This window comes from Desulfomonilaceae bacterium, assembly GCA_041662605.1.
Lineage (GTDB): Bacteria > Desulfobacterota > Desulfomonilia > Desulfomonilales > Desulfomonilaceae > CAJBEZ01.
In genome coordinates this window covers 1-57,671 of the sequence record JBAZSD010000005.1, presented here as the reverse complement: position 1 = coordinate 57,671, position 57,671 = coordinate 1, and the positions used below count along the sequence as shown (strand labels likewise).

Genomic DNA, 57,671 nt, shown 5'->3' with positions numbered 1-57,671 from the left:
CATGGTTTTTGGAGCCCGAAATAATACAGGGGTACTTTCCAATGTCATGAAGAAGGCAGGAAGCCCTTAACAGAGACATGTCGACTGAATATTCTTCCTGGATCAAACTATGTCCAATGAATCGGCCGACCTTCCATACCATTTTACAGTGACGTACAATGTGATCCGGCGTGGAGTACTTTCTCAAAAGAGCGAGGCATTCCGCTTCCCCGGGAATAGCGATCAACGAATCCATGTCCCGCTATAATCCTCCTCACGGTTTTAATTATAGACAGTTGAACCTCGACTAATTTCAAGTTTCTCGATGAGCTTAAACTCGTTACGCATCTTTATATTCATCAAAGGTGAAGGTTAAACTGACAATACCATCCGCGAAATGTTTGTGTATCTTATATGGAACTTTTTCATATACTTTTAGCATTGGTTGATTTGAAAATAACACATCAGCCTTGAACCCTTTGATTCCTCTCTCCTTGGCTATTTCGATCAAATAATTGAGTAAATAGGAAGCTATTCCTCTTCCTTGATAATTTTCGTCTACCATGAAAGCGCTGTCGGCGAAACCCTCGCCTGGTTCAACCATATATCTGGCTTCGGCTATCATTTTTCTATTTTCACGTGGACCGACAGTAGCTACAATAGAAACTCCCTCGTCTTGATTTAGATTTATATACGCCTGAACATTCTTGTGAGGCATGCTTCGCTTAGGGCTAAAGTATCTAAAATAAACCGAACTTTCCGAAAGGTTGTAAAATAAGTCTCGCAGCATAGTTTCATCAGTCGGTCTAACCGCTCGAATGTGACATTTCAGACCATCTTTAAATATGTGATCCGTTCTGATCCTCTGTCGCAATTCCGGAGAAGCGCTCTTATAATAAATTTGATCCGGATAAATGTAGCCCAGTTTTCTGGCGGCTTTCATAAGCTCTTCCCGATGGTTGGGGTGGGCCACTTCAATCAACGCCATAGCCCTTTCTCGGATTGTTCTACCACCGAGATATGCTATGCCGTATTCTGTGACAATGTAATTAACCTCTCCTCGATTCATAATAACAGCGGATTTTGGGCCAAAAGAAGGTACAATTGTCGACCGACTACTTTTTATTGAGGTAGATCTAAGACAAACTATCGAACGTCCTCCTTTGGACATGCTCGCCCCCAACATGAAGTCGTGGTCACCACCAGATCCTTCGAAGGCGGTCCATGTGGGATTTCCCTGTCTGATTTGACCTCTAAGATCGACCTGCAAGGCCAAATTTACGGCTACCACTTTATCATTCGCCGCAATGAACATGGGATTGAGAACAATGTCACTTGTATAAAATTCAACTGCAGAGTTTTCATCAACAAAATCGTACAAATGTCTTGTTCCCATACAACACGTAGCTAGAGATTTACCGCGGTACATTTTTTTTGTGCTGTTATCAATTGCTCCGGCCTCTATTAGATCAACCAGGGGATCTGTAAAAATTTCTGTGTGAAGACCCAAATTTCGTCGGTCTTTCAAATGGTCCATTAATCCTTGGGATATTCCGGCAAAACCAAATTGAAGTATGCTTCCATCATCAATGAGTTCTCCACAGTAATGGCTTATTGTTCGCTCTCGTTCGCCTAGCTCCTCTTTAGGCAATTCAAATAACTCCTCGTCACCCTGTACCAGAAAATCAATTTCATCTATCATAATAGAGGTGTCCCCGCATGTTCGGGGCATTCTCGTATTTACTTGGGCGATTACAATACGGGCCGATTCAACCGCTGATTTTGTAGAATCAACCGATACCCCTAAACTAAATCTTCCAAATCTGTCTGGGGGAGCTACCTGGATAATAGCAACATCGATGGCGATTCGCCTGTTTTTGAAAAAGTTTGGTATTTGCGAATGAAAGAGCGGCACATAATCTGCTTCTGACGGTCTTTCCTGTTCCCCTGTCCGGCCTCCCACAAAAAAAGATTTTATTACAAATCTCCCTGGAATCTTGGCGGCCAGATCAGTGGCATAATCCCCTCTTATAAACTGAATTATTTCAACATCCTCAACTCTGCTATTTCCGAGGGCTTCAATTACGGCTTTCGGCTCTGAACACATACTCCCCAGATAAACACGATCACCATTTTTTACCTGAGAGGCGGCTTGTTCCACGCTCACCAATTTGCCTGCGTATCTGTGTTGCCAATCCCTCATGATAGGTCTCCAAGTTATCGTATATTTCTTTTCTGACTATATCATATGTTGCCAACAGCTACCCATTGAACTTTGCGCATTTGAGTTTTCTCTGGAATTTTCTCTTTTGTGAAGAATTTGTGCCCCAGTTTAGAGGTCAAGGCATAGTCGCCCTTGACATATGTAGCCTCATAACCTTACATAATACTGGGGTTTTAGAATCGAAACCCATGATGTAGGCTAAACAAATCTTAACTTGTTGAATTAGTTAGGTTGTTTCGAGACAGGAGGATTGTATGTCTGTTGAAGAAATCCAGTCTTTGACGGATCGCGAATTGTGGACTTTAAAGGAATTTGTCGAAAATACTATACGCAAAAGTGGGACTGTTCTACTTGAACTATATGGTCGCGGTAACAGAAAGCTTAAATTTGATGACGAACTTGTGACAGACGCTGAAAACCGCGTTTGGGACATAATTGAGACTAAAATTGGCGGAAGCTTTGAGGGACATGGTTTCTTGAGGGAACTTAGTGAAGATCAGTTGAAGGGATCTTCCGTTCCCCGGTTCATCTGGATTGTAGACACACTTGATGGCGCGGCTTCATTCCAAGCGGGTTTTCCGGTCTGGGGCGTAAGCGCAGCTCTTTTTGAGAAGTTTTGGCCTGTGTTGGGGTTCCTTTATTTGCCCGTAACCGGAGAGCTATATTCAGCTTATGCCGGTAAAGAAGCTTTCTTGAATGACAGGCCGATTAAAGTGCGACAAGATCCGACCGTTGATAATGAGAGCCTGGTTCTTGTGTACTCACGGTTCCATCGTGATTTTAGCAGCAACTTCCCGGGTAAAATACGAAATCTTGGGTCTTCGGCCGGGCACCTGGCATATATTGCTAGAGGGGCCGCCGACGCATGTATAATGAAAAATTTGACCGTTCGGGATCTAGCCGCCGGAAGCATTATATTGGAAGCGGCGGGAGGCGAGATAAGGTACCTGAACGGAGCGCCTTTCCATGTAGGATCCTATTTGGATGGGCAGAGAATTGAAGAACCTCTTATTGCAGCTCCCAAGGGATGTTTCGATTATTTCGCTCAGTACTTTCACAAAACATGATGGCCCTGAATTAGGGGCAAATCAAGAGACGGAGCATAGATGAATACGATCGGTAAAAGATCAGAACACATCCTTGCGACTATTGTTTCCGAATACATCACTACCGGTGAACCTGTTGGCTCAAGGACTCTATCCAAGAAACTTGACATAGGCCTGTCAGCCGCTTCGATCAGGAATATTATGAGTGATTTAACGGATTCCGGATTTATTTCCCAGCCCCATGTCAGTGCAGGCCGTGTACCGACTGACTTGGGATACCGTTATTATGTAGACAGATTTCTGGAACCAGTCGGACTCAATGAAAATGAAGTAACAACAATAGAGTCGTGGATTGCCGCCGCAGGTATGGACATCAGGGATGTCTTCAAGCAGTCTTCGTGGGTGCTGGCTGACCTTTCAAAACAGACAGGAGTGGTGAGCGGTTCCCCAGCTACTGAACAGACCTTCAAAACCATAGATTTTATAAAAGTCGCTAAAGACAGGATACTCGTTGTTCTGGTTTCTACTACGGGGCTCGTCCAAAACAAGATGATTTATGACGATGAAGATATTTCACAAGTTACTCTTGAGTCTTGGAGTAGAATGTTAAATGATATTCTGAAAGATCTGGACTTGAAACAAGCGAGGGAGAGAATTGAACAGGAATTGAGTCATGAAAAAGCCAAATTTGACGCTATGTTGGCTAAAGCTCTGAGATTGGGACATATAATATTGTCGGATGACAACTCTTCCAGGGAAATATTTATCGAAGGTTCAGTTAACATTGTCGAAGACCTTGAATTTTCTCAGATTGAAAAAATAAAAGCAATTTTAATTACATTTGATCATAAGATCAAGCTTCTTAAATTATTAGACAAAACGTTAGCTGCCAGAGGAATTCAAATTTTTATTGGAGCTGAACACGGCATCAACGAAATGGAGTCATGCTCCGTAATAGCCTATCCAATCAAGGCTGAAGGGGCAATATTGGGAAGCATTGGAATCATCGGGCCCAAGAGAATGAATTATGGAAAGATTGTGCCTTTAGTGGGGGCCACCGCAATGGTTTTAACACGACTCTTAAAACGAATGATTGAAAAGGATTCTTAGAGGGCGCCTGTCTAATGCATGCAGTTTGTGAGATGTCGGTTGTTAACCTCTCTTTATCTCTGAAATCATTTCGTTGGCGGACATTATTCTAAAAAGAGGATTCAGCGCTGAATTTTCATAAATCTTTAGAGTCATTTCGTGTAATTCGGGTTTGTAGCATGCCGAAGCGTCGCTCACTATCACTGTATTGAAATCATTTTGTATAGCGTCCAGAGCAGTCAACAAAACACAGACATTTGTCATTATCCCACAAACTGCTACTGTTTCTATTTTCCAGGTCCGTAGAGTTTGGTCAAGATCCGTTTTATGAAACGCGCTCATTCGCCTCTTTAGTAAAATTGTATCAGAGGGTTCAGCATTAAGCTCCTCTATTGGCAAATCCCCGCCAGAGCCTCTTATGGCATGGGGCCTCATTTTCCCGCCGAAAATAAAATCACCCGCCATGAAACTGTCGCACGCGAATATTATGGGCTTGGCTGTAGATCGAAATGTTTCAATTAACTGATTAATGTTGGGGATTATTTTGCCTGCTTCATTGTCGAGAGCGGATCCCCTCGAGAGATTAACATTATCTTTTATCATATCTACGATTACGAGCGCATGACTCATTTTTTATTCCTGATAGCCGGATAGAGAATTTTTTTTAACAGAAAACTTTTAGACTACTTTTTCACTGAAGCCCAGATAGCATATACTGGATCACTAGGAATACCATATTTAAAATATTTGTCATCCGCCGGTCTTGGTTTCCCTTTACTTTCAGAATAGCCCACGATCTGAAGTTTTCCCGAAAGAGTAATAAATTTTTTTACCAAATCCATTCTGTCCTTTTCGAGAGTGAATTTCCAAATATTCACTGCTTTCGGCGGAAACATCCTGTTTGAGAACACCAATATGTGGATTCCCCCAGGTTTGAGAACTCTGCCAACCTCTGACAAAACATCTATTGGTCTGGTTAGATAATCTATTGAGACAGTATTTATAACCGCATCAAAAATATCATTTTCAAAAGGAAGTCTCGGGTCAACATTTAGATCGTGGATTATCCTGTGATTCAATCTAACGTTAGCCTCAAGCTCTTGTTCATTCAGGCCCAGTCCTGTAACGCTTTTTGGAACAAGTTCGTCTCTCAAATGTGAATCAGGCCCGGCCATCAAATCCAAAATATTTGACTCCTTAGGTATTAACCGCGCATAGATTTCCTCAACCGTGCTGAGCGCAAGAGAATCAAGATGACTAACAAGCCTGGGTTTCGAATAAAATTGTGTGTCGATATCTTCGTTATCTCGGAGAAAATCCGATTCATCAAAAAATTTTAAAGTTTCAGGCTCCATTTTTCACCAAAAGTTAGATAGGGCGCCAAAAAAGCGCCCTATCTACTAGAAGTCGTCAATTTGTTTTTTTAGAGACTACCCCAAATCAACTACTTGCACGCTAGATCCTTCAACGCGTCCGCTGACCAAACGGCAAGCGGCCCACAGGCTCCCCTTGAGTCTATACGACACCGGTAACCCGTTCTTTCGACGCCTTGACCATCCAGCACATCCCAACTCTTGACAAAATATGAGCATTCATCATTAAAACAAACGTGGTGAACCTCGCCGCCCCAACTAGACGCTTCAGGCGTGGTTATCGGATCCATATCAGATCCGCAGTGGGGGCACTTTAAACACTCCTTGGACATATTTTCTCCTCCTGCGTATCGCGCCGACACTAGGGTCGACGCTGTGAACAAGCTTTATCATCTTCAAACATCAGAACGTTTTCGGCTCTCGCCAGTCTTATCATCTTGTTCATTCCCAGCGATTAAGTCGACATCAATTAACTCTTGCAATTAAGGTAAGTATTTGTTCAAAATCTCGCAAGCCCCTTTTTGGTCAGTTTTATGTGATGATTTTCGGTGGTCAGTCTCAAACTTAGTTGGGTTGGCGCCGTCAGAATTTTAGCGAATTTGTTCCATGTAGCGCTTTTACGATGCCAATTGAGCAAAGGATCATTTGATGACCGATGAGACTTTGGAACAAATAATAATTAGAAGCCTCCAGGAGGGAGTCATTACAATAGAGTGTAATGGCTTAATTTCAGGAGTAAATCCCGCGGCTCTCAGAATCTTGGGAGTAACTAGCGAATCTGTACTGACTTTTTCTTTTGACACAACTGTGCCGCCGTCTCCAATAAACAGACCATTTTTAGATATATTTCAGGATCTTGTAAGTTATGGATCGATCACCACTTTTAGAGAAATCCGTTTGGTCCGTTTTGACGGGGCCACGATACAAGTGTCTGTCTCCAGCGCCGCCCTGGATATTACTGAGTGTATACCGGGCACAGAAAGTTATGTGGTGGTATTTCGTGATATTACGGCTATTAAGGGCCTGGAAATGGCGAAAAGAAAAGCCGCTGATCACCTGGCTCACGAACTCAAGACCCCTTTGTCCATCATTAAAGCTTGTTTTCAAGGTCTTACGCCAATCTGCGGTGCAGATCATAAAGCTAAATTGATGATTGATCGTGGGGAAAGAAATCTGGATCGACTTCTGTCCATCCAGGATTCTGTGGGGCAGGTTTTCTTTCCAAAAGTTCTGAAAAGTGAAAAGCTGCTTGTTCCAGAGAGCATCAACAATGTCATAGGGGATATACTCCATAATGCGAGACATCGTAACGTCAAATTAGAAAAGAATTTCAACTATTCGGGCTTTATATATTTTGATCTGGAATTATTACAGACCATTTTGGAAACCTTGATAAAAAACGCTATTGAGAATACCCCCGATCAGGGGTTGGTGGTTGTTACTTTAGATCAATCCTCTTCTCGTGATTTTCAAATTCTCGTTCATGACTACGGAGTAGGAATTCCAATTGGAGATTTCGAATTTATTTTTGAGGGATTTCACCACACTCAAGCCACGGACGAATATTCTACAAAAAAGCCTTTTGATTTCAACGCCGGCGGCAAGGGATTGGAACTTTTTCAGCTTAAGAATCTTTGTGAGATTCACAAATTGAGAATCGAGTTTCAAAGTCAACGGTGCCGATTCATCCCTGAAACAACTGATCATTGTCCTGGAAGCATAGATCAGTGTCCCTACGTTCAAAATCCTGAAGAATGTTTTGGTTCCGGTTTCTCCATTTTTAGCGTAAGTTTTTCAAACTTGACTAACCAAGATTGAAGTTTTCACGAATTCTAAAGTCCAGGGAAGACATTGTTATGGATAGAGAGCTTTTTTCAAGATTGGATCGCATGTTTTATCCTCGTTCCGTCGCCGTGGTGGGGGCTGGAGTTGACCCTACCAAAGTAGGCCACGCTGTCATGGACAGTCTTGTAACAGGGAAGTATGAGGGAGCGGTATACCCCATTCATACAAGGCATGAGCGAGCATTCGACTATCCAGTGTTTAAGGATATATCGGATTTGCCTGAAACTCCTGATTTGGCTGTCGTGGCGTTAAATCAAGGCGCTTCCATAAAAATGGTTAAAAGACTGAACGATCTTGGGGTCTCTGGAGCAGTGGTGTTGGCAGGGGGATACGCTGAAATGGGGGACGAAGGCCGGAGATTACAAGAGGACCTAATTCAGGCGGCGGGTCACATGCCAATAATAGGTCCGAACACTCTGGGCTTTATCAATACCCATTCCAAATTAAATGTTACTTTTTATCCTCGAGTTCTCTGTCCAGGTAATATTTCTTTTTTGAGCCAAAGTGGTGGAATTGGATTATCGATTAAAGCACAGGCGCACGATCAAGGCGTGGGATTTTCGAAATGGATTGGGGTTGGGAATAGAGCCAACATGGAATTTCATGATTGGCTCGATTATCTCAATATGGACGACCACACAAAAGTAATCGGAATTTTTTCGGAGGGTTCAGGCGCGCCACGGGCAATGATCGAGGCTTTGAAAAGAGTTTCAGCTAAAAAGCCTGTTGTAATTTATAAGGGCGGCCAGGGAGAATTCGCCGATAAAGTCACGATAACACATACCGGCGCAGCGGCAGGTTCGGCTCGGGTCTGGCGTGGCGCAATTAAACAGTCCGGGGTTGAAATAGCTCAATCTGTGAATGAGCTTGTTTGCATGTGCAAGGCATTGTCCATAGGAGATGTTCCTAAAGGAAAATCCATAGGAATTTTTACTCATACCGCTGGACCGAGTATTGTGGCGTGGGACGTGCTCCAGCGTGATCCTTCGTGCAGACTCGCTGATTTGAGCGAAAGAACTCTTCTGGATATCGCCACAATCCTGGGCCCCTCGGTACCGGTAGTTTACAAGAATCCCGTGGACGGGGCTGCGGGAGCTTTTTTGACAAAACCTTTTCACGATATTGCTGAAGTAATTCTAAAGGATGAAGATGTTGATTGCCTGCTGGCGATTTTTTGTGAACACAAGAATTGGCCGTATCCGACAAAAGCGTTGATAGAAGTGAAAAATCGTTTTTCAAAGCCTGTCGTGGCGTGTTTCATAGGCTCCATAGGAGCGATGGAGCCTGACAGATCCTTTTTGCATGATTCAGGCATACCAACATATTCCTCTCCCGAAGAAGCCGCTTGGGGTTTAAAGAGCCTGCTAACCAGAAGTGGGACGTCACTTACGGACTAACGTTCTGAAGCCTGTGATGGCTATATTTCTGCCGGCATTGGAACCGTCTCGCCTGTAAGAATGCAGCCTTTCCTTATTACAAAAGGAACACATTTTGAGAAAATAGATGTTTTCTTGAGGAATCCCTAAAGTTGTGAGTTCCCGGTAATTTACTCCTGGTAAATCAAGGTGTTTTTTTCTCGAATCAGGTTTAGTCTGTTGCGTAGAAGGAAATGTAAATTCCGACGCCCACGGAATACTTGACATCAATGGATCCAGAACAATTTCATCCACTTGATAGCAACATGAGCCAATCGCAGGGCCAATAGAGGCAATAAGGTTTTTGTTTTTTATCCCGAAAAAATTTTTTAACGTAACAACGACTTTTTTCGTTATCCGCAAAACCGTTCCTTTCCAACCGGCGTGAATCGCCGCAGAAATTCTTGTTACCGGGTCAATGATAAGAATAGGAACGCAGTCCGCTGTTTTTACCGAAGGATATAGCCCGGAATTGACTGATATTATCGCATCCGCTTTTAATGAGGTTTGAGGAATATGATCCAGGATAAGTATCTCTTCACCGTGCACTTGATCACATTCAATTATCTTTGAGCGTTCTACTTTTAGGCTCTCACAGAGAGATTCGAGATTATTTTCCGCATCACATTTTCCCGAGTTGTCGGAATTTAAATTTTTGAGCGATTCAACAGGATAAGTTGGAGTTTTTTGTAAACGCAGTGAAAAGGCCATAATAGCTCCAAAAGATTCCACTTGGTCCAAGAGACAGGCCTGATTGGTTATTCTAATGGCGCTTGATTTCTCGATGTCCTGGCTCCTTTTCATTTCTTCAAAGATTCTTTTTAAATTTTATCTCGGTTATTTATTCCAAAAAATTCCAGCCATTCAGACACATCTTCTATTTTTGGATTGGGGTCTTTCGTTTCATTTTCTGCGATAGAATCAATTTGTGACAATTCAGATCTAAACGCTTCTCTAGAAATGACTTTAGCCCCAAAAGACGAAACACAAGATCTTAACTCTCTGTCTGACGAGACTACCGTGATATCCCTAGAGTATGACGCGGTTCTAACCATATCTTTTATTCTATCATCTGCGGAATGTCCGGCCTTGGCGTAAAATATTTTAACACCCTTAAAAGCGGCGCCATCAGGGCAGAGGTTGTCTTCAACACCATCAAATACTATTTTGACCTTCTTTCGTGTCTTGGCCACATATTTGACCATTTTGAGCACTAAATTCTTTCTGAGAGTGGCCCAAGATGAAGATTTAATTTTTTGTCCGATAAGATTGTTGCCGTCGATTATGATAATCACAAAAGCCGCCTTTTTTGTCCTCCGTCAATCGATTAATCTGATTGACACCTTGATTGACAACAATAACACAAGATGAGAAAACTAATTTGTTTCTTCTAACATTCCGATCATAGACTCAACGAGGGGTTTCAAGCATATCGTGACTCAAAATCTTTCCAGAATTCGAAACATTGGGATTATGGCGCATATTGACGCTGGGAAAACCACTTTGACTGAACGAATTCTATTCTACACCAAGAAAATTCATAAAATCGGAGAGGTCGACGATGGCTCCGCTACTATGGACTATATGCCACAGGAACAGGAAAGAGGGATCACTATAACTTCTGCTGCAACTGTATTTAACTGGAATAATTACGAGATTCATCTGATAGACACTCCTGGTCACGTTGATTTCACAATTGAAGTGGAACGAAGCTTAAGGGTTTTGGACGGAGTTGTAACAGTAATATGCGCTGTGGGTGGAGTTGAGCCGCAAACCGAAACTGTATGGCATCAGGCTGAAAAATACAACGTTCCTCGTATCGCGTTTGTAAATAAATTGGACCGAATCGGGGCTGATTTTAACCGAGCGATCTCCATGATGAAAGAAAGGTTGGGGGCGAACCCTATTCCCGTACAGATTCCGATGATGGACGGTGAAAATTTTAAAGGTGTAATAGATCTTCTCGGTTTTAGAGCAATCATCTGGGACAGTGAATCAAAAGGGGAAACATTCAAAATTATTGATATTCCGCCGGAGTTTTTGGACTCGGCTGAATCCGCTAGGCGGTTGATGCTGGAAGCAGCGGCTGAACAGGATGAGGACCTTCTTGAATATTATCTTGAAAACGATTCGCTGGACGAAAAACAGGTTCTTTCTGGACTTCGAAAGGGGACAATCGCTAACAAGATTGTGCCCATTCTGTGCGGTTCAGCTCTAAAAAATCAGGGTGTTCAACCTGTAATTGACGCTATAATCGATTTTCTTCCTTCGCCTTTGGATGTTCCCCCCATAAGTGGTGTCAATCCGCAGACCGGCCTGGAGGAAGTTCGTCATCCAAAATTACGCGATCCCCTTTGCGCTCTGGCCTTCAAGGTAATAATGGATCAAGGCCGAAAAACGGTGTTTGTGAGAGTTTATTCCGGAGAATTGGCCGCTGATAGCGAAATCCTGAATGCTACCAGGGGTGTTAAGGAAAGAGTCGCAAGGTTGTTTCTGACGCATGCGAACAAAAGGGAAAAAATAAAATCCGCCACCGTAGGCAGTATAGCCCTTGTAGTTGGACTTAAAGAAACCAAAACAGGCGACACTCTTACAAGCCCATTAGCTCCTTTGATCCTGGAATCCGTAGAGACTTATTTACCGGTGATATCGATAGCAATAGAGCCTCAAACCAGATCAGATCAGGAAAAATTGATTTTCTGTCTGGACAAGATATCGCAGGAAGATCCATCTTTTGTGTATGCGGAAAATGTCGAAACTGGGCAATTGCTCATTTCAGGCATGGGCGAATTACATCTGGAAATAATAGTCGATCGACTTCGCAGAGAATACAACGTTGAAGTCCAAACAGGAAAACCTCAAGTAGTTTACAAGGAATCTGTTTCAAGCCGAGCCGAGGCAAGGGTAGTCTTTGACCGGGAAATTCATGATGTTAGACATTTTGGTGATGTTACCTTGTCAGTCGCAAGTGGAGACCGAGGATCAGGTTTTGTATTTGAGGCTTCCGAGAAAATTCGCCAACTCGTCCCGGAATTAATTCAGCACATTGAGAACGGCGCTCGGGAAGCTACTCTTGCCGGCGCGATCGCCGGAAATGAAGTTGTGGATTTGATTGTAAAGCTTGAGGATATTGGAACTGATCCGTCGAATATGTCTCCTCTTGGGGTTAAAGTCGCAGCGTCTCAAGCGTGTAGAGAAGCTTGTGAAAAGGCGGGACCAATAATTTTGGAACCTTTTATGAGTGTGGAAGTCGTGGTTCCGGAAGAGTTTGTAGGAGAGGTCATCGCTGATTTGAACAGTCGCCACGGACGGTTGGAAGAAATTACCCCGAGGGGAAAGATATCAGTAATGAAGGCGATTTCTCCTTTAGCAAACATGTTCGGCTATTCGACTTCCTTGCGATCTATAACTCAAGGTCGTGGTATTTTCTCGATGCAGTATTCACGCTATGATGTCAAACAATAACTTTCAATTGAGTTTATCCCAGATTTTTTTAATTTTTTGTTCTATCAGGATTTCTTAAAAAATTCGCGCGGTCCACCTACATTTATAAATGATGAGTTAAAGTTACGATATAATGAATGGTATTCAGATATCCTGTGCCATTTTTTAAGATATCCATGCGGGAGATCTTCACGTTCTTCTACACTGCTCCAGCCCCCGGGAACCGGATATGCGTAATATGGTAAATGTTTTGGAATTCCTCGAATCAGGACGACCTCTGGAATTTTCCATTCTCTCAAGGCCATATAAATCCTGTGCATGCCGTCATTTATCAGTAAATGAACCGAACCATCCAATTCAATGGATTCTTCAACAATGGGAGGTAATAAATCCACTGGATCTTCACTGTCATCAATTGTGAGTCTTACAAAACCATTGAGTTCAAATATGTTTATCCCGTATTCTTCCAACGCCCATTTTAATTCTCTTACTTTTTTCAGTTCTTCTCTGAGGATATAATTTTGCGGTGGAGCCATAAACTCAGGCCTAATTTTTTCCAGCGATATATAGGTGTCGCTATAAATTGTTGTCTGAGGCGCGTTTAGCATAGTGACTTTTCTGAGCTTCAAAATTAATTCATCAACTGTAAATTGTTGCGCTTTTGTTATTTTCATGTTCTCTCATCCAGAAAATCGTTGTGTTAAAAAATGAGTATGTTTTTAGAAGTCTTTAAGAAATAAAGTCAGCGGTTCTTCTTTTAACTCCGAACTCTGTTTTGGATCCGTAGCTATCAACTTACGGGTAGAATCATCGAGTAAAGTTCTTATCATAAGCTCCTTGGCTTCATTTGAGATGTATATTTGTTTAAATACCTTTATTTCTTTATTTGTTTCCATGATTTGACGCCAGAAACGGTCAAAATCTTTGTTCTTGGAATCATAAGCTGATTCATAATATATTTCACTGATACCTGCCTGGATCAGTTGTTTGAAACACCAGTTACATGGCTCTAATGTGCAATAAAGAGTGGCGTTCTCCAGTGATGTGCCGAACCTGGCCGCTTGGTTGACCGCATTGACTTCAGCATGACTTGAAAGACAATAATTGTATTTTTCCGCGTCATGGGCTCCTATAGCTCGTCGTAAACAAAAATCCGGCCCTTTGTCGGAACAGTGTGGAGCGCCGTGTACCGCTCCATTATAACCAGTGGCCAAGATCCTATTATTCCTGACAATTACCGCTCCTATTTTTCTCGAATTGCAAGTAGAACGCGCGCTTACCAATTTCGCTAGCATCATGAAGTATTCATGCCACGTCGGTCTATTCATTCTGGACACCTTTTTAAATAGCTCCCAATGGATTTGTTCAATAACTATAGAGGTTGCACAAGATCACGAATTCGGCCTGACTCGTTGTCTTCGATAAAAATCTGACCTAGTGTTTCACTTGCTTTGCATACATTATCCCATCTCTTGATTCTTTCATCAGGGTTTTTGGCGAATATAAAGAAATCTTCCCTGTCAGGAATTTTCTCCCCAGGCAGCATCTTCAAAAACTCCTTGCTTGGGTAGATTTGGAGCACTCTGTCCAAGGTCTTAACAGATGGTTTTTTCCAGGAAAGTTTCTTGTCAAACCACCCAGGCGTTATTTTCTCCTGATAATGAAAAAACAGGGTCAGCCCGTCCGCAGGATAGTAATCCTCGTTTAGTTGATAATTTATTAATCCTCCATCCCGGTATACGCCTCTAGGAGCGCCGGAAATTCGGGAAACCCCTCGAATAAAATATGGCAGAGAACCCGTTGCCAAAGCTACGTCTTTAAGATTTTCCTCATCCATGTGGATGGCTGTTCCTTTGAAACCTGCAGAAATAAAATCAGGCTTTCGAGGTCCGGTGTAAAAAATTGCTTTTTCATAGAAAGGCTTCATCAAATCGGAACTGAACAAATTTAATCCCGCTGAAACGATTAGCGCCATGCCCTCAATTCGAACATTTTCGGAAGCGGCAATATTTTTTGACCGCACTGTGTGAATCGCCAGATCAAATTTAGGGTGATTCAATATGTATGGGATATCCCGATCATCTATAAAACTTTCCACATTTGCCCTGATTTTCATAGCCACGCTCAATGGGTTGTCTTGAGCCGTGAAAACATTTCTCGAATAACTGTACCTCAATTTTTCGTACGCGCTTAACGGATCCGTGCAGGCCATGGCCAGACATCTCCACGCTCCTGCGGAAGAGCCCGCCAAAAGCACGCGTTTGAAAGAAGATTTTTCCAGGAATTTTGATTCAATGACAGTACGATCAAAACCCACTGAAACAAACCATTTAGGGCCACCTGCCGGTCCTGTGAATACGCGTACGCGTTCAGGTTTTAGTCCTTCGTCCCTTATAATTGGCAAAATACCGGGACCAGCTTTGTAACAAAGCAGATTCTTCATTATGAAACTAGGATACCATGGATTTTATTCATTTCTCTACTGTCAACATCTTAATTACATAATATCAATATGTTGCTATGATAAGCTACTCTCCATATATCGAAAATATATAAGTTTTTATGCCTAACATATTCATTTAAAAGCATCATTTTTTTCTTGACAATAAAATGTATTCATATAATACGTGAAATTAGTTAGTTGCAGTGTTGGAAAGGGTATGTTGAGAAGTTATTACCCTACCAATTAGTTTTCATTAGTTTTTCCAACTTAACATTTAATCGTCTTCGATTATGAGCTGGTTCTTATGTCCAATATTGGAATTGGTTTCTGTCAAACCAGGGCCATCCAGGAAAGAAGGATCAGTAGTTAGACAAATTTAGAGATGCTTTTCTCTAGTTCGAACTCACAGATACGATATTTTAGAAGAGCATGCTTAAAGTTTAGTCTGATCATGTTTTACTTTAATAGTTAATTAATCCCTTAATTTTAGAGATTTATTGTAATATCTGTAAAATTAATATTAAGAAATATTGTTAATTTATTAATATATAATCAATATGTTGTGTTTAATAAGTTGTTTCTAATAAAAAAACACAATATATGGTTAATTTTATCTTTTTTCCTTGACAATTTTTCGTGGAAAATATTTAAGCATTACCAGTGAGTTCGATCTGGGAGGACAGCGCAATGAAAAGAAGCACTGTTATGCTACTGGTATGTCTAGTATTTTTCAATTCTGCATTAATTGCATACTCTTACGAAAACCAACATTCTATTAATGTTGTCGTCGACCCTGGTGGTAATCAGTCATATAACACTGAACCCGCCTCGTATGCTCCATCGTCCGAGTTCTTTCAAGCTTCTGCTATCCCTGCGTCAGGCCCCGGACCACAATTGGCTGCATTCAGACCTCATATAGGATACGCCCGGCCAATTACAAAAGTCAGGCCTGCGGCATGTCCACCCTTGGTAGCCTGCGGGTCGAAACCTGACCCCCCTTGTATTCTTCCAAGAAGGATGCCGAGGCAGTGGGAAATCAGCGCTCAAGCTTTTTTCGCCAAGCTTAGCGGGACTATTCAATGGCCTGCGGTGGTAAATGGGCTAACCACCACAGAAGCGAGTATTACTGATGACCTTGGGCTCCCGAAGCATCCAGTGCTTGGTGAATATTCGGCCTATTATCAAATAAACTGGAATTGGTCGATATACTACTCAATAATGCCTATAAGCCTAAGCGCCACTACTACAGCGAACCGGTCATTTAATATCGGTTTCTGGAATGTTACTGCCGGTAATCAGGTTCGTACCGACTGGAATTTCATTTATCAACGCCTGGGCTTGATGTATACGGCCATCAACACGTGTAACGCCAATTTATCGATTTACACCGCCTGGTTGTATAACCCTCAGGAGTTCAAGGTGTCTTGTTCGGTTTGTCCAACCTGGCCGGCCAGTAAACTGGATAGAGATCGGCAGATGTTGATGTCGGGTATAGACCTGAAAAAGTGCATTCGTACTCTTTGCAATGGCTCGACTTTGTCTTGCGATACCAAAGCCAGTATTGGCTACCTGGACAATACGCTGGTTTTGGACATACAGCCAGGTATGAGATTCAGTGTTCCTCTAAATTGCGGTAGATGGGGTTTTGTGAAAGGTGGTTACAGGTGGTTGAATTTCAACGAGAGCCGTAACGATCTTAAGATGAATCTGTATCTTGAGGGTGGTTTTGTTGAAGGTGGATTGATTTTTTAGGATCTCTTCAGCTTGAATGGCGCCGGCTCTGAATGTCCCTTCATGTGAAATTGGGTTTAAACTCTCCCTAGACTGAATGTCCCGAAAGTCTGGGAAACCATAGGGTTATAAAGCCCTCCTCCGGCGCCATTCATTATTTACCTTAACCCTAGAAAAATGAAAAGCCCGAAAACGGCTTAATATGCCGCCCCTTTCTGGGCTTTTCACGAAGTGAAAGGGTATGTTGAGAAGTGCATTCTTCCTACCATATTTCTTCCAACAGGCAAGTCTTTTTTCACTTTTCCAGATAATTTTTTTTCCAGTCTTTTTTTAAATATCCCTCATTGATTATAAAAAATTACCTTCAATTAGTGATTTACATAATTTTCCAAATGTGATATATTAAAAACACTCGAGGGTTTTTACCCTTACATTGCCCTTTTTAAGGAGGCTGTGGGATGATCGACAGACCAAGTGAAGAGCGACGTCCCGATTTGAATATTCCAAAATCCAGCCCTGGTTGGAGCAAAGTTCATTCCTGGGTATTTTTGGGGATTATTGCGGTGTCTTTTTTGATCTTGGGAATTCAAAATCGATACCACTACTTGAGCCCGGTAGGTTTAGGAAAGGCTTATAGGATTGACAAACTCTTCGGTGGCATCCAGGAATTTGATCCTCAAAGAGGTTGGATAATCGCCCAACTTCAGGCAATGGCTCCTCCAAACGCCATGTCCATGTTGGAACCATCCGCTTCTGGCCCTCAGCTCCCTCAGGTAGCCCCGTTGAATATGCCGGCGGCTACTGCGCCTGTTATTGACAAAAGCCCTGAGACGCCTCCTGTTGCTGCCATTGCGCCAAAGGAAGAGGTGGTTACGGCTCCAAAAGAAACTGTGATTTCTCCTAATAATTCTGTTCCGGCAACCGTCAATGCTGTTAAACCGCCGGAAAATCAATTGACCTCAGAACAACGACTTCAATTATTTCAAAAGACTTTCCCTGATTTTGGGGAAGACGAGTATCAGTTGGCCAATGACGATCTTTTCCCTGATTGGAAAAAGCGGTTTGCGCCAAATGGTACCTGGGCTGATTTTTTAATGACTTATAAGGATTTCATTAAATGGTGGAATGACGCCGGGAATCCGGCGGAATCGGGTACAAAGCTCTGGCAGGAGTATTTAGCGGCTAGAGGAAGGAGTTAGAGGGTCTGTCGTTCCGTTTGCGTGATTCAACCGGGCCGTGAGCGGTTGGAATTCTGTTCAATATCCATTGTTAAATGGAGAGGTCGGATCAAAACACTTGATGGTGTCTGTCCGGCCTTTTTCTTTTTTTGTTCATGTATTTTTATAGGTAGCGAAAATCATTCTTCCTGCTGTGGTTTGTAACACGCTTGTCACTGTAGCATCCATAGTCTTTCCCATGAATTTTTTGCCGTTGTCTATTACAACCATCGTGCCGTCATCAAGGTATGCGACACCCTGCCCCGGTTCTTTCCCTTCTTTTATCACTTGGACTTTCATTGTCTCGCCGGGCAACACTATGGGTTTAAGAGCATTAGCCAGTTGATTGATATTCAGTACCTGTATGGATTGAACTTCCGCAACCTTATTCAAATTAAAGTCGTTTGTTATTATTGAACAGTTCAATTCCTTGGCCAATTGAATCAATTTTTGGTCAACTTCTTTAACTGATGGATAATCTGCGTCAGAGATTATGATCTTCACGTAGGCTTGTTTTTTTATTTTATTGAGTATATCCAGACCTCTTCGCCCACGTGTTCTTTTCGTAGACTCGCTGGAGTCTGCTATGGTTTGTAATTCCTGCAACACAAATTGTGGGATTATAAGATCACCGTCCATAAAACCTGTTTCACATATATCGGAAATTCTGCCATCAATTATTACGGATGTGTCCAAGACTCCTACTATTTTACGAACGCCGGAGTCTGGAGTCCCTATGTTCTCGCGGAATTCCCGTGTCTTTGCGGAACCAAGCTGAATCCCTGTCAAAATGAAAACAATTGTTAGAAGGCAAATCAACGGCCCTAGTATGTCTGGGTTATCAATTATGGAAGATACACTCCAGATCAATATCACACTTGATATTAGTCCTGTTATAGCTCCAATAACCGCCCCAACTATTTTAAAAACGTCTGAACTCAACCAGATGTGAAGTAATTTGAGTGTCCCCAATCCCAGAACTACGAAAAATATGATTCCTAAAAATATTTGTTCAAGTGAATTAAAGAGAGAATAACTGATGAGAGAACCGAAGAAGACATAACTTGCCAGAATAATCGATGAGATTATCTTACTAAGCGGCAAAAAGAGATCCTTTCAGTTTATGATCCACCATTTTTATTTCATGAAGTAGTCAGCAGTCTTTAGCGCATTCGTTCAGATTAAAGCCGCTTCTTTGAAAGATACTGTTTAACGTACGCTCTATCTCCGTTTCATCAGTTTGTTTTGCGATAGACAGTTCTTTGATAAGTAAATTGTAGGCTTGGTCAAAAAGCCTTCTTTCCCCATGTGAAAGGTCTTTGCTTTCTTTCAGTAGACTCAAGTCCCGGTAAACTTCCGCCGCCTGGAATATGCTTCCGCTACGCATTTTGTCCTGGTATTCCCGATGCCTGCGGTTCCAAGTCTGGGAATCAGTTTTCATTCCGCGTTTTTTGAGGATGTCGATAACCTGACAAACTTCACTTTCATCAACTATCTTTCGTACGCGGTTGGACTCGACTTTGTCAATTGGGAGTTTAATTACTGGTTTTTCATTGGCGGTTTTTATTTCCGTTTCCAATATGTAGCAGAGTTGATCAGAGGTCCCAATTTTTTCTTTTCTGATTCCAATGATTCTCGCTACCCCGTGAACCGGGTACACCACAACATCTCCGATCTTGAACATTACCCAGCTCCCTTTCTTTGCGGTTCAGTGATCGGCTCAGATCTAGGTCCGGAAAAAAATTAACCCATCAGAGAGGCGCTTTTTAAGGCGTTTTTGGTGACTTAATAAGTTTTTTCGGTTAAGGTTTCGCCATAAGGGCCTTGTTAAAAGGATCCCGCTCGACCATTTCCTACCCCACTAGAGGTTTCACCGAAAATGAGATTATACAAGTTATAGTAGCTTGTCAACATAAAAGCACAATATGGAGTAATTATGGAATCATGCGTTGTTTGTTTTGTAACCGTGGATACCCGCGAAAATGCTGAAATTATCGCGTTTTCCTTAGTTCAGGAAAAAATTGCAGCGTGTGTAAATATAATTTCTCAAATCAGATCAATATATACATGGAAAAATAAAATATTTGATGAAAACGAATTTCTGCTTATTATCAAAACCAAATACTCCCTATTTGAAACACTTAAGAATCGGGTTAGACAGGCGCATCCTTATGAGACTCCCGAAATAATTTGTATTAAAATTCTTGATGGGCTTCCCGAATATTTAAACTGGATTAATGACTCAACTCAAAACATGTCCTGACCTGATTGCAATCCTTTCGGAAGGCGCGCGATTTTTACGGATTCCCGTTCGGAAAGCTGCTTTTTCCAAAATGATATCTTACATTGATTTGCTGATATCCTGGAATAAAAAGGTCAATTTGACTTCCATCACGGATCCCAAGAGAATTGCGGTCGTTCATTTTTTAGATTCTTTGACGATTCTTAAAGTCTGGGAAGACACATCAGGGAAAAAACTCTTGGATATTGGATCTGGCGCGGGTTTTCCGGGATTAGTTCTGAAAATTGCTGACGATTCTATAAAACTCACTTTGCTGGATAAAAGTTCAAAAAGAATCGTTTTCATGAAACATATAGCCAAAGAACTTGGTTTATCCGATATTCGTTTTGTAAACCGAACGACGCAGGATTATTTCTCTTCTCAAACAAATTGCTTATTCGATGTTGTTACGTTCAGGGCGCTCCCGAAAGGTAGCCTACATTCCTTAGATGCAAATAGGTTTTTGCTGTCACATGGATCACTGATACGAATGTACTCTGAGGCGCCTGCTTCGCTCGAATCAGAATTTTTATTCCTCAATGAATACCGCCGTTGGGAAGGTTTTTTGCCATATCTTAATCTGAAAAGGACGGTCATTAGATACTCTCTTCCTTAGTTATGAATGGATCTATCTAAAAGTAATTAAATTTAGACATGTTACCTGTTTCTCCTTTCCGTTTCTCCGTCTCTATATTTTTAGATTGTCTAACAAATCTCTTTTATGATATTGCTTCTCCGGCACAATATATTGTGGGTGTCTAATAATGTCACGCGTGATTTGTATATGTAATCAAAAAGGTGGTGTGGGAAAAACTACCACGGCGGTTAATTTGTCCGCGTGTCTTGCCATGTCCAACAGAAAGACTTTGTTAATAGATCTCGACCCACAGGCTAATGCGTCTACCGGTGTTGGTTTTCGTCTACAACCTGGTGAGAATTCCATTTATCAAGCCCTAATTAATCAAAGCTCACCCGAATTAGTAATTAAAGAAACTGAAATTAATGGATTTTCAATAATACCCTCTTCTCAGGATTTAATTGGAGCTGAGGTGGAGTTAGTGAGCTTGGAAAACAGGGAACAATTTTTATCAATATTGATAAAAAAAATACCATCAATTTTCGACTATATTATAATTGACTGTCCGCCATCTTTGGGCTTTTTGACTCTCAACGCATTAGTAGCCGCAGAATCTGCAATAATTCCTATTCAGTGTGAATATTACGCATTAGAAGGAGTTAGCGCTTTACTCAAAACAATTCAAAAAGTTCAGCGTATATTTAATGAGTCTCTCTTCATTTGTGGCTTCGTTTTGACCATGTTTGACTCCAGAAATAATATTTGTCATCAAGTAGTTGATAACGTAAGACAAAATCTTGGAACTCAAGTTTTTAAAACAGTTATTCCAAGAAACGTAAGGCTTTCAGAGGCCCCAAGTTTTGGAAAGCCTGTTTTGCTCTATGATCCCCAATCTACGGGAGCCACAAGTTATATGTCGCTCTCAATGGAGATTCTGGATGCTGAAATCCAAAGAAGTAACTAAAAAAAGAAACGCTCTTGGATTGGGTTTAGATGCGCTGATCCCTGTAAGCTTCCAGGAACAGGATGACTTTTCCCGAATTCAATCAAAAATTGTCCCTGTTGATGCCATTCAGCCAAATCCCAACCAACCACGGCGGAAATTCGATGATCAGGCATTGATGGAATTGGCTTCCTCGATCAAAGAAATAGGATTAATTCAACCTATAATTGTTAGAGTCGTTAATCCCGGATCTTATGAAATAGTAGCAGGTGAACGAAGATGGCGAGCGGCTCTTTTGGCAAAACTCGCTAGTGTTCAGGTGATGATTCGTAATGTTACCGATCAAGAATCATTAGAAATTGCTTTGATCGAAAATCTTCAGCGAGAAGATTTGAATCCTTTGGAAACAGCGGAAGCATATGAAACGTTAATTCTCAAATTTTCATATACACATGAAGCTTTGGCTACAAGGATGGGCAAAGATCGTACTGATATCACTAACCATTTGAGACTATTAAGATTACCTGAACCAGTTAAAAGTCATGTCAGAGAACGGGCGATCTCAATGGGACACGCTAGGACCCTTTTAGCGGTGGATCGAATTGAGATGCAACTATCTTTGACTGAAAAAGTGGTTCGTAGAAAACTTTCAGTCCGCGAACTGGAACGCATTGTTCAAAACTACAAAAAGAAAAACGATCTCAAGAATCACGGACAAAACTTGAGTATCGATTACAAAACGAAAGATCTTGAAAAAGCCCTCTCTAGAAAATTTTCGACGAAAGTAAATGTTCGTAGGAATAATTCAGGTTCTGGACAAGTGGAATTCCACTTTTATTCTGATGAAGAGTTACTTCGCTTCTTAGACAGCATTGGCTTTTCGGAAGAATTATCTTGAAAATAAATTGGTCGCATGTTACCGTTTAAAAATAATATCTTATTAATTTTGTTTGAATTTTCACATCATGAACCTCTGGGAAGAATGCCTAAAGAAATTAAGTGTCCAGATCAACGAACACTCATTCGTAACCTGGCTATCCCCTGTTCTCTGCGAAAAAGTTTCTGATTACGAAATAATACTATCTGTTCCAAACAATTTTTTTGCCACCTGGATAAAAGATAATTATTTACGATTTATCTCAACTTCTCTTCTTGAATTGACAGGAAAAGATTTTAAGATTGAATTTACTAATAGGGGAGAATCCTGTGCCGAAACCACTCCATCCGATAAAAACAATACTCTTTTGGAAGATATTCCGCCAATTTCCAATAATCGAGACTTTGCCCGAAAATGCAATCTAAATCCTCGATATACTTTTGACAGTTTCGTTGTTGGATCATGCAATCAATTTGCCCACGCAGCGGCTAGGTCTGTATCGGAAAACCTTGGCGGAAGTTATAATCCTCTATTTATTTATGGAAGTGTTGGTCTGGGAAAAACTCATTTGATGAGCGCTGTCGGTTATTCCGTGATTATCAAAAATAGAAACAAAAATATTGCCTTTGTGACTTCGGAAGAATTTACCAATGAAATGATTAACGCTATTCGTTTCGACAGAATGGTTGATTTCAGAAACAAATATCGCAAGCTGGATTTGTTGATGATTGACGATATTCAATTTATAGCTGGAAAAGAAAGAACCCAGGAAGAATTTTTCCATACCTTTAATTCTCTTTACGAAACTTCAAAGCAAATCGTTATCACTTCTGATCGATTTCCTAACGAAATATCAGAAATGGAACATAGATTGAGATCCAGATTTAGTTGGGGTCTGATAGCCGATATGGGAGTTCCTGATCTTGAAACAAAAGTGGCTATCCTTAAACGAAAGGCTTTTGAAGATTCTTTTGATTTACCTGATGAGGTAGCATATTTTTTGGCTCAACAGGTTGAATCTAATATTAGGGAGTTAGTAGGTTATTTGATTAGAGTTATAGCCATGAGTTCACTTCAGGGAATTCCAATATCAATAGACTTGGCTAAAATTGCTCTTCGCGAAATTTTACACCGAAACACCAAGAATATAACCATAGAAGATATAATATCTCATGTTTCCAGAGCTTTTAATGTCAAAGTCACAGACTTGAAGTCAAAAAAGAAACATAAACTTTACTCTTTGCCTCGACAGGTTGGAATGTACTTAGCCAGAAGTCTCACTGACCTATCATATCCTGAAATTGGGGCAGCATTCGGAGGAAAAGATCATTCAACCGTAATTTATGGTTCAAAAAAAATTGAGAAGCGACTAGAAACGGACAATTCTTTGAAGACCATGTTGGAAGCTCTCAGAAAAGACATAAGAGGTGTTTGAACTGATATTTACATGAATAAATGTTGTGGAATTAATGTGGAATAATTTAGATTTAAACTTATCCACAAAATTCACACAAGTAAACTCTCAGATTTGTCAACAGGCGTTGGTCACTGTTGTTCTGCTTTTCGTTCGGTTTTCCAGTATTTCACAGTCCTTATTATGACTACTAAATTTATTTTTAAAAAATAAGAAGAATATAAGAATAAGGAGACTCTCAATGATCTTTGAAATAGAAAAAGATTTGCTTGTAGAAGGTATGTCGAAAATTGTCTCTATAACTGAAAGAAGGTCTCCTCTTCCAATTCTCACACATGCCCTTCTCGAAACAAAAAATTCTCATTTATTTATAACCGCTACTGACCTGGAAGTAGGCATTAAAGTGTCTTACAATTGTTTGGACTGCGAAGATGGAATCTGTACTGTTCCTGCGAGAAAATTTCTGGAAATTGTAAAAGAGCTATCATCCGGTATAATCAAAGTTGAACTACAAGAGAGATTTCGGCTTAAAATAACGTCTGGGCGTTCTTCTTTTGATATAGCTGGAATGGACCCTAATGATTTTCCTGCGTGGTCATCCATAGACGATGTGGAAAGCAGCGAAATATCATGTCAAAAACTTACCAATATGCTGGATAAGACGCTATTTGCATCGTCAAATGATGACTCAAGATTTAACTTGAATGGAATTTTGATTGAGAAAAACGACGATAAAATAAGATTCGTTGCTACTGATGGTCATCGATTGGCCTTGATCGACGAAGAAATGGATCTACCTTTGACTTCTCGAGTCATTGTTCCAAAGAAAGGACTTATGGAACTGAAGAAGCTTGTTGAAGGTCAAAAAGATAATGCCCAAATCGGCTTTGAACGGAAGAATATGGTCTTAAAAACCGAAAAAGCTTTGATGACCATAAGATTGATCGAAGGGGATTATCCTGACTATTTGAGAGTTTTGCCTACTGAAAGCTCAAAGATAATTATAGCCAAAAAAACTTCCCTGATACAGGCTCTAAAAAGAATGGCCATATTTACATCAGACAGAAATAAAGGCGCAAATATGGTTATTAAAACCAATCAAATAGAGTTTAATGTTACTCACCCTGATTTGGGAGCGGCTACGGATATTTTAGAAGTAGAATATAATAATGAGGAAGAAATAAATTTGATAGTAAATGTGACTTATATGATAGACGCTGTGAGTAATGTTGATTCTGAAGCCGTAACAATGGAATTTTTTAAGGAAGGATCGCCGGTAAAATTCATGGCTAGTCAGGATTCAAACTTCTTTAGTATAGTCATGCCCATGAGGAAATAAAAACCATAACGTTAAGAAAAGTATTGCTTCAAATTTTATCAAAAACTTCGGAAAGGTGACAGGTAAGAATTGGTAGATTCAAATGATTATGGCGCAGACCAAATAAGGGTATTAGATGGTTTAGACGCTGTTCGTAATACTCCTGGAATGTATATAGGAAATACGGGATCAGAGGGCCTCCATCAGCTTGTGTGGGAAGTAGTGGATAACTCGGTTGATGAAGCGCTAGCCGGATTCTGTAAAAATATATCTGTAACTATTCATCTGGATTCATCAATTACCATAGAAGATGATGGCAGAGGTATCCCTACAGATATGCATCGAACTGAGGGTATTCCAGCGGCGGAAGTAGTTATGACTATACTTCACGCTGGTGGAAAATTTGACAGTGATACTTACAAAGTATCTGGTGGTCTTCATGGTGTGGGGGTATCCGTTGTAAACGCTTTAGCAGAAACTCTGAAACTGGAGATCAGGCGTGGTGGACAAGTTTATAGGCAAATATACAAAAAGGGAAAAAAATATACAGATCTTGAGATAGTAGGCGCAACAAAAAGAAATGGAACAAAAATTACTTTTAAAGCTGATTCAGAGTTTTTTGGACAGCTTGAATTCAACTACGAAATAATAGCCTCTCGGTTACGGGAACTTGCATATCTAAATAAAGGGCTTCGGATAAATTTTGAAGATGAGCGCTCACAAAAGCAGCCTGAAGTATTTGAGTTTGAAGGTGGCATCAGGTCGTTTGTGGAACACCTCAATCGCGCAAAAAAAACAATGGAAGGCAGACCTATCTATATCTCGGCAGAAAAGGACAACAATTTCGTAGAATGCGCTATTCAATATAATGATGGATATGCAGAGACAGTTTTTACATTTTGTAACAATATAAATACTTTTGAGGGAGGAACCCATCTATCAGGTTTTAGAGCCGCTTTGACCAGAACAATAAATCAATACGCGAACTCCAAAGGTCTGTTCAAGAATGGCAAAAGTCAGGCTAGTATCACGGGTGAAGATTTGAGGGAAGGTTTGACAGTTGTTTTGAGCGTAAGGATGTTGAATCCTCAATTTGATAGCCAAACTAAGTCAAAACTCGGAAATATGGACATTAAAGGAATTGTAGAACAATTAATAAATGAGAAATTGTCGGAATATCTTGAAGAAAATCCTCAAGGAGCCCGCTGGATAATTCAAAAAGCCGTGGACGCGGGTAGGGCCAGGGATGCGGCTCGTAAAGCCAGGGAATTAACCAGACGTAAAAGCGCATTGGAGTCATCGGCTCTACCTGGAAAATTGGCTGATTGTCAAGAAAAGGATCCAGCAGAATCTGAATTGTTCATAGTTGAAGGAGAATCGGCCGGTGGATCCGCAAAACAGGGAAGAGACCGAAAATCTCAGGCAATTTTACCTTTGAGAGGTAAGATACTAAATGTTGAAAAGTCCAGACTCGATAAAATAGTACAGAGCGCAGAAATAAGAGTTCTTATTACAGCATTAGGAACTGGTATAGACGATGATTTTGATATTTCTAAAATTCGATATCATAAAGTTATTATTATGACCGACGCTGATGTAGATGGATCACATATACGAACACTGTTGTTAACATTCTTTTTTAGATGCGTCCCTGAAATAATCGCAAGAGGATACCTTTATTTTGCTCAACCACCGCTTTTCAAAGTGAAAAAAGCTAGAACGGAATTTTATATAAAAGATGAAGCTTCACTGGAAGATGTAGTTTTGAATAACGGTTTGGAGAATATGAGGTTGAAACAGTCTGATGATTTATACATAGAGGGACCGTTACTTATTAACCTTATAAAGAATATTCTTAGAATGGAAAAAATACTTGGTCTATTTGAGCGAAAAAACATGGATCCAATCATTCTAAAATCACTGATCATGGAGGGATTAACTCAGGAGACTCTTTCTAAATACGATGAATGCGAATCTTTAGTAAATAGAATGATCAATACGGTAAAAAGTTTGGATAAGGAAATATCAATTAATGAAGTAAAAATTGATAAAGATGAAGAGGAATCCAAATATTATATAGAAATTAAATCGAAAAGAAACGGAACGGACAGAAGAACAAAAGCTGATTTTGAATTGACGGAATCACCGTCTTTTCTTGAAATGGCGCTGATAGCCGCTAAGGTCAATATGATAGGATCACCTCCTTTTGTACTTGAAAGCGAGCAGATCAAAATAGAGATTCCATCACTTTCCATGTTGGTTGAAACCGTCGTGGAACAGGGTCGAAAAAAGCTGACAATCCAGAGATATAAAGGTCTTGGAGAAATGAACGCTGAACAGCTTTGGGATACTACCATGAATCCTGAACACAGAAAAATTCTTCAGGTAACAGTAGATGACGCTGTTAAAGCTAATGAAATATTTTCTACTTTAATGGGTGACCAGGTTGAACCGAGAAGAGATTTTATTGAAAAAAACGCTTTAAATGTTATGAATCTGGATTACTGAAAAGTATCAGTCGAAAAAGAGAAAGCAGGCTATAAGCCTGCTTTCTTTATTTATCAAGAGAAAAATATTTTAATTCGTTAGAGGGTAGGTCTTGGGAGTAAACCAGCTTTTTCAGCTATTTCCCCTACTTTTTCTTCCCATTCAATAGCCATAATGTGAACACCGGCAATACCTTTAATTTCCTGAAGCCGTTTGATGGTTTCTACAGCAATAGTTATACCTTCTTCAGCCTGCTTTTCTTTAGGCGTATTTTTCATCCGCTGCAGCAATTCATCCGGGACATCCATTCCAGGAACATTGTTAGCCATATATCGAGCCATACCGAAACTTTTGAACGGGGTAACTCCTCCGAGTATATAAACTTTTTCGTGCAACCCCATATCAACTACTTGCTTCATCCAGTCTTCAAATTTTTTCAAGTTGAATATACACTGGGTCTGAACAAAATCGACACCGGCTGCAACTTTTTTACCGAGTCTAGGGGCTCTAATTTCAAAAGGATCGGCGAAAGGATTAGCGGCAGCTCCAATAAATAGTTTTGGAACTCCTTTAATTTCATCCCCGCTAAGAAATTTACCTTCATCACGCATAATTTTAACGGTATTTATGAGTTGGATTGAATCCAAATCAAAGACGTTTTTGGCTGGAGGATGATCCCCGAATCTTTGATGATCTCCGGAAAGGCAGAGCATATTTTTTACCCCCAGGGCGGCTCCCCCAAGGATATCACTCTGTATGGCAATTCGATTCCGATCTCTACAAACCATCTGCATGACAGGTTCCATTCCCTCCTGTATCATAATTACCGCAGAGGAAATAGAAGACATACGGACAACTGAAGTTTGATTATCAGTTATATTGAAAGCATCGGCTTTATTCTTAAGGAGTTTGCATTTCGTGCGGATTACTTGCGCATCCGCTCCCCGCGGCGGACCACACTCTCCAGTAACTGCGAAAGTCCCTGATTTTAAGACCCTCTCTAGGTTGCTGCCTGATTTAAATTCATCGCTCATCTTTGAAAATCCTCCCTGATCATCTTACGAGGACCTCCGTCTCTGTTGGTCCGCCAATCATTAATTGGCATCATAGCGTTGTAACGATCCATCTGGTTAAGGGATTTGAGTCGATCCAGTATGAGCTGCCATGCGCAATCTACTTCCGGGTCAATTTCACATTTTCCTTTCGTTGAACCGCCGCACGGACCGTTTAGAAGACTCTTTGAACATCTCGCAATCGGACATATTCCGCCTGTGAAATACAATTTGCATTCACCACAGGTCTGGCATCTCTCAACATAGTAACCTTCCTTTTTTGAACCACCGACAAAGGTCGTGTTCAAAGCAGGATAGATGGGAACATCTTTGTACCTTTCGGCCATAAACTGAACACCTGCTCCGCAAGCCATGGACAGTATGACTTCTACTTCCGAAGCGATGCCTTCCGCTAGTTCAACATACTCTGGGTCGCACTGCCTCTCGAGCGTCTTTTCGATAATTTCTATTGGGTTGCCTTCTTTATCGCGAGCCATTCTCAACTGACTGGATAAAACCCGGACTTCATCCTGCCCCCCTGTGAGACATACGGTCACACATCCGCCGCAACCCATAACGGCAATCTTTTTAACACCCTCCAACATTTTCATTATTTCATCGAAGGGTTTTCTTTCACCTATAACCATCTCGTGCCTCCAATCGGACGTTCAGAAACTAAAATAGGCGCTGTATTAAGCGGCGTCACTCTGAATATGAAACTTCTTATTCAGAGGGCTCGGACCTAACTGTTTTATCCTCTCTACAAATTCACGAGCTACTTCTGCAAAACGAGGCCCCATGGCTGCGCTCATGTTGAACATTTCCAGTCTTTCGGGTTCCAAACCAACTTCTTGAATAAGTTTTTTCGTATAGTTAACTCTTGGTTTGGCGACGAGGTTTCCCTGGATAAAATGACAGTCTCCCTCAAGACATCCAGCGACATAGACACCGTCAGCGCCTTTTTCAAAAGCTCGCAAAAGGAAAATAGGGGTTACCTTCCCGGTGCAGGGAAGGCGAATAATGCGTATGTTAGTAGGGTATTCCAACCGCATGCTTCCCGCTAAATCGGCTGCGCCGTAGGCGCAATAATGGCAACAAAAGGCCACTACTATAGGCTCAAACTCTGGCATAGTTATCGACTCCCGATTTTTTCAAAAATGAAAAATAGATGGGCTCAAACTGCAATTTAGACCAAGAGAAAAAATTTTTCAAGTTTCGAAGACTAAGAAACACACGGATTTTTTAGATTGATTCCCACAAATCCTGAACTAAGTTCCTATCTAATAACTTACGAATGAAATAGAGATCTTCTGATGTTTCAAAATTTCGAATCTTTTCTTCCGAAATAAAGGTCTCAACAAAAAAGGGCCTTTTTGCAAAGAGGCCTTTAAGTAAAACCGACAAAGGATATCCAAGATTTTCCGGCCCACCTTCGTATAATCGCACAAAATCATCAGCCTGTGTCCTTAAATCCAGGATAAGACTATACCCCACCCTAAATAAAAGCTCCATGTGATTCGCTGTTAAGATTAAGCTTCCCTTTCCAATATCCAGTTTTGAAATATTTTCCAAAGCTATATTTATATAACCCGAAGCTTTTTTCAGACTATCTATCAAGTGTTCAAGATTCCCAGGCTCTTTGACGTCCGCTATCATTATTTTATTAGCGACGTGCGATAATTCCAGAGAAATCCTGTCTTGAATTGACCGACTAGGAATTAAGTTCCAGCAGCGTTCAAAAAAATTTCGTTTCAAAGCTATTTTCAGAGGATAATCAATAAATGTTCCTACAGTAATTTCACCATTACTTTCTCTCGAATTTTCCTGAACTTCCATCGAGATAGCTTTTGGAGAGAGATAACGGTATATTTCTTGAGACTCTTCAAAATCCGGAAAGCCATGATCAGCAAGGCGTCCTGATCTCCATCTGAGAGCCAGATTCTGTATCTCTACCAAATCTGACGATGTCAAATATTGCATGAGATTAAAATAATAATGATCACTCCATCTAAAAATGCCTGTAAGCAATCGCTCAATTGCATCTTTATGAGAATAATCCAGGAATTCAATAAAATAGATGCTGTCCAATGTGAACGAAGGCAAAGAATTTATCTGTTCGGTAAAATCGAGATCTGATTTAACGACTTTCACTTTAACCAACAAATTAATTAAGGAAATCACCAATTCCGGATCTGATGTCTGGAGAAATTGGAAAAGCTTGTCTTCTCCTAAATCAACAAGTTTTTCCAACCAACAATTTGCAGCTTCAGAATCCGGTGTATCTTTCTTCCAGAGTTCGAGATCCAGAATATAAATTAGTTGCTTTGAAGTCGTCAGGCTTAAAAGATAAGTAGCATCATCGATTCCAATACTCTTGATAGTAAAATACATTTCTTTTTCAGAAATGCGTCGAATCAATTCACCCGGGTAACTAAGATTCTGAATAAATTCCTGACGTCCCCTCGGTGAGAGTCTTGCAAAGAGATCAAGCTTATTCTCAAGAGACAGTTTGTCAACACCGCTGACAATTTGCAGATCATCATCCATATACTCACTATTTTTCATGACAAGAAAATATCTTTTTCGTAATGTGAAATCAATTGGGGAAACCCATATTTGGAAATTAAGAAACACGTTTTCTGTAAACAAGAAAAGTGTCTAAGTCTTTTATCAAACAATACGATCTTCAAATAGCAATTTTCAATGAGAGGAGACCGAAAATGGAAAAATTAACAGGTAAGGCTATTATTGCTATGGGAGGCGGTCCTACTGCAGTAATAAACCAATCTTTAGTCGGAGCGGTCCTTCAAGCTAGGCAGTATCCTCATATTACACAGTTCTACGGCGCGTTCCGTGGAGTAGAAGGGTTAGTAAACGAAGAATTCGTAAACTTAACCGAGGCCACCAGACATAATCTGGAAATGGTAGCTCTAACTCCCGGAGCCGGAATCAGAAGCACGAGAGTCAAGCCGGATGAGGAATATTGCCAACGAATTTTTAATGTATGTAAGGCTCATGGCATTCACTACTTTTTTTATATAGGTGGCAACGACTCAGCCGAAACCTGCAGAATAGTCAACAAATTCGCTATGGACGCCGGATATGAATTGCGGGTTACTCATGTTCCGAAAACAATTGATAATGATCTGCGAGTTACTGACCATTGTCCAGGTTATGGTTCAGCGGCGAAATTCGTGGCGCAGGCTTTCATGGGAGTCAATTTGGACAATCGATCACTCCCAGGAGTATATATTGGAGTGGTCATGGGTCGTCACGCGGGTTTTCTTACTGCGGCGTCTGTTTTTGCACGGAAGTACCATGATGATGGTCCACATCTAATCTATGTGCCTGAGCGAGCATTTGATTCTGAAGAATTCCTGGCTAGTGTGGACGCGACTTATAATGAATTTGGAAGAGTCGTGGTAGCAGTATCCGAAGGTATAAAAGACTCATCCGGAAATACCGTAGCCGCAAGTTTGCTGAAGAATTTAGAAAAGGACGCGCATGGCAATATTCAGTTGTCCGGCAATACATCCTTGGGTGACGCTTTGGCTGAATTGGTCAAGAAACGTTTAAATATTAAAAGAGTGCGTTCCGACACATTTGGGTATCTTCAACGTTCATTCCTTGGATGTGTAAGCGCTGTTGACGCGAATGAGGCTAGAGAGGTCGGAGAAAGAGCAGTTCAAATCGCTGCATGGCACCGGATTGACGGCTCAATTACAATTGAAAGAGTTGGAGACTACGGGGTACGCTACAACTTAACCCCATTGGCTGATGTTGCGAAAGAAACCAAAAGCATGCCGGATGAATTCATAAGAGGCGCAAATAATGTTACAGATGAATTTAAAATGTACGCTCGTCCCTTGTTGGGAGAACTTCCTGTCTACGATAGAATCCAGGCTCCTATAGTGGATAAACTTATTAAATAATCAGGAAGCGTCTTTGAATTTGTTAAGATATTATCAACCAGTGATTCATCAATTATTGAATACTGAATTTCAAGATTAGTACTGGAGGCTTTTACGTGCGTAGTGATTTAATGAAAAAGGGTTTGACCAGAGCCCCCTCAAGAGCCTTGCTCAAGGCAATGGGATTTACTGACGAAGAAATAGGCAAGCCATTAATTGGAGTGGTAAATTCGGCTAATGAAGTAGTGCCTGGTCATATACATCTGGATCTTATAGCTGACGCGGTCAAGGCAGGGGTCAGAATTGCCGGTGGAACACCAATGGAGTTTCCGACAATCGGCGTTTGTGATGGTTTGGCTATGGGACATGAAGGCATGAAGTACTCTCTGGCTTCTAGAGAGCTGATAGCGGATTCAATAGAAATCATGGCGATGGCTCATGCTTTTGATGGACTGGTTCTGATCCCCAACTGTGATAAAATTGTCCCTGGAATGTTGATGGCGGCCTTAAGACTTAATATTCCGGCCATTATAGTTAGTGGGGGCCCCATGCTCGCCGGTAGATTTTGTGGTGAAAAAGTTGACTTGATAACAGTATTTGAGGCGGTAGGAAAAGTGTCAGCGGACAAAATGTCCTGTGAAGAGCTGTCCGAACTTGAAAATGAAGCCTGCCCAGGTTGTGGATCGTGCGCAGGGATGTTTACGGCTAATTCCATGAATTGCCTCACTGAAGCGCTTGGACTAGGTCTACCAGGTAATGGAACGATCCCAGCAGTTCATGCCGAAAGGATCAGATTGGCCAAGAGAGCTGGTATGAGCATTATGAATCTGGTTTCGAAGGAAATTCGTCCTAGAGACATAGCTACCAAAGAGGCGTTTGAAAACGCGATTGCTGTGGACATGGCTTTGGGATGCTCTACGAATACGGTCTTGCATCTTCCCGCCATCGGTAAAGAAGCGAAACAGGACATAGATTTAAGATTGTTCGATGAAATTAGCTCCAGGACTCCGCACATCTGCTCACTCTCCCCTGCGGGCACGCATCATCTCGAGGATCTTCATGCGGCTGGAGGAATCCAGGCGGTTTTGAAAGAACTGTTAGAAGCCGGGCTTGCCAATCCAAATGTGCTGACAGTCACTGGAGATTATTTGGGACAGACTTTATTAAAAGCAGCAGTTCGCTTCCCTGAAATAATAAGACCATTAGACCATCCTTACCATGAGCAAGGAGGTATAGCGATTCTATATGGAAATCTGGCGCCCGAGGGGGCAGTGGTAAAACAATCCGCCGTTTCTGAGGAAATGCTTCGAAATAAAGGTCGAGCTAAAGTTTATGACTCGGAAGAAGCGGCGGTCGAGGAAATTCTGTTGGGTAAAATTGAACCCGGAACTGTAGTCGTTATCAGGTATGAAGGACCTAAAGGAGGTCCAGGAATGCGGGAAATGCTGAACCCTACATCTGCGCTTGCTGGGATGGGACTGGATAGGACAGTATGTCTGATCACAGATGGACGCTTCAGTGGTGGAACACGCGGAGCTGCGATTGGTCATGTATCTCCGGAAGCGGCTCATGGTGGTCCCATAGCCATGGTAAAGAATGGAGACGAAATAATCATAGACATACCGAACAAGAAAATTGATTTGAATGTCACGGCTGAAGAGCTTGAAAAACGTAGAGAACAGTGGAGATCGCCCGAACCTAAAATTAAAGAAGGATATTTAGCGAGATACGCCTCTCTTGTGGGTTCCGCCGCTCAAGGGGCGGTCTTTAGATAGATCGAAGCGTATCTGGAGACATCTTGCCAAGATCAGGGAAACGGAATGAACTTTTTTTCATGAAAACCGCCCTAATCATGGCTAAAAAAGCCTACAGCCTGGGGGAAACTCCGGTAGGGGCGATAATTGTCAAAAACGACAGAATAATTGGGTCCGGTTATAACAGAGTTGAGACCGATCATGATCCTACTGCTCATGCGGAAATAGTAGCTTTAAGAAAAGCCACAAGGGCGGCAAGGGATTGGAGATTGATCGGAACAACAATTTATGTTACTTTAGAACCCTGTATCATGTGCGCGGCGGCGCTTTTAAACGCTCGGATCGAACGGGTCATGTTCGGAGCGTGGGACAGCCGATTCGGAGCATTTGGCAGCCTTTTTGATCTATCCCACGATCCTAGATATAACCATGAAATAGAGATTACATCAGGAATTATGAACAAAGAAACGGCTGCGCTATTACGCGACTTTTTTCGTGAGCGACGTTTAAAAACCACCGGCAGATGAGCACATCAGCGGAGAGATGCCCGAGAGGCCGAAGGGGGTTGACTCGAAATCAATTGTACCCGTGAGGGTACCGGGGGTTCGAATCCCTCTCTCTCCGCCACATAACCTATCTATAATATTACACTCAACTTTTTTAAAATATCCAGAAACGGGCGTGCAGACGGCGTGCAAATCCAGTCCATGTCATACATGGAACAACGCCTATAACGGCTAAAACTTACCATCTTGTCTTTTTCCCTCTAAAAAAGAGAAAATAAACGTCACACCTGTCGCTGTATTTATAACACGTTGGTTTAATTGACTAAAAGTAGGTCACAAACACATCCACTGCGCCCGTTTACAGAAAACCTATAGAAATCGATTCAGTTGTCCCAATCTGACCACAGCGCGATCACGGAAATGAACCATAAGGGGACATTAGAAAATACCGGGTTTTTGTCGATGTCCCCAAGGAAACGTTTTGTCGACTCCCAATTTTGGTTCATCAGGGGTCTAGGTTACACAGGCCCACAAGACCAGCATAATTCGTCTCACATTTAATGTCTCTGGCGCCTCGCCAAAGCGAGATCACTTCGTAAGATTTTGTCTTCTCGACATGACGTAGGGCAAATTTACACCTCAAGAATAAATGTCCGATATTGTTTTTGAACAACAATTATCATGGCGCCGAACTTGCTCCTAAGGATCCATTAGGTTGTCTTGTTGAAAACTGTGAAAAGCTCCGGTTATTCCCATGTCCTCTCTCGAAACACTACGCCTTGGGGCTTTATCTTTCTTTAACACAAGACCGATTGACTGATTAATTTGGTCCAAGATGAATTATGTTAATAAAATGAACAGCAAAGATTTTCTCTCACAATACGAAATTATGGAAATTGTTCCATAGAAATATTTCCATACCCTGAGGATTGAATGGAGTAGTAATTGGTTTGTCGTCAAATAAGAAGACTAGTCTGACGAATAGAAAACTGTTTTCTGTGATCCACAAGTCACTCTGAAAACGATGAAGGCGCTCTAAGCGCATCACTAAAAAGGGCGTCTTTGTAAAAGATGGGTCTGCAAGGGTGGAAAAGGATTAAGCGAACGTTTGATTCTCGAGATGTCGAGTTCCTGTTCACCGGACTATTTCACAATGACATCCAGCCATTCGACCTCAAAATCGTTGCCCCGATTACTTTCAGCGTTGCTTCGCAATGAGTTGAGGACCGAAAACTATTAATGGAAACTAATCTGAAGGAGTTCACTGAAGCCGCCAAAGTCCTTATCGTAGACGATGAAAAAGACTTTAGCGATATTCTTTTCCGCGTCGTGAAACAGGCGGGTTTTACTGCGCTGGTAGCTAATGATGGAACGATGGCCCTGGATATGATCCATTCTGGTCTGCCGGACATTGTGCTCTTGGACATCCGAATGCCTGGGACTGATGGGTTTGATGTTATCCGGCAAATCAAGGAGCGGGAAGAGTATAGCGATATCCCGATCATATTCATCAGCGCGTCCACAGAAGTGAAACAGCGGGTAGAAGGCTTGAAGCTCGGCGCTGTAGATTTCATCACCAAGCCTATCGATCATGAAGAGTTGCTGGTTCGTGTCCAAACCCACCTGGAAATGAGTCGATTGCGTGCTCGTCTTGAAAATCAGACGGCCGATTTACAACTGGCCAACGAAAAGCTCAGGAATGAAATTTCTGAGCGCAAAAGGTTGGAGACTGAACGGCTGGAGATCGAGCGAAAGGTTCTACATGCTCAGAAACTCGAGAGTCTCGGTGTTATGGCCGGGGGAATAGCCCACGATTTTAACAATCTGCTGATGGTAGTTTTGGGTAACCTTGGTCTTGCTCTCGAGGATCTGCCTTTGGATTCCGAGGCACGGCAGGATGTCGAAAATGCAATTCAGGCGGCTGAACGTTCAGCGGAATTATCGAGACAGATGCTGATATACACGGGCAGTATATTGAATTCCCCGGTGGCTTTGGATCTCAACGAATGGTTGAACAGAAACAGCGTCCTGTTGAAATTGGGTGTTTCCGAACAAGTCACTCTCAACTTGGCAATCGGCAACGCGCTTCCACCGATTAGAGTGGATGCGGATCAAATACAACGCTTGATTATGAACATTCTGATCAACGCCTCTGAGGCGATTGGGGACAAGAACGGTGAGGTTAGACTTTCTACAGGAGTCATGGATGGCAATGAAGGGTATCTGAGCCATAGCCGCGTTGAAATAAAGCCTGAACCAGGTCGGTTCGTCTTTTTGGACATTTCAGATACTGGTTGCGGAATGGACTTAGAGACGCTGCGCAAGGTTTTTGATCCCTTCTTCACAACAAAGTTCACTGGTCGTGGCCTTGGATTGGCCGAAGCGCTGGGGATAGTAAAGGGGCACCGTGGAGCATTAATTGTGGACAGTCAGATTGGGAAGGGAACTTCAGTCCGTGTTCTATTTCCTGCGTTGCAAGAGGCTCAGGCGACTTCTGTTCAGGTCACGGACATAGTTGAAACTAAGGTTCCAGGGCTCGACACCATTAATCGACGAAAAACTATTCTGTTAGTTGATGACGAGACAGAGGTTCGTAATCTTACTGTCAGGCGTTTAGGCGTCTTGGGCTATGACACGATTACCTCTGTGGATGGGGAGGACGGAGTCAGCGTTTTCCGGGAACGATTGAATGAAATAGATCTGGTGATACTCGACTTTACAATGCCGAGAATGAATGGAGTTGAAGCTTTCGGGGAACTCATACGGATCAAACCGGATGTTAAGGTGATCCTTAGCAGTGGTTACACTGAGGATGTCATACTACAGAGCTTTCCCGACCGACGCCCTGCTAGTATTTTGCGCAAACCATATGATATGAATATCCTCAAAGCGGAACTCGATCGAGTGTTAGGAGCCAATGGATGAAATATTCTAAAGAATCCTGAGATATGGAAAAGGTAAGGCCCCTGCAAGAGATCATCCAGGAACTCCCGGCTTATAAGACAGGATTAAAGAAGCAAAATGAGGACCTGAAAAGAGTTCAGCTCAAATTGGTAAGAGTTCCGGTTTGCCGTTAATTTTGTGCAAGAGCTGTTACTGTAAATATGTTCAGCGACAATATTGCTAGGAAGACACCTTTCGGTGTTTGGAAATAGTTTCTGGGCTGGTGGATGAGGGTTTCTCTCATCCGTCAGACCACTTGCTTGACGCGCGGGTGAGCCAAATCCTCGCCAAGCCTTTATCTCATGAAGGGGTCGTCCAAGAACCGTGCGTTTACAACCAGGAGTTGTCTTTGTACCAATGAAAAGTTTTGGTTAAGGCTTCCACAAGAGAGTGTCGAGGGATCCAACCCAAGTCACGGCGCGCCTTTTCTGAAGAGCAAATCCAATACATCTGATCCATCTCCCGAATTTTTTCTGTCCTGAGCATTTGAGGCTTTCGGGACAACGCCCCAATTACATCGGCAAAACTTCCAAATGTTCGTAAAACAAATTTGGGTAATGGCACAATCAAAACACGGGTACCCATTACTCGAGCGGTATCTTTTATAAAATCGCGCCATATAACTGGATCAGGATTGGCGAGAAAATAAGTTTTTCCAGAACTGTTTTCAGAAAAGGCGCAGCGAACAATTCCTTCGATCAAGTCATCGACAAAAATAACACTAACTCTGCGGTCTCTTCCGGATAAACAAGGCGCCACACCATATTTGCACGATTTGAACACACCCAGAACATCCGTGTCACGGGGTCCGAACACCGTTGAAGGCCTTATGATAGTGATTGGTATCAAATCAACAAAACTTTGCGCCATTTTTTCAGCTTCGAGTTTTGAACGAGCATAAAGAGAAACCGGATTAGGAACATCATTTTCAACAACAGGGTCATCCGAAGAGCGTGCTGGTCCACTTACCGCCTGTGAACTCACGAGTACAAATTTCTTAAAAATTTTGGAGTCAGAGCGTTTAATTACAAACTCCAGCATCCTTTTGGCCAGCTTCACATTTGCTTCGTAATAGCCCTCATAATTTAGAGCCCTGGTGGCTCCTGCAAGATGGAAAAAATATTCAAACCCCTCTGAAACCGTTAAATCCCGTTCGAGTGTTTCAAAAGTAATGATTTTTGTGTTGGAAGATTGTAAATGTTTAACTTTATTCGGTTCTCTAACAGGGCAAATCACCTCAAAATTTCGGTTCAACAGAAGTTGAGTCAAATTACTTCCAATAAAACCCGTACTGCCTGTTACGACACATCGAATTTTACGTTTTTCATTCAAGGGAACAATCCTGTATCACGCCCACTTGTCATAAAGTTTTCTCAATTTGTTTGGAGAAAACCCGAAAGAATAGGCCGCTATGACGATCTGATTAATTAATGTGGTTCTTAGTAGACCCAGCTTTTTCCAGCGCCGGCCTGATGTCTTGACGGATAATGCTGAAATTCGAATCTTCCCTTGTTTCCCTAATCTACGAATGAACTCAAAATCTTCCATAATCGGCTGATCAGGAAAACCTCCAATCATATTAAAAGATTGTTTGGTCATGAAAAAAGCTTGATCCCCGTAAGGCATGTTCAGAACTCGAGATCTGAAATTTGAGGCCAATTCAATTAAATAAAGGCCTCTGAGATTTTCTGATATGGACAAGGCAAAAGCGCCGCAGACTATTCTATCTTCACGTAATATTTCCAAAACAGCCTCGGACCATTTGTCAGGCAAGGTAGTGTCAGCATGGAGAAATAACAAAATTTCTCCTGATGCCCTGAGCGCGCCGAGATTCATCTGTCGGGCGCGGCTGGATTCCGTAACCAACACCAAACAATCATAATTTTGTGCGATATCCAAGGTTGAGTCGTAACTGCCACCATCAACCACAATCTTTTCAAAATCGGAACGCGTCCCTACGCTCTTCAGACAATTTTCAAGCGTACTAGCTTCATTCAGAGTCGGTATGATCACGGAAATCATTTTTGTCAAAGTACATATTCCCAAATAAGGAAAGCGCTTCTAGCTTGAAAAAGTCTGAAGGTCGATCCAGATCAGAAAGTACAGGAGCAATTTTTGTTTTTAACGCCAAAGAGGACAGTCTATGAACTGTTTCTTCAAAAACGTCAAACGCGCTCCATGAAATGTTATGAAACAACGTAGGGTGAAAGCCGGCAGTTCCGATAAGATAATATCCACCGTCAATTGCCGGCCCAATTACGGCATCATGATCATCCAGGGCTTGAAACGCCTGAGACAAAATTTGAGGAGTCAAACCAGGAATGTCACTTCCAATAAGCACCACTTTCTTGCAGCCTTCATCAAAAGCGACCTTAAACGCGTAGAGCATTTTTTGTCCGAGATCACCCTGTATTTGTCTCCGATACCTAAAAGAAGGCCCCAACCATTGGCGCATCAATCCATAGGCGCCTTCACAAAAATGCGTTTCGATATCGAAGTCGGACGATGCCTTTGCTGAAACGGCTTTATAAATGGTCAATTCGGTCAGAATTCGGTGAAGTTTCGCCGACGCCTCACTTCCCAGCAATGGGACAAGCCGGGTCTTGACGCGCCCAGGAATAGGATATTTGGTGAAGACAATTAATCTGTTTAACATTGCAAAAAATTGTTTATTACCGTTTGAACAAGCCTTTGAAAAGCATTTTGATAAAAATAAGATGACTTTTTACGATCAAGTCAACAGGTAAATCAGGCGCTTTACAGAGTATCTTGATCGAACCGGACTAAAATTGCTTGACTGAGTCACTACGGTGAAATAAGATTGTACGATTATGGATCTATCATTGCCTAAATTACTGGAGGCTTCAGAATAAATGGCTGTTAAAATCAGATTGTCGCGACACGGTTCAAAGAAACGTCCATTCTACCGAATTGTTGTTACAGACTCAATTTATCCGCGGGACGGTCGTTTCCTAGATACCTTGGGAACGTACGATCCTAGAAACAAAGTTAACGGAATTAACCTGAAAAAAGAAGCTATAGAAGACTGGGTTAAAAAAGGCGCTCAACTCAGCGACACGGTAAAAAAGCTATTGAAAACGGCCAGTCAAACAGCTCCTGCGCAGTAATATTTTTCAGCCGAACCATTCCCTGTTTTGCTTTTAGGAAAAAACGATTCCGTCCCCGAGGTTTGGTATGAAAGAACTTATAGAATTCGTAGCGAAAACCCTGGTTGACCAACCCGATGAAGTGAGCGTTTCTGAAAGAGAAGTAGAAATGGGCTTGGTCCTCGAACTGAAAGTCGCGCCGGCTGATCTGGGAAGGATAATTGGAAAACACGGACGGACTGCTAAAGCGATGAGGACTGTGCTTAGTTCAGCTTCGACAAAGAGAAAACAGAAAGTTTCACTAGAAATCATGGAATAACCCACAAAGGGTGTGTGATCATATAAGAAGTATCATCAATCAATTGAATAAATTATGATTGATCGATTAATCGTTGTAGGTAAGGCCCTAAAACCTGTTGGGTTAAAAGGCGAGTTTAAGATATATCCATATACGGAAACTCCGGATATTTTCAAGGATTTTCCTTTTCTTTTTTTTGAAGAGAAACGTTTCGAAGTCGCTACAATACGAAAACACCAAAATTTGATAGTGGCTTCTCTTAAAGATGTCCAAACTCTTGACGGAGCTAAAAAACTAACAGGCAAAATTGTAAAAACTTCATCGCGATTTTTTCCACCAAAAGAAGAAGACGAATTTTTCTGGTTTGAACTAATAGGATTATCTGTTTTCAACACACAAGGCGCTCGATTGGGTGAAGTAAAATCTTTGGTTCGAACATCGGCGCATGATGTTCTTGAAATTTACACCGGCAAGAAGGAGTTACTAATCCCGTTCATTGACGAAATAGTCAAAACGATTGACGTGGAACAATCTCAAATAATAATAGATCTCTTAGATGGAATGAACCCAGATGATTAACATCCGGGTGTTGACAATTTTCCCGAATATTTTTGACTCATTTTTGACGTACGGAAATCCTGCCCGGGCGTCACAGATGGGCTTGGCTGACATACAAGCCATTGATCTCAGACAATTTGCGGATGACCCCAGAAGAACAACTGATGACTACCCTTATGGTGGTGGTATCGGTATGGTGATGAAACCTGAGCCAATTGTAAAAGGCATACGAAGTGTTCAGGACGTTAACAGGGAAACAAGTGTCATTCTGTTAACACCACATGGTAAGCGACTTAGCCAGCAAAGAGTTGAAGAACTGTCACAAAGGGCAAATTTACTGCTGGTTTGCGGCCGGTATGAGGGAATTGACGAAAGAGTCAGGTACTTTGTGAACGAAGAAATCTCTGTAGGAGATTATGTCTTGTCCGGCGGTGAAACTGCGGCTATGGTATTGATCGACTCGATAATCAGAATGATTCCAGGAGTACTGGGATCCGACAGCCGAATCGGTGGAGAGTCTTTTTATGACGGACTGTTGGAATATCCTCAATATACGAGACCCAGAGAATTTGAAGGTTTTGAAGTGCCTAGTGTGCTTCTGGAGGGACATCACGAAAAGATTCGTCTCTGGAGACGAAAAATGTCAATATTGAAAACAATAACATACCGACCGGACTTGATGAAAACCCTAACGGTCGACGATGAAATGAAAAAACTAATGCAGGAAATTGAAACAGAATCGCTGATTGGATTGGAGTAAGTTATGAATATCTTGGATCAAATTCAAAAAGAACAAATTCGCATGGATATCCCGGATTTTAGACCAGGAGACACTGTAAAGGTCCATGTCAGAATCGTTGAAGGTAACCGTGAACGAATACAGGTGTTTGAAGGTGTGGTGATAGGAATTAGCAGAAAGGGCTCCGGTTCAAGTTTTACGGTTCGGAAAGTGTCATATGGCATTGGTGTGGAAAGAGTTTTCCCCCATGATTCCCCTTTAATCGACAAGGTGGAATTGGTAACCCGGGGTAGGGTAAGACGTTCGAAAATTTACTACATCAGAAAGCTTAGAGGCAAGGCAGCGAGAATCAAGGAAAAAATGGCTAATCTTTGATAAAAAATGCCGCCTGATTACAAGTATGAACTGCAAGCTCAAGAATCAGGCGTCAATTTGGTGGCTGGTATAGATGAAGCCGGCCGTGGTCCACTGGCAGGTCCAGTGGTAGCGGCCGCTGTAATTCTAGGGGCGAACTCAGCCATTCAAGGTCTTAACGATTCCAAACTGCTCACCCCCAACCAGCGCGAAAAACTGTTCACTGAAATAAAGAAAGAAGCCCGGGCGATCAATGTCAGCATTGTCACAGTCGAGACAATAGATAGAATAAATATTCTTCAGGCCACCAAATTGGCTATGAGCAGGGCCGTCCAGGGTCTTGCGCCTCAACCGGAACTATTGTTGATCGATGGACCTATAAATCTCCACATCAAAATTCCGCAGATACCTATTATAAAAGGCGATCAATTATCTTTGTCCATTGCAGCCGCCAGTGTTATCGCAAAGGTGACACGTGACAGAATCATGGAGGAATTACACAACAGGTTTCCTCAATACCGGTTCGATAGGAACAAGGGATATGGAACCAAAGAACACGTTTCGGCTATCAGGAAACACGGCCCATGTATAGAACACAGAAAATATTTTGGGGTGGTAAAAATGTTTTTCCAGGAAGAGCTTTTCGGAAACTAGTTTTCCATTTTGAGATTTTCGAAGGGCTCCAGTCTGATATCAGGACTACTGTATAGGCCTCTGACTCGAAAAGTAGTCGTTAATATTTTTCCGTCTTTTGTTATCAAATTGCCAAACAATCCCGACACGATCGCATCCAATCCCACAAGTGGAGACACTAATATTTTGAAGTCTATTCGATTTTGATCACTAAAGTACATGCCTGAAGCATCCACCTTGGCAGCGTCCGAAAATAACTTTAAATCCTTGAATTGCCATTTGTTATCAAAAATTTGTGTTTTCCAGGTTATTTTCTGGTATGGCAAACCTTGCCCGATAATATCTGGAATTCGTCCCCTGACAAGAGACCCCAGATTGATCAACGAGAAGATCTTGGAAAGAATTTCAAATCTATAAATTATTCCATTTGTTAAAACTACATCCATCACCCCGGTTTTATATACGCCATGATTGTCCGACACAGGTCGGATTTTCCATTCCATGTTTCCCTGAACATTCATATCTCCATCTACTTTTACCCTTTGCGGATCAGATATAAAAATCCTGTCAAACTTTAATTTTTCCCCATGAAAATTTATTTTTAAAGGAATCAATGTCTGGGGTTGGATATCAAAATTAGCGTTTCCTCGTAAAACACCATCCGCAAGATTCATTTGCCATTTAGAAACTTTTATCAAGCCCGATGTCCCCTCCATATCAGCTCGGAAATCATCAAAAGTTCGAAGCTCTGTCTTTCCCTTTGCGACGTGCACGTTGCCGGAAAGCTTGGACCTCGCGAGAAATCTGATCAATGGATTGGTTCGAATCCATTCCTGCCAGGAAATCGAGTTTATTTCCCCCGGCGGGGCGGTGAAATCAGTAGTATCGAGGAATTCTGAGTCGATTAAAAATTTCAATTTAGGGTTATCCGGTTCAGCGATGGAAAATGAGCCTGAAATTAGTGAGCTTCCAGTTCGAGACCGTTCAACAGTAACATTTGAAAATCTTGATCTACGTTGATATGCGCCAGTTAATCCTTCCGTGATTTTTCTAAATCGGGGCAATCGAAGAGTTATGTGGCTGAAGTTAATATTAGCCTCGATAATTGGTTCCTGATTTTTCTCTTTTCTTAAAGAAAAATCTCCTTCTATCCTGCCTCCGCTGTGTAAATCCAAAATTGGATCAGAGAACGGAATTAGCGCTGACGTAGGAATTCCTTTGGGAGGAAGATTGATGGTCACCATCACCTTGCCGTCATCCTTGAAGAAGCCTCTTGCTGAAATACGGCCCGCCTCAGAGACAAGATAAGCCTCTTCTATAGAAATACCTCCTGAGTTTTTGGTTCCGGAGAATTCGACGTTAGCCGGGATCCCGATTTTTTTTCGAAGAAATGATTCAAATGTTATCTTTGTTGGAGTGAGATCTATGGCTCCATTAAAATTTAAGTTCGAAGGACTACCTTTAAGACCGACCGTAATTGGACAAGAACCGGAAATGTTCCAACCATTGGGAAACAGTCCGAATTTGCGAACGTCTCCAGCTCCGAGTTTAAAGTCGAAATTAAGGTTCCACTCTGTTTGTGAAAGTCCTCCTCTGAATTCAAAAGGACTGTCACCGATAAATCCTTTAAGACCGGACAAATTTATCTTCGATCCTCTAAAGCGCACATCCCCGACGACTTTTTTTATCGGAACAGGTAAGCCATCAACTTTGAACTGTAGATCCTCCAAACTTATTCGACCTTTTAAAGAAGGATTTGACAGTAGCCCTTTCACATCCATGTTTATTACCGCTGAACCCAGCGGATCCTGAATATTCTTAACAATTGACTCGAATCTTTGTGAAAAAGGCCTATTAAGCAGAACATCACGAATGTCGGACGCGTAAGCGTGAGAAGCAACAAACAAATCGACCGCAGGTTTTGTTTTCAAATTTGAAATCCAACCATTTATAACAACCTGAGAATTTCCTAGGAATAATGTTATGCCTTTGAAAAGAACTTCTTTTGCGTTCAAGCGCATAAACCCGCTTGCTTCTCTAATTGGAGATGAAAATCCTGGGATAAATCCGGAAACACCATCGAGCACTGCGTCAACCGACATGTCTTCTGAATAAAGGTTCCCATTCCGTAAAGAGTTGAGATCATTGCTCCAATATGAATTTACTATTTGAATATGACCCTTTAAATCGGCCTTTTTGATACGATCTCTTTCCGGCGCGGGAAACAAACTGAGTGGTATAAAAGCGGAGATGCGATCAAGATAGATCTCTGCCCTCTTAATAGATAATTCGATCTTTGGATTAGTGTTGAGCCGGTTCTTTATTAAAATTGTTAGAGAAGCCACAGCCCCCGGCAAATTGACCTCCTGTAAATCCAGCCTTATAGATTCATCAGAAAGTTCTCCAGAAAATCTAGACCCTATTTTTTCTATTGATACACGAGATTTTACAAGCTCATTAGATTGTAAAAAACCACCCGAAATTATTGAAACGCCTTTAAAAAGCCATTTCCCGGAGTTAAAATCGGCATCCGCGGCAAAGCTTAAATTTGCACCCGTTATCGGTATGTTAAGACCTAACTGCCTGAAAATCATCAGGAATGGTTTAAGAGGGCAATCCGAAAATTTAGCGTTGAAAAACTTCGAGTTATCCAGATGTTCAGTTGTTGACTGGGAGAATCTTCCCTTAATTTCGAATTCGCCTTGTGAACGTGATTCATTTGCCTGTCCTTTTATTTCAAAGGCGTCGACCTGCGACAAACTGACGCTAGAGAATTTTGCGTCTAGTTTGTTGAAAAGAATTTCTTCTCTCCGTGCCGGAATCCCTGCATGACTCAGGTTCACAATAGTTGCCTGATGAATCTGCAAGTTCTTGATTTCCAGTTGTAATCCAAGAATGTTAAAGATCTGGTCCTTCTCCATCAAAATGTTATTTTCAGCATCGGACTCTGGTTTTAAAAATAACACTGGTTGAATGGCTGAAGCCTTGTTTAACAATAATCTACCCAGGAAAAGTGAGCCTAAATCCAGTTCACAATCCATTTCTTTAGCCTGGAACACAGTAATGTTCCGCTCAGCTTCATAGACCCTCAAATCTTTCAATAAGATATTGATATTCTGGAAGGTGGGCCAAGACAGGGAAAAGTCCTGACATATAATCTTTTTGCCAGTTCTAGATTCTATGTAATATTTCAAATACTTATCGGAGTAACTACTGTTCAGGAAAAGAAAAACAAAGACTGAGAAACACAAAATGAGGAGAGCGAAAGACGCTGTAAGACCCAACAATATTTTAACCAAAAAAGAAGATCTATTCGGTAGTGTTTTTACGTTTTCTTTCTGGGTCTTGTTCATTAGAATTCTTGGAAGAAAAAGAGGCAGGGACTCTGATAACTTTATAGATGATTAAATCTATTATGCAATTTTGAAGAAAAACAAGCTTAACATGATTTCTTTAATCGGCGACAGGCTTGTTGGTATGAGCCGAGTCGCCGATTTGACACGAATTGAACTCTGTCTCTAATTGCCGCGAGTTTTCTTTTTCATTTTCGATATTTTGCGTCTCAAAATATCCAGTCGATTTCTGGAAGCTCCTTCACTCCTCTCCCCATCGCGTTTCGAACGCAATTGTCCGACCTTTTCCTTAAAAACTCTTATGCCTTCAGGCATCTTTTTATTTTCAGGAGCAGGAAGCCCTTTTTCAACTCTTAGAAAATCTATGATTTCCTGTTTATTCATTCCATGAATGCCCTGAATATTTGGAACCTTTAAAGCTTCCTCGCGCAGTTCTTTAATAGTCCAATTTTCAAGGGTTTTCTCTTTTTTTTGCTTTCGGTCTTTTTTCTCACCCATTAACTATCCTCCAGTCTATGTTATTTGTTTTCTTTCCGTATAATTACATCTGGAATGTTGGCAGAAGAAGCCGCCTCTCCATACTTTTTACGAGCAAACGGTTCGATTTTACATGCTATTGGTATCTTTTGTCTATAATTCGTTTGGCATAGCGTTCACTTCTGGGGAGTGAGCCTGTACTTCAGGTGTTACCAGGATTTTTCTTTTGATCAAATCCCTCACTTTTCCAACTCAGCGCGTTAGTCAAACAGTCCATTTCAGACCCTTGAAGAGGTCGAATTAAACTGTTTTCTTGGAATCGCAAATTTCCAAAACCAAATTTTCCAAGATTATATTTGGGGACGCAGAGCCCAGTTTTGTAGACTTTATCTTTATATCCGCGTCCAGAATAGCTTCCATTATATGAATTAGCCGCTGAAGAGAAAAATTTTGAGCCGTTTTGAGAAGTTGGAAAAGAGGGAAATCCTTTTGAGTCAATAAATTGAATTTGCCTTTCTGAATTTTTTTCGGGGGAGACTCCGATCGAAACCTTGCTACCATGGAAACAAATTGATCAAAATTGATTTCAGGTTTCCACAAAGAGCGGAAATCAGTGAAAAGCAGTTCGCGAGCTGCGATAATTTTGCGAAACTCCGAAGCCAAAGCTGCAAGTGTTTGCAGAGGATGATCTACTATTTTGAGATTTTCATGAAGCGCAATCAGCAATTTTCTTGAGTCTGATTCACGAACAGCCCTTGAAAGATCGAAAAAAGCCGCTTCGTGGAAATCCAGAAATAGATCTTTAATGTCTGTGGTATTTATTTCTGAACGGTTTCCAAGATATGAAACAATTTTGTCGAACTCGCTTCTTATGCGTCGGATATCTTTGCCGGACTTGATAAAAGCCAGATCAATAGCGTCTGAAGTTATAGTTTTGCCTCGGCTATTCAAGAAATCTCTGATTGAATGCTGAAAATAACTCTTATCGAGCCTAACGGAGGACTTATCAAACCTGGGCTTTAATTCTTCCACGTGTCCGTTTTTGTCAAACGCCTTGAAAAGCCTGTTTCTCTTATCAACCGACAATGCGGTCATAATTAGATAGGTGTCTTCAGGAGTTCCCTCTTGAACGAATTCCAAAATTACATTTTCGTCTCCGGAGGAAATTATACCGGAAAACTCCTGTGCGAAGCTTGTGGCTGCTTGCTGAAAAACTTCTTGATCTTGACTATCAAGCCTAGAGATTGCATCCACGTCTTTTAACCAACCATCTGAAGGAACACCGGCTTCAAGGGTAACCCCAGACAATCCGGCTAATTGTTTTAAATTTCGATAGGCGGTTTTTGAGTCGCCTCGTTTCCACGCCTCAACAACTTTTTCAACAATTTTGGACACACTAGATTGGCTTACGAAGAGCGTAGTGTATTCTACAAGAGCGACGCGGATTCCTCCAAACAAGGACTTGTTGAGCAAATGCGAAATCAAGTTCCCAACGTTTAATGAAGATCCATCAAAAGATTGCAGATTTGTAGTCTTAGAGGCAGGGTCCAGCAGAGAGTCAATAAAAGTGGATACTCTTTCTCTTATAAGAAATTCATCCCCGTAGAACAAAAACAAACCTCTCGAGGTCTGTTTTTCATTGGATAATTTTTCTTTCATGTTCCGCTGAAAACAATTTTGTAAAAAATTAATGGATCCTGCAGAAGGTCGCCTGACAAGGAAATTCAAAAGGCGCAGCAAAAAAAGCTCTGTTTAAGTATTATTTTGGCTCAGCCTTGTCTTTGGAAGAGTCCGAAAACGAAGCAGGGTTAGCCGGGGTAGATGGGGGCGCCTCATCAGTTTCGAGGCCTTTCTTAAAGGTTTTAATTCCTTTTCCTATTCCTCCCATGATTTCTGGGATTCTCTTTGCGCCAAAAACCAGGACGACAATAATCAAGATGATGAGTAACTCAGGCATTCCTAATCCAGCCATAGCCAAATCTCCATTTTATTAAGAAAAAAATTTCTTGATGAACTTTCATTAACTCCCATGGTCATTATAAATACATAAGAATGTTTCGTCAAATGAACTAAGAGCTGGAGCGTCGCGCGAAAAACGGCGCCCATGTCCGATTTGGGACACTAACGATATAGTGTTGAAAAACTTACTAAAGAGCGCGAAGATCAATATTATGGCGTCGGATATTGTACACTGAACTATGAAAAATGAATTCATCCATTATACGTAACCTGTTGAACTGATGATTCATTATTCGACCTATAAGAGTTTGGCGCCATAGTTGCTCTTACAACTGGCATGAACAACTCAAAGGAAATCCAAATATGAGCCAGAAAAGTAATAAACAAAATAAAAAAGAAGAACATCAGGAAGAAGTAATCGCCACTCTTATTAATCCAATTCATGTGTTTTCAGGGGCCGTACAGATCAAAGATTATATAACGGCGCAAAAACAGCTTTTACGAGACTTCGGCGAAGACATTTACTTTAACTGGCAACTTGAAGTGCTTCATGCGGAAATAGCGTCGATAATAGAAGAACTTAAAATAGAGAGTACTGGACCTAGGCCAAACACCAGCATTGTCGGACAGGCCTGACGTTTCTTCTTTTGTCGGATAATTGCGAATAGGCTGTGTGGTTAGTCATAGACGCATAAAATAGGATGAATCAGAATGTCAGCGGTAATCCGCTCACATAAAACGCGGCTCCGGAGGAAAAGATACAAGCGAGGCAACCCTGTTACATGGATTTGACTTTAGATGTTTCACGCCAAAGAACGGAGACCCACAAGGTTTCCGTTCTTTTTTTTAGACAGTCATGGCCGCTCATGAAATTTATGAGTTGAAGAGGATGTATGAAAATTATATAAAGCGGAGCATCAAGTAACCACTGTAAGAAAGGTGGTTTAATCATGGGCCAAAGAAAATTGCCCGCAATATTATTTTTGATATTGTTTTTTATCGCAGCCGGATCAGTTTATGACGCGTCTGCCCAAGAACCCTTCAGATTGACTTCATGGGGAAGGTTTTTTTCTGGAATCAAGTGGGGCTATCAATGGGTCAGTGGTGATTTTCTTATTCCGGCTGGCGGTCGACCCGCGTCAGGGGCAAGGATTTATATGGGGCCGGATTTGGGAGCGGATCAGACAGAATCTGTTACAGTATTTGCGGACGCGCAAATTGGTGATTCATACTTTTTCGACCTGGACTATTTTATGATGTTGGCCACAGGACTTAAACGGATTCAGCGAGAACTGCTTTTCCATAATAGGCTGTATCCAGAGAATTCTCTTGTGGATACGAGGGTCGATGTTAATTGGTTGAGATTTAATTATGCGTATAGGCTTTTCGACGTTAATTCCTGGGGTATTTGTCCTTCGCTGGGGATACACTATTTACGCTACGGGGTATCACTTAACGGTGAGAATGAAGAAGGCGCCAATACCTCAAACACCAGAAAGCTGGATGCTATTTTCCCCACAGTAGGAATTCAAGCGCGATTTTGGGCGCCGTATGGATTGGAGTTTCGAGCGGAGTGGGAGGGCATGAGCCTAATTACCATGGGATTGGTCTCAAATTTTCAGTTATCAAGCAACTGGGAACTTTACCCTGACGTAAGATTGAGTTTAGGATTTTCGCAACGTCTGGTCAGTTCGGTTGAAAACAACCAGGAACTAAACAACGAATGGTTTCTCAGTTCAACGGGATTTACAGGTGGAGTCTCATTTGGTTTTTGAGTCGGGAAGGTAATTCTTAGGAAGTATCGACCCACCATTCCCAGCAGGCGCAGAAGCCTTCATAAATCGGGGAGTAGCGGTAGGACCGGCCCCGGTGGGTCTGGTTGAAGCAAAAGCTGAATACAGGTAGCGTATTTTTCTTGTAAGCCCCTCATGATATTCCAAGGCCTCAGGGAAACAAATAGCGTGGTATGTTATATCCAGCGAGGTGTACTTGTTATTTCCAAGATCTATATAGCGCTCCTCATTAATATAATTTGGATCATAAACCTTGAGACAATTTTTTTCCGGTAGCCACGCGAACGCAAGGACCGCGTGCAAGACAGCTCGTGAAGAGCCCTTGTTCATGAGCAAAACTATTCGAGGCTCACCGGCGGTCAAGCCGCTCACCAGCCGCCGAAAGGGTTCGGAATTGTTTCCATTATAGCGATTACAAAAATCGGCCTGAATTTGGACTAAGTTCTTACTATAAAAATCCTGCAATTGTTTGGCTATTTTGGTTTGGGTTTTTTCAGTGAGCATCTTCCTGAGTGGAAGGCCGTCGGGTCGGTTCAGATAGTACCAGCGCGCAAAGGCGGCCATTGCAAAGCAATAGCCCGGCGCATTCGAAATTGTAAACGCGTCTTTAGACACGTCAAACGAGGCTTGAGCCGAACTGCTTGTTAAAAAGAAAGACATACTCAGAAGAGCTACTAAAAGCGCGCAAAAAAATATACGCTTCAAGCTCAATAAGCCCTTCATAATGAAAACTCCAATTAGGTAAGGATTTCGATGTTATTATATAAAAAAGTGAGCGATATTTCAAGACATAACAGGGGAAAATGCCACGGAATGGTCCTGAAGGCTTCTTGCAGGAACGAAAACTCTTCACTTATAACGAGTGAAAATGTTAAAAAGATTAGGGAAATTATGAATTCGGAATTTTTTGGGAAGAGTCTGACATGAGCATTCTCAATCTCATAGGGAACACGCCATTAGTAGAGATTCAAAAGCCAGACGGCTCAAATGGAGTGAGAATTTTCGGGAAACTGGAAGGAAATAACCCTGGCGGCTCCATAAAAGACAGAATTGCCGTCTATATGATCCGTAAGGCGGAGGAACTAGGATTAATTACCAAAGACAAAATCATACTGGAACCGACTTCGGGAAACACAGGAATCGGATTATCAATGGTTGCGGCGTGTAAAGGCTATCGATGCCTTCTTACATTACCAGGGTGTGTTAGCCATGAACGAAGAAACACCTTGAGAGCGTTTGGAGCGGAACTCGAAATAACCGAGTCGTGCGAAAGCACGGATGGAGCTATCCGTCGGGCGCGGCAAATTTACGAGTCGGATCCAGACAAATATTTTATGCCAAATCAATTCGAGAACCCTTATAACTGGGAAGCCCATTATATGACAACGGGAGTAGAAATTCTCGAACAGACCAGAAACGAAGTTGATGTCTTTGTGGCTGGAATGGGGACTACTGGAACTCTCATGGGAGTGTCGAGGCGCCTCAAGGAAGTGAATCCTGAAATAAAAGTGATAGGAGTCGAACCGGTTGAAGGCCATGCGATTCAAGGACTGAAAAACATGTCGGAAGCTATTGTTCCGAAAATTTATGATCCGAGACGCATCGATGCAACAGTAAGGGTAAACGATGAGCAAGCGTACAATACCACGCGCTGGCTTGCTCTTACCCAGGGAATTTTTGTTGGAATGAGCGCCGGCGCTGCGGTCTATGGAGCGGTTCAAACAGCCAAAGACATGGTTAGCGGAACGATCGTTTGTATTTTACCGGACAGAGGGGATAGGTACCTTAGCACGACATTGTTTAAATCAATTTGCGCAAAATGCCCCCCTTAATGGATTCAAGGAGAATGGATCAAGACTTTCGATTAGAAAAACTCGTAGCATTCTCCTGGGCCAAATTTTTTAGAATCAAAAAAGAAAACCCGAACACCGTTATGGTCGGGTAACGCGAACTTAACAGTATTCTTGGATCCAGAATTGAGGTAAGGGCTAGAGTTCAAAAGCTCAAAAGAAACCAGGCGCCCATGCTGGTAAACTGGAACAGCTTCAACAACAGTGCCATTTACTGTCCAAACCGGTCTGGGAATAAAGAAGGTGTAAACCGGGTACGCGCCTATGGCCTCCATTGAAGAGCTTAACGAACCTGAAGAAGTCTTGCAGATTCTGACGCTGGTTATTTTCCAGGGATTGGCTGATCCGCTCTGGGCTCGAGAGAATTCATAATTGAAGACGCTGGTGAGCATGAACATCGATAAGGTCGCAAGAAAAGTGCGCAACAACTTATTCATATTCACTTACGCTCACGCCGGCGATAGATGCTGAGTCTTTGAACCGCCACTCTGATTCAGGTGGTTTTGGACTAAAAGGAAAGGTCGGATTTAACGTTTCCTGACCTCTCGTTTAGGTTAACATATAGCTGAATTAGCTTGAAAACACAAGGAAATAAATCTTTCAAAGTTGACTGAGAGTTGAGAGTCAACTAATATCATGGAGTTCTCTAACACTATAGGGGAGGTTCAATATGTCAGTAAGAATTGCAATCAATGGTTTTGGCCGAATTGGCCGAACAGTAATGAGAAGCGCTTTAGCCAATCCGAAAATTGAGGTCGTAGCTGTAAACGACAGGATGGAACCAAAGCTGATGGCGTTTTTATTCAAACGAGATTCAGTGCATGGGCCATATCCAGGAGAGGTGTCTTTCACTGATAAATTAATCAAAGTTGATAATAAAGAAGTAAAAGCCCTTAAAATAACGGACGATCTGCTAAACCTTCCCTGGGCTGAACTCAAGATTGACGTAGTTATGGAGTGCACAGGAATATTTAGAGATAAGGAAAAAGCTATCAAACACATACAGGCGGGAGCTAAGAAAGTCATAGTTTCGGCGCCGGGTAAAAATATCGATGGCACGTTTGTCATAGGGGTTAACGACAACGCTTATGACACATCTAAACATGACATTATTTCTAACGCCTCGTGCACGACAAATTGTCTGGCGCCTCTGGTAAAAGTTTTAAACGATGAATTCGGCGTTGAGAGGGGTATGATGAACACGATCCATTCCTACACTATGGATCAAAGCCTGTTAGACACAGTTCATAAGGATTTCCGCCGAGCTAGGGCCGCTGCGATAAACATGATACCAAGCACTACAGGAGCTGCGGTGGCTATAGGATTAGTTATTCCGGAACTCGCGGGAAAACTCGACGGCCTTTCTATTCGAGTTCCTACTCCCAATGTTTCGTTGGTTGACTTAACTGCCATTCTCAAGAAAAAAACCACGATACTAGGTGTCAACTCTGCTATGAAAAAGGCCGCCGAGGGACCTTTAAAGGGAATCCTGGCCTATATCGATGAGCCCCTGGTAAGTTCAGATTTTATTAACAGCCCGTATTCATCACTATTTGATTCACTGTCCACAATGATGGTCGGGGAGAATATGGTCAAGGTTCTGTCGTGGTACGATAACGAGTCGGGATATTCGACCAGGATGACGGATTTAGCGGCGTTCATCGGTGGGAAATTGAAATAGGCTTGAGAAAAAATCGAACTGACCGGCCCCAGCGTTATTTGATAATGAAGGGCCGGTTTGTTTTCTAAAGATAATGACTGAACAGGAGCCGAAAAATGGCCGTAAAAAGCATTGTTGACATTGATATACGCGACAAAAGGGTCTTTTTGAGATTTGATTTTAATGTCCCGCTGGACGCGTTGGGCTCCATCAAGGATGACACCAGAATTCGTAGAGCGGCGCCAACCATTAAGTACGCTATTGAAAAAGGAGCCAAACTGATCCTTTGCTCTCATCTTGGAAGACCGAAAGGGGAAGTAAAGCCGGAGTTGAGTTTGAAACCTGTGGCAGAACGGTTATCCGAACTGTTGTCTAAGGAAGTCAAATTTGTTGATGATAGTGTGGGTCCTAATGTCGTTGCTGCAGTGAACAGCCTGAAACCGGGCGAATTAGTGGTTTTGGAAAATGTTCGCTTCCACGGTGAAGAGACCAAGAATGATCCAGCTTTCTCCGCTAAGTTGGCGGAATTAGCGGACGTATATATTAACGACGCTTTTGGAACAGCGCATAGAGCGCATTGTTCAACCGTCGGGATTGCTCAATTGGTAAAAGAAAAAGGCGCTGGGCTTCTTATGAAGGAGGAGTTGGAAAACTTGGGAAAGGCATTTTCCAACCCCAAAAAACCTGTAGTGGGAATAATTGGCGGCGCCAAGGTTTCGGATAAAATAAGCGTTCTCAAGAATATTTTAATGAAAATGGAAGCAGTCTTAATCGGGGGTGGAATGGCCAATACTTTTTTGAAGGCCAAAGGTGTTGAAATGGGCGCCTCCCTTGTTGAGAACGACATGCTTGAAACGGGTAAAGAAATCATGAGTATCGCTCAGGAAAAGAAACGCCTGTTTTGTCTGCCGGAAGACGTAGTCGTCGCGGCTGGAATAGAACTTGGGTCGCAAGCGCATGTAACTCCTGTGGGAAAGATAGAACCTTTGGAGATGGCTCTGGATATCGGCCCCGCGACGGTGAGAAAATTTGACGCCCAGATCGAAAAAGCTTCTACGATCATTTGGAATGGGCCAATGGGTGTTTTCGAGAAAGAGGCGTTCAAGAAGGGCACAATGGATATTGCGACGGCTGTAGCCGCGTCCGATGCTTTTTCCATAGTAGGGGGAGGTGATTCTGTTCGCGCTGTCGCTCAAGCCGGCGTGGCGGATAAAATATCATATATTTCTACTGGCGGAGGAGCTTTTATGGAATTTATGGAAGGAAAAACTCTTCCTGGTGTCGCAGCGCTGGAATCTTGACGCCTAATCCGCTCTTCATGCTGTTGTAGACGAGAAAGGAATCTGAAATGAAAGAGAGAATACCAATTGTCGCTGGCAATTGGAAAATGAACAACAATACCGCAGACACCCGGAATCTGGTTAAAGAGCTAATTCTAAAAGGGAAAAATCTTTGGGGAAAATGTGAGGTTATAATCGCCCCTCCCTTTACGTCTCTGGCGAGCGCGATAGAAGAGGCGCGAGAGACAAAAATTCAGGTAAGCGGGCAAGATCTTTTCTGGGAGGATAAGGGCGCGTTTACTGGTCAAATTTCGGGCCCTATGTTAAAAGAGATCGGATGTTCCCACGTAATTGTCGGCCATTCCGAAAGAAGACAATATTTCGGAGAAACGAATCAGTCGGTTAATAAGAAAATTGTGGCGGCAATTAGAAACGGATTGATACCAATATTCTGTTTAGGTGAGACACTTCAAGAGCGAGAATCCGGCTCAACTTTTGAAGTCCTGAAGAGACAACTTGTTGAGGGGCTCAAGTCCTTGGTCATCGATAATCCGTTGCGCTTCATAGTCGCCTATGAACCGGTATGGGCGATTGGCACGGGTAAAACGGCCGGCCTGGAGCAGGCGCAGGAAGTCCACACGTTTGTGCGTGGTGAATTGGCTGGTTTGTGGGGCAAAAAGATCGCCAGTGAGATCCGGATTCTCTATGGAGGCAGCGTAAAGCCGGCAAATGCTCACGATTTAATGGGATGTCCGGACATTGACGGAGGATTAATTGGAGGAGCGTCATTGAAGGCTGATGATTTTATCGGTATAATTGAGCAAGGAACAGGTATATAGAAGGGAACAAAGAATATGCTTACCGCTGTTATTTTAGTCGTTCATGTAGTCGTCTGTATCGCGTTGATTCTTATAATATTACTGCAAACCGGAAAGGGAGCCGATATAGGCGCGGTTTTCGGCGGGGGGTCGAACCAGACCGTATTTGGAAGCACTGGAGCCGCTACATTCTTAAGCAAGATCACGGTTATCGCTGCGGTGGTTTTTATGGTGACCTCTATTGTGTTGACATATTTTTCCGGTAAAGCGCCTGCAGTTCAAGAACGATCCTTGATGACCGAACAATCAGCTCCCGCCGGTGGTCCTGTGGTTCCACCAGTGGGGAAAGAGAGTCCCGGGAAAGAACAAGGCCCACCTGTAAATTCTAACGCCCAGGGCGCAGACAATACACAAAAAACGTCCCCTAATCCTACATCAGAAACAAAAACAGATTCGGGAGCGAAATAAAGCGGTAAGATTTTAATTTTAAACGCAAAAGCCCTATGTTTCACGTGAAACATAGGGCTTTTGCGCTACCGCAAAGTCTGAAAAATAACCGTGAAAATCATCCCAAGAGCTTAGCTCCAACATTGGAAACAAAAGCCCTTACCGCTCGAAAAGCTGCGACCATATCTCTAAGGTCCTGAATATCCTCATCCGTCAACTCACCCGAAACATCGATAGCCACGTCCTGACCAGAAATCTGGACAGGAGGAGCTACAACAAGCGCCGGTTTTGCCGCGGGGGCGCTAACCGGGGTGGGTTTTGCCGCTACAACCGGCTTAGTCGGCTCCACTGGTTTTTCAACAGGTTTGGGAATTTCGACTGGTTTAGGAGCCGGCTTGGGAGCTGCCGCAGGTTTGGCTGGAGCAGCGGCCTTGGGAGCCTCTTTGGCCGGCTCGCCGGATAAGCTCAAATCCACT

Annotated in this window: 57 protein-coding genes and 1 tRNA gene (1 of these 58 running past the window's edge); 32 read left to right on the top strand and 26 right to left on the bottom strand. The window is 42.1% G+C overall.

Annotated elements, in window-relative coordinates:
* Both WC647_05695 and WC647_05690 read right to left on the bottom strand, forming a co-directional pair.
* Positions 1-235, bottom strand: partial view of an HDIG domain-containing metalloprotein gene (locus tag WC647_05695; protein ID MFA6221789.1) — the 5' portion only. 326 nt of this gene lie to the left of the window's left edge; only the first 235 of its 561 coding nucleotides appear in the window; it begins with the start codon at positions 233-235; its stop codon lies beyond the left edge, outside the window.
* Between the two features lie 84 nt (positions 236-319).
* The gene (locus WC647_05690) at positions 320-2,182 is read right to left on the bottom strand and encodes a GNAT family N-acetyltransferase (protein ID MFA6221788.1); all 1,863 of its coding nucleotides are present in this window, start codon (positions 2,180-2,182) and stop codon (positions 320-322) included.
* A 275-nt stretch (positions 2,183-2,457) separates the two neighbouring features.
* On the opposite strand from WC647_05690, the gene WC647_05685 reads away from it, so the two are divergent.
* A complete protein-coding gene (locus WC647_05685; protein MFA6221787.1) occupies positions 2,458-3,270 on the top strand; it encodes an inositol monophosphatase family protein in 813 nt (270 codons plus the stop codon).
* Between the two features lie 39 nt (positions 3,271-3,309).
* A complete protein-coding gene (gene hrcA / locus WC647_05680; protein MFA6221786.1) occupies positions 3,310-4,359 on the top strand; it encodes a heat-inducible transcriptional repressor HrcA in 1,050 nt (349 codons plus the stop codon).
* 42 nt (positions 4,360-4,401) lie between these two features.
* Here hrcA and WC647_05675 read toward each other — a convergent pair whose 3' ends face one another.
* The 3 genes from WC647_05675 to WC647_05665 all read right to left on the bottom strand — a co-directional run bounded on the left by WC647_05675 (position 4,402) and on the right by WC647_05665 (position 6,043).
* Entirely contained in the window at positions 4,402-4,968 is a 567-nt protein-coding gene (locus WC647_05675; protein ID MFA6221785.1) for an isochorismatase family cysteine hydrolase, read from the bottom strand.
* A 53-nt stretch (positions 4,969-5,021) separates the two neighbouring features.
* Positions 5,022-5,513, bottom strand: a complete 492-nt coding sequence (locus WC647_05670; GenBank protein MFA6221784.1) for a methyltransferase domain-containing protein — start codon at positions 5,511-5,513, stop codon at positions 5,022-5,024.
* Between the two features lie 269 nt (positions 5,514-5,782).
* Positions 5,783-6,043: an ogr/Delta-like zinc finger family protein gene (locus WC647_05665; protein MFA6221783.1), complete on the bottom strand. Its 261-nt coding sequence runs from the start codon at positions 6,041-6,043 to the stop codon at positions 5,783-5,785.
* 316 nt (positions 6,044-6,359) lie between these two features.
* On the opposite strand from WC647_05665, the gene WC647_05660 reads away from it, so the two are divergent.
* Positions 6,360-7,529 carry an ATP-binding protein gene (locus WC647_05660; GenBank protein ID MFA6221782.1) on the top strand — a complete coding sequence of 390 codons (1,170 nt, stop codon included), beginning with the start codon at positions 6,360-6,362 and terminating at the stop codon, positions 7,527-7,529.
* 38 nt (positions 7,530-7,567) lie between these two features.
* Positions 7,568-8,953: a CoA-binding protein gene (locus tag WC647_05655; protein MFA6221781.1), complete on the top strand. Its 1,386-nt coding sequence runs from the start codon at positions 7,568-7,570 to the stop codon at positions 8,951-8,953.
* On the opposite strand, the gene pgeF is transcribed toward WC647_05655, so the two are convergent.
* Both pgeF and WC647_05645 read right to left on the bottom strand, forming a co-directional pair.
* Positions 8,939-9,775, bottom strand: coding sequence for a peptidoglycan editing factor PgeF (gene pgeF / locus WC647_05650; GenBank protein MFA6221780.1), 837 nt, complete (start codon positions 9,773-9,775; stop codon positions 8,939-8,941). The two genes, WC647_05655 and pgeF, sit on opposite strands and share 15 nt — an antisense overlap.
* A gap of 17 nt (positions 9,776-9,792) precedes the next feature.
* The gene (locus WC647_05645) at positions 9,793-10,266 is read right to left on the bottom strand and encodes an NYN domain-containing protein (GenBank protein ID MFA6221779.1); all 474 of its coding nucleotides are present in this window, start codon (positions 10,264-10,266) and stop codon (positions 9,793-9,795) included.
* Positions 10,267-10,405: 139 nt separating this feature from the next.
* On the opposite strand from WC647_05645, the gene fusA reads away from it, so the two are divergent.
* Positions 10,406-12,436, top strand: coding sequence for an elongation factor G (fusA, locus tag WC647_05640; GenBank protein ID MFA6221778.1), 2,031 nt, complete (start codon positions 10,406-10,408; stop codon positions 12,434-12,436).
* A 44-nt stretch (positions 12,437-12,480) separates the two neighbouring features.
* On the opposite strand, the gene WC647_05635 is transcribed toward fusA, so the two are convergent.
* From WC647_05635 to WC647_05625, 3 genes are read right to left on the bottom strand one after another with little or no spacing between them, the layout of a single operon-like run.
* Positions 12,481-13,089 (bottom strand): hypothetical protein, encoded by a 609-nt coding sequence (locus tag WC647_05635; GenBank protein MFA6221777.1) that lies wholly within the window; start codon positions 13,087-13,089, stop codon positions 12,481-12,483.
* A 45-nt stretch (positions 13,090-13,134) separates the two neighbouring features.
* Positions 13,135-13,743, bottom strand: a complete 609-nt coding sequence (locus WC647_05630; GenBank protein MFA6221776.1) for a dCMP deaminase family protein — start codon at positions 13,741-13,743, stop codon at positions 13,135-13,137.
* Positions 13,744-13,787: 44 nt separating this feature from the next.
* Complete coding sequence (locus tag WC647_05625) at positions 13,788-14,858, bottom strand: hypothetical protein (GenBank protein MFA6221775.1); 1,071 nt, start codon at positions 14,856-14,858, stop codon at positions 13,788-13,790.
* A gap of 687 nt (positions 14,859-15,545) precedes the next feature.
* Here WC647_05625 and WC647_05620 point away from each other — a divergent pair.
* Entirely contained in the window at positions 15,546-16,610 is a 1,065-nt protein-coding gene (locus WC647_05620) for a hypothetical protein (protein MFA6221774.1), read from the top strand.
* A 437-nt stretch (positions 16,611-17,047) separates the two neighbouring features.
* Positions 17,048-17,788, top strand: coding sequence for a hypothetical protein (locus WC647_05615; protein ID MFA6221773.1), 741 nt, complete (start codon positions 17,048-17,050; stop codon positions 17,786-17,788).
* A 132-nt stretch (positions 17,789-17,920) separates the two neighbouring features.
* Here the strand turns inward: WC647_05615 and WC647_05610 are convergent, their stop codons facing one another.
* Entirely contained in the window at positions 17,921-18,910 is a 990-nt protein-coding gene (locus tag WC647_05610; GenBank protein MFA6221772.1) for a PIN domain-containing protein, read from the bottom strand.
* Between the two features lie 49 nt (positions 18,911-18,959).
* Positions 18,960-19,490: a CarD family transcriptional regulator gene (locus WC647_05605; GenBank protein ID MFA6221771.1), complete on the bottom strand. Its 531-nt coding sequence runs from the start codon at positions 19,488-19,490 to the stop codon at positions 18,960-18,962.
* Between the two features lie 252 nt (positions 19,491-19,742).
* Here WC647_05605 and cutA point away from each other — a divergent pair, with 252 nt between their 5' ends.
* The 7 genes from cutA to gyrB all read left to right on the top strand — a co-directional run bounded on the left by cutA (position 19,743) and on the right by gyrB (position 27,724).
* Complete coding sequence (gene cutA, locus WC647_05600; GenBank protein ID MFA6221770.1) at positions 19,743-20,069, top strand: divalent-cation tolerance protein CutA; 327 nt, start codon at positions 19,743-19,745, stop codon at positions 20,067-20,069.
* A gap of 70 nt (positions 20,070-20,139) precedes the next feature.
* Complete coding sequence (gene rsmG / locus WC647_05595; protein ID MFA6221769.1) at positions 20,140-20,703, top strand: 16S rRNA (guanine(527)-N(7))-methyltransferase RsmG; 564 nt, start codon at positions 20,140-20,142, stop codon at positions 20,701-20,703.
* 148 nt (positions 20,704-20,851) lie between these two features.
* Positions 20,852-21,628, top strand: a complete 777-nt coding sequence (locus WC647_05590) for a ParA family protein (protein ID MFA6221768.1) — start codon at positions 20,852-20,854, stop codon at positions 21,626-21,628.
* The gene (locus WC647_05585; GenBank protein MFA6221767.1) at positions 21,603-22,505 is read left to right on the top strand and encodes a ParB/RepB/Spo0J family partition protein; all 903 of its coding nucleotides are present in this window, start codon (positions 21,603-21,605) and stop codon (positions 22,503-22,505) included. The genes WC647_05590 and WC647_05585 overlap by 26 nt, the downstream gene beginning before the upstream one ends.
* Positions 22,506-22,572: 67 nt before the next feature.
* Entirely contained in the window at positions 22,573-23,919 is a 1,347-nt protein-coding gene (gene dnaA, locus WC647_05580; protein ID MFA6221766.1) for a chromosomal replication initiator protein DnaA, read from the top strand.
* 220 nt (positions 23,920-24,139) lie between these two features.
* The gene (gene dnaN, locus WC647_05575) at positions 24,140-25,237 is read left to right on the top strand and encodes a DNA polymerase III subunit beta (protein ID MFA6221765.1); all 1,098 of its coding nucleotides are present in this window, start codon (positions 24,140-24,142) and stop codon (positions 25,235-25,237) included.
* 69 nt (positions 25,238-25,306) lie between these two features.
* Positions 25,307-27,724 carry a DNA topoisomerase (ATP-hydrolyzing) subunit B gene (gene gyrB, locus WC647_05570; GenBank protein MFA6221764.1) on the top strand — a complete coding sequence of 806 codons (2,418 nt, stop codon included), beginning with the start codon at positions 25,307-25,309 and terminating at the stop codon, positions 27,722-27,724.
* 77 nt (positions 27,725-27,801) lie between these two features.
* Here the strand turns inward: gyrB and WC647_05565 are convergent, their stop codons facing one another.
* From WC647_05565 to WC647_05550, 4 genes are all read right to left on the bottom strand, one after another.
* Positions 27,802-28,737, bottom strand: coding sequence for a methylenetetrahydrofolate reductase (locus WC647_05565; GenBank protein MFA6221763.1), 936 nt, complete (start codon positions 28,735-28,737; stop codon positions 27,802-27,804).
* Positions 28,734-29,402 (bottom strand): methylenetetrahydrofolate reductase C-terminal domain-containing protein, encoded by a 669-nt coding sequence (locus WC647_05560; protein ID MFA6221762.1) that lies wholly within the window; start codon positions 29,400-29,402, stop codon positions 28,734-28,736. Before WC647_05560 ends, WC647_05565 begins: the two co-directional genes overlap by 4 nt.
* A gap of 45 nt (positions 29,403-29,447) precedes the next feature.
* Entirely contained in the window at positions 29,448-29,885 is a 438-nt protein-coding gene (locus WC647_05555) for a hydrogenase iron-sulfur subunit (GenBank protein MFA6221761.1), read from the bottom strand.
* Positions 29,886-29,997: 112 nt separating this feature from the next.
* A complete protein-coding gene (locus tag WC647_05550; protein ID MFA6221760.1) occupies positions 29,998-31,320 on the bottom strand; it encodes a DUF6178 family protein in 1,323 nt (440 codons plus the stop codon).
* A gap of 155 nt (positions 31,321-31,475) precedes the next feature.
* On the opposite strand from WC647_05550, the gene WC647_05545 reads away from it, so the two are divergent.
* From WC647_05545 to WC647_05525, 5 genes are all read left to right on the top strand, one after another.
* Positions 31,476-32,687: a 6-phosphofructokinase gene (locus WC647_05545; protein MFA6221759.1), complete on the top strand. Its 1,212-nt coding sequence runs from the start codon at positions 31,476-31,478 to the stop codon at positions 32,685-32,687.
* A 95-nt stretch (positions 32,688-32,782) separates the two neighbouring features.
* The gene (gene ilvD / locus WC647_05540; GenBank protein MFA6221758.1) at positions 32,783-34,441 is read left to right on the top strand and encodes a dihydroxy-acid dehydratase; all 1,659 of its coding nucleotides are present in this window, start codon (positions 32,783-32,785) and stop codon (positions 34,439-34,441) included.
* 23 nt (positions 34,442-34,464) lie between these two features.
* A complete protein-coding gene (gene tadA, locus WC647_05535) occupies positions 34,465-34,947 on the top strand; it encodes a tRNA adenosine(34) deaminase TadA (GenBank protein ID MFA6221757.1) in 483 nt (160 codons plus the stop codon).
* 10 nt (positions 34,948-34,957) lie between these two features.
* Positions 34,958-35,047, top strand: a tRNA-Ser gene (locus WC647_05530).
* 1,118 nt (positions 35,048-36,165) lie between these two features.
* Positions 36,166-37,851, top strand: a complete 1,686-nt coding sequence (locus WC647_05525; protein MFA6221756.1) for a response regulator — start codon at positions 36,166-36,168, stop codon at positions 37,849-37,851.
* A 348-nt stretch (positions 37,852-38,199) separates the two neighbouring features.
* Here WC647_05525 and WC647_05520 read toward each other — a convergent pair whose 3' ends face one another.
* From WC647_05520 to WC647_05510, 3 genes are read right to left on the bottom strand one after another with little or no spacing between them, the layout of a single operon-like run.
* On the bottom strand, positions 38,200-39,201 hold the full coding sequence (locus tag WC647_05520; protein MFA6221755.1) for an NAD(P)-dependent oxidoreductase: 1,002 nt from the start codon (positions 39,199-39,201) through the stop codon (positions 38,200-38,202).
* 15 nt (positions 39,202-39,216) lie between these two features.
* A complete protein-coding gene (locus tag WC647_05515; GenBank protein MFA6221754.1) occupies positions 39,217-39,891 on the bottom strand; it encodes a TIGR04283 family arsenosugar biosynthesis glycosyltransferase in 675 nt (224 codons plus the stop codon).
* On the bottom strand, positions 39,860-40,525 hold the full coding sequence (locus tag WC647_05510) for a TIGR04282 family arsenosugar biosynthesis glycosyltransferase (GenBank protein ID MFA6221753.1): 666 nt from the start codon (positions 40,523-40,525) through the stop codon (positions 39,860-39,862). The genes WC647_05515 and WC647_05510 overlap by 32 nt, the downstream gene beginning before the upstream one ends.
* Before the next feature lie 217 nt (positions 40,526-40,742).
* Between WC647_05510 and rpsP the strand changes: the two genes are divergently transcribed.
* From rpsP to WC647_05480, 6 genes are all read left to right on the top strand, one after another.
* Positions 40,743-40,997, top strand: a complete 255-nt coding sequence (gene rpsP / locus WC647_05505) for a 30S ribosomal protein S16 (protein MFA6221752.1) — start codon at positions 40,743-40,745, stop codon at positions 40,995-40,997.
* A gap of 67 nt (positions 40,998-41,064) precedes the next feature.
* Positions 41,065-41,295: a KH domain-containing protein gene (locus WC647_05500; protein ID MFA6221751.1), complete on the top strand. Its 231-nt coding sequence runs from the start codon at positions 41,065-41,067 to the stop codon at positions 41,293-41,295.
* Between the two features lie 54 nt (positions 41,296-41,349).
* A complete protein-coding gene (rimM, locus tag WC647_05495; GenBank protein MFA6221750.1) occupies positions 41,350-41,853 on the top strand; it encodes a ribosome maturation factor RimM in 504 nt (167 codons plus the stop codon).
* Positions 41,846-42,592, top strand: a complete 747-nt coding sequence (trmD, locus tag WC647_05490; protein MFA6221749.1) for a tRNA (guanosine(37)-N1)-methyltransferase TrmD — start codon at positions 41,846-41,848, stop codon at positions 42,590-42,592. Before rimM ends, trmD begins: the two co-directional genes overlap by 8 nt.
* 3 nt (positions 42,593-42,595) lie before the next feature.
* Positions 42,596-42,946 carry a 50S ribosomal protein L19 gene (rplS, locus tag WC647_05485; protein ID MFA6221748.1) on the top strand — a complete coding sequence of 117 codons (351 nt, stop codon included), beginning with the start codon at positions 42,596-42,598 and terminating at the stop codon, positions 42,944-42,946.
* A 6-nt stretch (positions 42,947-42,952) separates the two neighbouring features.
* Positions 42,953-43,579, top strand: a complete 627-nt coding sequence (locus WC647_05480; protein ID MFA6221747.1) for a ribonuclease HII — start codon at positions 42,953-42,955, stop codon at positions 43,577-43,579.
* Here the strand turns inward: WC647_05480 and WC647_05475 are convergent.
* From WC647_05475 to tatA, 4 genes are all read right to left on the bottom strand, one after another.
* Entirely contained in the window at positions 43,576-46,911 is a 3,336-nt protein-coding gene (locus WC647_05475) for an AsmA-like C-terminal domain-containing protein (protein MFA6221746.1), read from the bottom strand. The genes WC647_05480 and WC647_05475 overlap by 4 nt on opposite strands.
* 165 nt (positions 46,912-47,076) lie before the next feature.
* On the bottom strand, positions 47,077-47,409 hold the full coding sequence (locus tag WC647_05470; protein MFA6221745.1) for a transcription termination factor Rho: 333 nt from the start codon (positions 47,407-47,409) through the stop codon (positions 47,077-47,079).
* Positions 47,410-47,688: 279 nt separating this feature from the next.
* Entirely contained in the window at positions 47,689-49,047 is a 1,359-nt protein-coding gene (locus WC647_05465; GenBank protein MFA6221744.1) for a hypothetical protein, read from the bottom strand.
* A 100-nt stretch (positions 49,048-49,147) separates the two neighbouring features.
* The gene (gene tatA, locus WC647_05460) at positions 49,148-49,360 is read right to left on the bottom strand and encodes a twin-arginine translocase TatA/TatE family subunit (protein ID MFA6221743.1); all 213 of its coding nucleotides are present in this window, start codon (positions 49,358-49,360) and stop codon (positions 49,148-49,150) included.
* A 350-nt stretch (positions 49,361-49,710) separates the two neighbouring features.
* Here tatA and WC647_05455 point away from each other — a divergent pair, with 350 nt between their 5' ends.
* Positions 49,711-49,983 carry a hypothetical protein gene (locus WC647_05455; GenBank protein ID MFA6221742.1) on the top strand — a complete coding sequence of 91 codons (273 nt, stop codon included), beginning with the start codon at positions 49,711-49,713 and terminating at the stop codon, positions 49,981-49,983.
* Between the two features lie 314 nt (positions 49,984-50,297).
* On the top strand, positions 50,298-51,122 hold the full coding sequence (locus WC647_05450; GenBank protein MFA6221741.1) for a hypothetical protein: 825 nt from the start codon (positions 50,298-50,300) through the stop codon (positions 51,120-51,122).
* On the opposite strand, the gene WC647_05445 is transcribed toward WC647_05450, so the two are convergent.
* Positions 51,108-51,863: a hypothetical protein gene (locus tag WC647_05445; GenBank protein ID MFA6221740.1), complete on the bottom strand. Its 756-nt coding sequence runs from the start codon at positions 51,861-51,863 to the stop codon at positions 51,108-51,110. The two genes, WC647_05450 and WC647_05445, sit on opposite strands and share 15 nt — an antisense overlap.
* A 200-nt stretch (positions 51,864-52,063) precedes the next feature.
* Here WC647_05445 and WC647_05440 point away from each other — a divergent pair, with 200 nt between their 5' ends.
* Positions 52,064-52,972, top strand: a complete 909-nt coding sequence (locus WC647_05440) for a cysteine synthase family protein (GenBank protein ID MFA6221739.1) — start codon at positions 52,064-52,066, stop codon at positions 52,970-52,972.
* A 32-nt stretch (positions 52,973-53,004) separates the two neighbouring features.
* Here WC647_05440 and WC647_05435 read toward each other — a convergent pair whose 3' ends face one another.
* On the bottom strand, positions 53,005-53,427 hold the full coding sequence (locus tag WC647_05435) for a hypothetical protein (GenBank protein MFA6221738.1): 423 nt from the start codon (positions 53,425-53,427) through the stop codon (positions 53,005-53,007).
* Between the two features lie 233 nt (positions 53,428-53,660).
* Here WC647_05435 and gap point away from each other — a divergent pair, with 233 nt between their 5' ends.
* The 4 genes from gap (at position 53,661) to secG (ending at position 57,216) form a co-directional block, all read left to right on the top strand.
* Entirely contained in the window at positions 53,661-54,671 is a 1,011-nt protein-coding gene (gap, locus tag WC647_05430) for a type I glyceraldehyde-3-phosphate dehydrogenase (GenBank protein ID MFA6221737.1), read from the top strand.
* 95 nt (positions 54,672-54,766) lie between these two features.
* A complete protein-coding gene (locus WC647_05425; protein MFA6221736.1) occupies positions 54,767-55,951 on the top strand; it encodes a phosphoglycerate kinase in 1,185 nt (394 codons plus the stop codon).
* 47 nt (positions 55,952-55,998) lie between these two features.
* Positions 55,999-56,769 (top strand): triose-phosphate isomerase, encoded by a 771-nt coding sequence (tpiA, locus tag WC647_05420; GenBank protein ID MFA6221735.1) that lies wholly within the window; start codon positions 55,999-56,001, stop codon positions 56,767-56,769.
* A 15-nt stretch (positions 56,770-56,784) separates the two neighbouring features.
* Positions 56,785-57,216, top strand: a complete 432-nt coding sequence (gene secG / locus WC647_05415; GenBank protein MFA6221734.1) for a preprotein translocase subunit SecG — start codon at positions 56,785-56,787, stop codon at positions 57,214-57,216.
* A 97-nt stretch (positions 57,217-57,313) separates the two neighbouring features.
* Here secG and WC647_05410 read toward each other — a convergent pair.
* On the bottom strand, positions 57,314-57,671 hold a 358-nt coding region (locus tag WC647_05410), incomplete at its 5' end, for a hypothetical protein (protein ID MFA6221733.1).

What these genes read in the sequence shown, in the direction of transcription:
- WC647_05690 (MFA6221788.1), bottom strand. Translation starts at nt 2,182, where the DNA reads ATGAGGGATTGGCAACACAGATACGCAGGCAAATTGGTGAGCGTGGAA.
- WC647_05685 (MFA6221787.1), top strand. Translation starts at nt 2,458, where the DNA reads ATGTCTGTTGAAGAAATCCAGTCTTTGACGGATCGCGAATTGTGGACT.
- hrcA (MFA6221786.1), top strand. Translation starts at nt 3,310, where the DNA reads ATGAATACGATCGGTAAAAGATCAGAACACATCCTTGCGACTATTGTT.
- WC647_05675 (MFA6221785.1), bottom strand. Translation starts at nt 4,968, where the DNA reads ATGAGTCATGCGCTCGTAATCGTAGATATGATAAAAGATAATGTTAAT.
- WC647_05670 (MFA6221784.1), bottom strand. Translation starts at nt 5,513, where the DNA reads ATGGCCGGGCCTGATTCACATTTGAGAGACGAACTTGTTCCAAAAAGC.
- WC647_05665 (MFA6221783.1), bottom strand. Translation starts at nt 6,043, where the DNA reads ATGTCCAAGGAGTGTTTAAAGTGCCCCCACTGCGGATCTGATATGGAT.
- WC647_05660 (MFA6221782.1), top strand. Translation starts at nt 6,360, where the DNA reads ATGACCGATGAGACTTTGGAACAAATAATAATTAGAAGCCTCCAGGAG.
- WC647_05655 (MFA6221781.1), top strand. Translation starts at nt 7,568, where the DNA reads ATGGATAGAGAGCTTTTTTCAAGATTGGATCGCATGTTTTATCCTCGT.
- pgeF (MFA6221780.1), bottom strand. Translation starts at nt 9,775, where the DNA reads ATGAAAAGGAGCCAGGACATCGAGAAATCAAGCGCCATTAGAATAACC.
- WC647_05635 (MFA6221777.1), bottom strand. Translation starts at nt 13,089, where the DNA reads ATGAAAATAACAAAAGCGCAACAATTTACAGTTGATGAATTAATTTTG.
- WC647_05630 (MFA6221776.1), bottom strand. Translation starts at nt 13,743, where the DNA reads ATGAATAGACCGACGTGGCATGAATACTTCATGATGCTAGCGAAATTG.
- WC647_05625 (MFA6221775.1), bottom strand. Translation starts at nt 14,858, where the DNA reads ATGAAGAATCTGCTTTGTTACAAAGCTGGTCCCGGTATTTTGCCAATT.
- WC647_05620 (MFA6221774.1), top strand. Translation starts at nt 15,546, where the DNA reads ATGAAAAGAAGCACTGTTATGCTACTGGTATGTCTAGTATTTTTCAAT.
- WC647_05615 (MFA6221773.1), top strand. Translation starts at nt 17,048, where the DNA reads ATGATCGACAGACCAAGTGAAGAGCGACGTCCCGATTTGAATATTCCA.
- WC647_05605 (MFA6221771.1), bottom strand. Translation starts at nt 19,490, where the DNA reads ATGTTCAAGATCGGAGATGTTGTGGTGTACCCGGTTCACGGGGTAGCG.
- cutA (MFA6221770.1), top strand. Translation starts at nt 19,743, where the DNA reads ATGGAATCATGCGTTGTTTGTTTTGTAACCGTGGATACCCGCGAAAAT.
- rsmG (MFA6221769.1), top strand. Translation starts at nt 20,140, where the DNA reads ATGATATCTTACATTGATTTGCTGATATCCTGGAATAAAAAGGTCAAT.
- WC647_05590 (MFA6221768.1), top strand. Translation starts at nt 20,852, where the DNA reads ATGTCACGCGTGATTTGTATATGTAATCAAAAAGGTGGTGTGGGAAAA.
- WC647_05585 (MFA6221767.1), top strand. Translation starts at nt 21,603, where the DNA reads ATGCTGAAATCCAAAGAAGTAACTAAAAAAAGAAACGCTCTTGGATTG.
- dnaA (MFA6221766.1), top strand. Translation starts at nt 22,573, where the DNA reads ATGAACCTCTGGGAAGAATGCCTAAAGAAATTAAGTGTCCAGATCAAC.
- dnaN (MFA6221765.1), top strand. Translation starts at nt 24,140, where the DNA reads ATGATCTTTGAAATAGAAAAAGATTTGCTTGTAGAAGGTATGTCGAAA.
- WC647_05565 (MFA6221763.1), bottom strand. Translation starts at nt 28,737, where the DNA reads ATGAGCGATGAATTTAAATCAGGCAGCAACCTAGAGAGGGTCTTAAAA.
- WC647_05560 (MFA6221762.1), bottom strand. Translation starts at nt 29,402, where the DNA reads ATGGTTATAGGTGAAAGAAAACCCTTCGATGAAATAATGAAAATGTTG.
- WC647_05555 (MFA6221761.1), bottom strand. Translation starts at nt 29,885, where the DNA reads ATGCCAGAGTTTGAGCCTATAGTAGTGGCCTTTTGTTGCCATTATTGC.
- WC647_05550 (MFA6221760.1), bottom strand. Translation starts at nt 31,320, where the DNA reads ATGAAAAATAGTGAGTATATGGATGATGATCTGCAAATTGTCAGCGGT.
- WC647_05545 (MFA6221759.1), top strand. Translation starts at nt 31,476, where the DNA reads ATGGAAAAATTAACAGGTAAGGCTATTATTGCTATGGGAGGCGGTCCT.
- WC647_05525 (MFA6221756.1), top strand. Translation starts at nt 36,166, where the DNA reads ATGGAAACTAATCTGAAGGAGTTCACTGAAGCCGCCAAAGTCCTTATC.
- WC647_05515 (MFA6221754.1), bottom strand. Translation starts at nt 39,891, where the DNA reads ATGATTTCCGTGATCATACCGACTCTGAATGAAGCTAGTACGCTTGAA.
- WC647_05510 (MFA6221753.1), bottom strand. Translation starts at nt 40,525, where the DNA reads ATGTTAAACAGATTAATTGTCTTCACCAAATATCCTATTCCTGGGCGC.
- rpsP (MFA6221752.1), top strand. Translation starts at nt 40,743, where the DNA reads ATGGCTGTTAAAATCAGATTGTCGCGACACGGTTCAAAGAAACGTCCA.
- WC647_05500 (MFA6221751.1), top strand. Translation starts at nt 41,065, where the DNA reads ATGAAAGAACTTATAGAATTCGTAGCGAAAACCCTGGTTGACCAACCC.
- rimM (MFA6221750.1), top strand. Translation starts at nt 41,350, where the DNA reads ATGATTGATCGATTAATCGTTGTAGGTAAGGCCCTAAAACCTGTTGGG.
- trmD (MFA6221749.1), top strand. Translation starts at nt 41,846, where the DNA reads ATGATTAACATCCGGGTGTTGACAATTTTCCCGAATATTTTTGACTCA.
- rplS (MFA6221748.1), top strand. Translation starts at nt 42,596, where the DNA reads ATGAATATCTTGGATCAAATTCAAAAAGAACAAATTCGCATGGATATC.
- WC647_05480 (MFA6221747.1), top strand. Translation starts at nt 42,953, where the DNA reads ATGCCGCCTGATTACAAGTATGAACTGCAAGCTCAAGAATCAGGCGTC.
- WC647_05475 (MFA6221746.1), bottom strand. Translation starts at nt 46,911, where the DNA reads ATGAACAAGACCCAGAAAGAAAACGTAAAAACACTACCGAATAGATCT.
- WC647_05470 (MFA6221745.1), bottom strand. Translation starts at nt 47,409, where the DNA reads ATGGGTGAGAAAAAAGACCGAAAGCAAAAAAAAGAGAAAACCCTTGAA.
- WC647_05465 (MFA6221744.1), bottom strand. Translation starts at nt 49,047, where the DNA reads ATGAAAGAAAAATTATCCAATGAAAAACAGACCTCGAGAGGTTTGTTT.
- tatA (MFA6221743.1), bottom strand. Translation starts at nt 49,360, where the DNA reads ATGGCTGGATTAGGAATGCCTGAGTTACTCATCATCTTGATTATTGTC.
- WC647_05455 (MFA6221742.1), top strand. Translation starts at nt 49,711, where the DNA reads ATGAGCCAGAAAAGTAATAAACAAAATAAAAAAGAAGAACATCAGGAA.
- WC647_05450 (MFA6221741.1), top strand. Translation starts at nt 50,298, where the DNA reads ATGGGCCAAAGAAAATTGCCCGCAATATTATTTTTGATATTGTTTTTT.
- WC647_05445 (MFA6221740.1), bottom strand. Translation starts at nt 51,863, where the DNA reads ATGAAGGGCTTATTGAGCTTGAAGCGTATATTTTTTTGCGCGCTTTTA.
- WC647_05440 (MFA6221739.1), top strand. Translation starts at nt 52,064, where the DNA reads ATGAGCATTCTCAATCTCATAGGGAACACGCCATTAGTAGAGATTCAA.
- WC647_05435 (MFA6221738.1), bottom strand. Translation starts at nt 53,427, where the DNA reads ATGAATAAGTTGTTGCGCACTTTTCTTGCGACCTTATCGATGTTCATG.
- gap (MFA6221737.1), top strand. Translation starts at nt 53,661, where the DNA reads ATGTCAGTAAGAATTGCAATCAATGGTTTTGGCCGAATTGGCCGAACA.
- WC647_05425 (MFA6221736.1), top strand. Translation starts at nt 54,767, where the DNA reads ATGGCCGTAAAAAGCATTGTTGACATTGATATACGCGACAAAAGGGTC.
- tpiA (MFA6221735.1), top strand. Translation starts at nt 55,999, where the DNA reads ATGAAAGAGAGAATACCAATTGTCGCTGGCAATTGGAAAATGAACAAC.
- secG (MFA6221734.1), top strand. Translation starts at nt 56,785, where the DNA reads ATGCTTACCGCTGTTATTTTAGTCGTTCATGTAGTCGTCTGTATCGCG.